This window comes from Oceanimonas sp. AH20CE76 (assembly GCF_039654065.1).
In the GTDB taxonomy this organism is placed as follows: domain Bacteria; phylum Pseudomonadota; class Gammaproteobacteria; order Enterobacterales; family Aeromonadaceae; genus Oceanimonas; species Oceanimonas smirnovii.
The window spans coordinates 3,143,015-3,198,531 of the sequence record NZ_CP155481.1 but is presented as its reverse complement, the minus strand read 5'-3'; the positions used below and the strand labels follow the sequence as shown (position 1 = coordinate 3,198,531).

Below are 55,517 nucleotides of genomic sequence, written 5' to 3'. Positions count from 1 at the left end.
GAGCGCTGGAGTGGATGAGCAGCAAAATCGGGGAAGAAAATCACTTCGAGTATCTGATCAACGATTTGATCGAGGACGAAGCCATCAGCAGCAGTCAGCTTGAAGGGGCGGCCACCACCACACTGGTGGCCAAAGACATGCTGAAAAGAAAGCGCAAGCCCAGAACGCCGGATGAGAAAATGATCCTGGGTAATTTCAGAATGATGCAGTTTGCCTGGGAGCAAAGACACAAACCGCTGAGCGTGGAGCTGATACTGGCCATGCACAAGACCGGCACCGAAGACATCGACGACGATGAGTACACGCCGGGTGTGTTCAGAACAACCGACGACGTGGCGGTGGTGGATGCCGATGGCAATACGATGCATGTGCCGCCTTCAGCAAAGGGCATTCGCCGGCGGCTTACAAGGCTGGTGGAGTGGGCCAACGTTAATCATGATGATGCCGACAGTAATGCTTACATTCATCCCATGATCAAGGCTATTTGCCTGCATTTTGCCATTGGTTACGAGCATCCGTTCCGGGATGGCAACGGCCGGGTGGCCCGTACCCTGTTTTACTGGCAGCTGTTTAAAAGCGATTATGCGGCGTTTCGTTATATTGCCATCAGTACCCTGCTCAAGGCGGCGCCGGTGAAATACGGCAAGTCTTATCTGTATACCGAAACCGATGACATGGATCTGACCTATTTTGTGGATTACCAGTGTCAGGTGATATTGCGGGCCATTAATGACTTTAAAAAGGCCTATACCAGCACTCTTGAAAGCATTGAACAGTTCAATGCCTGGATCTGGCACTCCGGCCTGTATCGCAAGTTGTCGGAAAAGCAGCGGGTGATCTTTCAGGTGGCCAAAAGTGGCAAAGCCCGGGAGTTTACCGCGGCAAATACCAGAGAAAACCTGGGCTGTTCCTACAATACGGCGTCTGCCGCCCTTAACGGTCTGGTGGAGCTGGGCGTCTTTGGCAAGAAAAAGCTGGGCAGAGAGTGGGTGTTCTTTATGCTAGAACAGGCAGAAATTCAGCAAAACTGGCAGGGATAAGTCAATGAACAAACAACAAATCATTACCGCACTCAAGGCGGTGCGGGAACAAAAACCGCTGGTGCTGAACATTACCAACTATGTAGTAATGAATAACAGCGCCAATGGCCTGCTGGCGCTGGGAGCTTCGCCCATTATGGCGCATTCTCAAGACGAGCTGTGCGAGCTGGTGCCGCTGGTGGGGGCCGTGGTGATTAATATCGGCACCCTGGACAGCCACTGGGTTGAGAGCATGGAAGTGGCGGTGACGCTTGCCAACCGGCATGGTAAGCCGGTGGTGCTGGATCCGGTGGGCTGTGGTGCCAGCAGCCTGCGCACCCATACCTCGCGCCGGCTGGCGGCGCTGGCAGAGCGGCTGATTATTCGTGGCAACGCCTCGGAAATTATCGCCCTGGCCGGTGCGGCTGCCAACAGCAAGGGGGTGGATGCCATGGATGGCAGCGAAGCAGCAGTAAGCGCCGGGCAGAAACTGGTGCAGCAGTATGGCGCTCATGTGGTGATTTCCGGTGAAACTGACATCATTATCGGCGAAAACCGCGAAGTCAGGCTGAACAACGGCCATGCCATGATGCCCTTTGTTACCGGCATGGGGTGCACTTTGTCGGCACTTACCGGTGCTTTTGCCGCTGTGGGGGAAATGTCTGGTGCGGCGGCCGCGGCGGTAATGGGTGTGGCGGGAGAAATCGCCGCCGCCCGGTCGCCGGGGCCGGGCAGCCTGCAACTCAACCTGCTTGATACCCTCTACCGGCTTGATGCCGAGACCCTGGAAAACCATTTGAGCATTGAGGTGACTACAGCATGAACCCGTATCGTTTATATCTGGTGACGGACGAACAGCTGCCGGTGGAACGCCTGCAGCAGGTGGTGCGCGAGGCGGTGGCCGGTGGCGTAACCCTGGTGCAGGTACGGGAAAAACACGGCGATGTGCGTGCCTTTATTGAGCGGGCCGAAGCGGTGCAGTCAGTGCTTAAAGGCACAGGGGTTCCGCTGATTATTAACGACAGGGTGGATGTAGCTCTGGCGGTGAATGCCGATGGGGTGCACCTGGGCCAGTCTGATATGCCGGCGGCTTGTGCCCGGCGTTTGCTGGGGCCGGATAAGCTGCTGGGGCTGTCGGTAGAGACAGAGCAACAATTATTCGAGTCCGAATCATTGCCGATAGACTATCTGGGCCTGAGTGCCATTTTTGCTACGCCCACCAAAACCGATCTTAAAAAGCACTGGGGTATAGACGGACTGCAGCAGGCGCTGGCCGTCAGCGCCCGGCCCATCGTGGCCATTGGGGGTATCCATCAGAATAATTTAGGCATTATTGCTCAAACCGGTGTGCATGGCGTGGCGCTGGTATCAGCCATTTGCAGTGCTTCCTGCCCACAGACAGCAGCCCGCACATTGCGTGCGATTCTGGAATAAAATACTTTTTCATATAAGCACTTAGCACCCTATTGTTTAGGGTGTTTGTGTATTTTTGCGGTGTTTTTATACAAAAAACTGTAACTCAGCAGTCAGTTCCTTTAGTATGGCAAGGTTTTTGCAGTAGAAGGAGTTGATTGTGAGCAAGCAAAGAATCGCGATTTTGGGCGCCGGTCCCAGTGGTCTGGCACAGTTGAGAGCGTTTGAAGCAGCTCGCAAGGCAGGGGTTCAGGATCTGCCGGAAATCGTTTGTTTTGAAAAGCAAAGTGACATCGGTGGCATGTGGAACTACACATGGCGCACGGGTTTAGATAAAAATGGCGAGCCAGTTCATGGCAGCATGTATCGGTATTTGTGGTCCAACGGCCCGAAAGAGTGTCTGGAATTTGCCGACTACTCGTTTGACGAGCACTTCGGCCGTGCCATTCCTTCCTATCCGCCGCGTGCCGTGCTGAAAGACTACATCATGGGTCGTATCGACAAGCAGGCCATTTCTAAATACATCCGTTTTGAATGCCCGGTTCGCTGGGTCAGCCATGACGATGCTACCGGCAAGTTCACCGTGACCGTGATGAACCACAAGACCGGTCAGCAGGAAAGCGACGAATTTGACTATGTGGTGGTGGCCACCGGTCACTTCTCCACCCCCAACATGCCTTACTTTGAGGGTGTAGAGCAGTTTCCGGGCCGGGTACTGCATGCCCATGACTTCCGTGACGCGCTGGAATTTAAAGACAAGAACGTACTGCTGGTAGGTGCCAGCTATTCAGCGGAAGACATCGGCTCCCAGTGCTACAAGTACGGCGCCAAATCGGTAACCATCAGCTATCGCAGCAATCCGCTGGGTTTTGACTGGCCCGAGGGCATGGAAGAACGTCCGCTGCTGTCTCATTTTGATGGCAACACCGGCTATTTTGCCGATGGCTCTACCAAAGAGTTCGATGCCATTATTATGTGCACCGGCTATCTGTTCCATTTCCCGTTCCTGCCGGATGCACTGCGTCTGCAGACTCATAACTGCCTGTACCCGGACAACCTGTACAAGGGCATTTTCTTCCAGAACAACCCGAAGATGATTTATCTGGGCATGCAGGATCAGTATTTCACCTTCAACATGTTCGACGCCCAGGCCTGGTATGCCCGCGACGTGATCATGGGCAAGATCACCTTGCCTGAGGCAGATCAGCGCCGTAAAGATATGGACAGCTGGCTGACGCGCCACGAGCGGCTGGGTGGCTGCTGTGACTCCATTGATTTCCAGGCCAGCTATATTCGCGATCTGCTCGGCCCCACCGACTATCCCGAGTTTAAGGTGGAAGAGCAAGCAGCCCTGCTCAAGGAATGGCAGCAGCACAAGCAGGAAGGCATTATGAACTTCCGCGAAAAGTGCTATCGCTCCACCGTGACCGGCACCATGGCTGCCCGTCTGCCGGGCACCTGGCTGGATATCAAGGACGACTCACTGGAAAGCTTTATGTCCCTTGAGTTTATTGAAAACAAGAACTTCGATAAGGTCGACTGAAAGCCAGCCCTGAGCTAATAAAAAGCCCGCGATATAAAGCGGGCTTTTTTGTGCCTAAAATTGCGCCCGGAATGCCCGGTACTCCCGCTGTGCTTCACTGGCGGTGATGGTGCATAACCGCAGAGTCTGCCCGGGCCGGCACTGGGCCAGGCGAGCGCAGGCCAGGGGCGTGAGGGTGCCGAGGCGCGGATAACCGCCAATAGTTTGACGGTCGTTCAGCAGTATGATGGGCTGGCCGTCCGGGGGGACCTGCACCGCACCCAGAGTCAGCCCTTCTGAAATCAATGATGTCATGTTGCACTGCAAAACAGATCCTTGAATCCGGATCCCCATGCGATCCGAGTGAGGATCCACGGTCCAGGGCCGGTTCAATGTCTCGATCAGGCTGTGATCCTCAAAATGACGAAACTGGGCACCGGGGATCAGCGCCAGCACCGGCTCGTCCTGGTAATCAGGCTTTTCTTGAGCGGGAAGGCCACGAGTTAACGTATTTTCCTGCGCGTTGGCATCAAACATCAGTTCGTCGCCGGCGGCCAGCGGACTGCCATCGCCCTTGTGGCCGCCCAGACCGTCGCGCACTACGCAGGCGGTGCTGCCCAACACAGACCCGGCAATAAAGCCACCGGCTACCGCCAGATAACCACGCACTCCGCTGCGTGCCATGCCAAGAGCAAGGGTATCGCCGGGTTGCAGGGTAAACGACTGCCAGTTTGGCTGCGGCCTGTCATTTACCCGTGCCTGTAACTGAGCACCACACAACGCCAGCCGGCAGGGTTGCCGGGCAATAAGGGTTAATCCCCCAAGGGTGATTTCCAGCGCCGTGGCACCCCAGCTATTGCCCACCAGCCAGTTGGCCCAGGCCCAGGCGTGCATATCGGCAGGCCCGCCCTGAGCTACCCCCAGATGACGCACACCAACGCGGCCGGCGTCCTGCAGTGTGCTGAGCGGACCGGGCTTTGCTATCAGCAGACTCATAATGCCTCCATAGGGGTCATATCGCCCCCCAGCCGTTCAAACTCGGCGCGGCTTACCGGCTCAAAGCGTACTCTGTCGCCCACTCGCAGCAGGCTCAGACTGCGGCTGGCGGGGTCAAACAGCCTGATGGGCGTACGTCCCAGCAGGTTCCAGCCGCCTGGGGTGGCGCTAGGGTAGACGGCGGTCTGGCGGCCGGCCAGGGCTACACTGCCGGCGGGCACCTTTGCGCGCGGGCTGGCAAGACGGGGTGTTTCCAGCTCGGCGGGCAGGGTGCCCATAAAGGCAAAGCCGGGCGCAAAGCCCAGGGCAAACACCCGGTAGGTGTGGCTGCTGTGCAGCTCAATAATGTGTTGTATGCTCAGGCCGGTATGTTGCTCCAAACGGGCCAAATCCGGGCCCACGCTGGGGTGATACCAGACTGGCAGGGTTTTTACCGGGGCTGTTGCGTTATCTTGCAGCGGTGTGAGGTCAGCCAGCACCTGCTGCAACAGGTGGCGGGCCTCACCGTGATCAAGCGTGAGCGGGTCAAACTGCACCAGCAAAGTGGTGTAAGACGGCACCAGATCCAGCAGATGCTTACCAAAGACCCGTTCGCAGTCCTGTATCAGCGCCGCAATCCAGTTCATATTGGCGTCGTCGATATGATCGAACAGCCGCACCAGCCAGGCGTCGAGACCGGCATTTTCCAGCCCGGGGTTCATGCCATGCTGTCCAGCATGCGGCGAATAGCTGCCACGGCGGCAATGGACTCTGGATTGTCACCGTGCACGCACAAGGTATGGGCGGTAAGTCTGAGCGGGCTGCCATCAATGGCGGCAAGGGGCTCGCCGGCGGCAATGCGCCGGGCCTGCTCCACAATCACCCCGGGGGCGTGATGCACGGCACCGGGCTGACTGCGGGGCACCAGAAAGCCGGCGGCATCATAGGCACGATCGGCAAAGGCTTCAAACCATAAAGTGATGCCGTGTTGTTCGGCCAGTTCCTGCGCTGGCTGCGGATTTGCGGTGGCCATCAGCATCAGCGGCAGGGTAGGGTTAAAGGCAGCCACTGCCCGCATAATGGCCGCCAGCACTGCTTCTTCTTTCATCATGTCGTTATAAAGCGCGCCGTGGGGTTTGAGGTAGTGCACTTGCGCACCCTCTGCCACACAAATGCCATGCAGGGCCCCCAGCTGATAAAGCACCATGTTCTCCACTTCGGCAGGGGATGCCGCCAGCGAGCGGCGGCCAAAACCCACCATGTCGGGGTAGGCGGGGTGCGCGCCCACTTTCACCCCATGCGCGTTGGCCAGCTGCACGGTGCGGCGCATGGTGTCGGGGTCGGCGGCGTGAAAGCCGCAGGCCACATTGGCCAGATCCACAAAGGGCATTACTGCCTCGTCCTGACCCATGGTCCAGGTACCAAAACTTTCTCCCATATCGGCATTCAGCAGTAATGTGGCCATTTACTTTCCTTCTTACTCAAAAAACAGTTAAAGGGTCGACTAAATCAAATTAACCAAGTCGTTTTAACGGCATCATAGCCTCAGAATAACTAACAGACTCAGGCGGGATTGCCATGTTTTCATTATCCACTATTCGGGCCAAACTGTTTGCCTCGGTTGTGCTGACGCTGCTGCTGATAGGCAGTGCTCTGGGCATGACGCTGTATGGTGTGCAGCAGGTGCGCGATACCTTCGTTGATTTTCTGGAAGTCAGCCAGCCCCGGCTGGATGCGTTAAACCGCATGTATGGCAATGGCCTGCTGGCAGGCATTGCCAGTCGTAATAAAATTTTTAATGCGTCGCTGGCCATGGCCGACGAAGTCGTGGCCGAGGCCCAGGCCGGGTTTGAGCGTGATATGGCGTTTTTAACCAGCGGTGCCGGTGCCAGTGAACTCACCCGGGCCAGCATGGCCATTATTGCCGAACACTGGCAAACCGTAAGTGACAGCCGCCGGCAAGTGCTGGCCATGGCAGCCAATGGCCGTCAGGAAGCGGCCGCCCGTTTGCTGGCACGCACGGAAAACCCGGCCTGGCGTGCCATTCGGGTTGAACTGGATAACCTGATGGCGAGCGAGCATCAAGAGGCCCTGCTCATTCGTGATCACATGCAACAGCAGGTAGATAGCACTTACATGCGCGGCCTGATTGCCGGTGCGCTGGCGGTGTTGGTGGTACTGGTCATTAATCTGGGTATTTCCCGCAGCCTGCACCAGCGGCTGGGGCTGACTCAGCGCATGATCAATGAGCTGGCGGCCGGTGACGGTGATTTGACCCGCCGGCTGGAGCTGAGCGGTAACGACGAGCTGACTGCCATGGCCGCCAGCGTGAACGTATTTGTAGACAAGGTGCACCGGCTGGTAAAGGAAGTGACAGCATCTACCTTTGAGGTTACTGCCGCTGCCGAACAGCTGGCACAGATCACCGAGCAGTCGGCGGGCTCAGTGCAACGACAGCACACCGAAACCGAGCAGGTAGCCACTGCCATGAATGAAATGACCGCCACCGTGCAGGAAGTGGCGCAGAGCGCCTTGTCGGCATCGGATGCTGCTTTGCAGGTGGATGATGCCACCGAAGAAGGCAACAAAGTGGTGGAGCATACCGGCCGCAGCATAGAGCAGCTGGCCAGCGAGGTAGAAAAAGCCGCTCAGGCCATGGAGCAGGTAGGGGATCACAGCGAGCAAATCAGCTCGGTGCTGAGTGTGATTCGTGATATTGCCGATCAAACCAACCTGCTGGCGCTGAACGCTGCCATTGAAGCCGCCCGTGCCGGCGAGCAGGGCAGGGGCTTTGCTGTGGTGGCCGACGAAGTGCGCAACCTGGCCAGCCGCACCCAAAACTCCACTGCCGAAATTCATGCCATGATCACTCAGTTGCAGGACGGCGCACGTAATGCCATTGCCGTGATGCAAACTGGCCGCAACCAGGCCTATGACAGCGTGCAGTCGGCACAGGATGCGCGTATGGCGCTGGAAAAGATCACCGCCGCAGTGGCTCGTATACGGGATATGAACGCCAGCATTGCTAGCGCCGCCGAGCAGCAGTCGGCGGTGGCGGAAGAAATTAACCGCAATATTACCAATATTAACGACATTACCCAGCAGGTGAACACAGGCACGGATCAAACCCGCGATTCCAGCAGCGGTCTGGCCCGGCTGGCCGAGCAGCTGCAGGAGCAGGTCAGACACTTTAGGGTGTAATATCAGACGGCGGTTGTGAGCAGCATCACGGCCGCCGGCAAGGCCATAAAAAAATAATCTTGCCTGCAGTTTTTTTCAGATTATGATGTGCGCTCATTTTAACCAAGAGGTCCGGTCAAACGCCGGTATATAATATGGACTGCTCGCGAAGTTGCTTGCACCACACTGTTTCACATTCTTTTTCCCGCTTTTCTCCGCTGTTTTTGGCACTCGCCATTTTACTCCGCCCCTGCCGCCGTCATGGCTATACTGACGTTGCCGGTCTGACGCGCGCTGTTCGCTGATCCGCATTACCACCTTCTCTCTACGAGGTAAAACATGGAATTCCTGATGGATCCGTCTGTGTGGGCGGGCTTGCTGACACTGGTTATTCTTGAAATTGTACTGGGTATCGACAACCTGGTATTTATTGCCATTCTGGTCAAAAAATTGCCGCCTCATCAGCGCGAAAAAGCCCGGATTATCGGCCTGACCCTGGCAATGGTGATGCGTCTGGGCTTGCTGAGTGTGGTGTCCTGGCTGGTAACGCTGACCACGCCGCTGGTCACTCTGGGCAGCTTCAGCTTCTCGGGACGGGATCTCATTCTGATGGCCGGAGGTCTGTTTTTGCTGTTCAAGGCCACTTCAGAGCTGCACGAGCGGCTGGAAGGCAGCATGCACGAAGAGGAAAAGAGCAATGTTTACGCCGGCTTTGGCGTGGTGATTGCCCAGATCCTGGTGCTGGATGCGGTGTTCTCGCTCGACTCCATTATCACTGCCGTGGGCATGGTGGATAACCTGGCAGTGATGATGATTGCTGTTGTGGTGGCCATGGCGGTAATGTTGGCAGCATCCAAGTCCCTGACCGACTTTGTGAATGCTCACCCCACTGTGGTGGTGCTGTGTCTGAGCTTCCTGCTGATGATCGGTTTCAGCCTGGTGGCGGAAGGCTTTGGCTTCCATATTCCCAAAGGTTATTTGTATGCTGCCATTGGTTTCTCGATTCTGATTGAGTTCTTTAACCAGCTGGCTCAGCGCAACAAAGTGCGCCAGGAGTCTCACCGGCCGCTGCGTGAACGCACTACTGATGCCATATTCCGGCTGATGGGCGGCAAGGACAAAACCGAAGACGAGACGGAAGAAACCCCCCAGCAAATTGAACAGCAGGGCTTTGTGGACGAAGAGCGCAATATGATAAGCGGCGTGCTGTCTTTGGCCGAGCGCTCCATTCGCACCGTGATGACGCCCCGCTCCGACATAGTGTGGCTGGACATTAACGACACCCGGGAAGAGCAGGTGGCAGAGCTGATGGCGTCTTCTCACAGCCAGTTTCCGGTGTGCGACGGCGAGCTGGATAATCTGCTGGGGGTGGTGCGGGCCAAGGATCTGATGGCCGGCCTGAAGGCCGGTAAAACCCTGGCTGAGTTGGCGGAAGGCAGTGTGCCCATTATTGTGCCCGACAGCATCAGCGTTATCCGCCTGCTTAACGTGCTGCGCGATGCCCGTGGCCATATGGTGCTGGTGAATGACGAGTTCGGCACTGTGCAGGGCCTGGTCACGCCTCACGATCTGCTGGAAGCCATAGTGGGTGAGTTTCTGGATGAAGACGAAGACCCGGAAATCATTACCGAAGACAGTGGCTGGCTGGTAAAGGGGAGTACCGATCTGCACTATCTGGAGCAGGTGCTGTCTCGCCGGGGGCTGGTAGATCCTGAAGACGAATACGCCACCCTGGCCGGCCTGCTGCTGGCGCTGGCCGGCCAGCTGCCGGAAGCCGGTGCCGTGTTTGAGCATGAAGATCTGCGCTTTGAAATAACCGAAGTGGAAGACTTCCGCATCGCTCAGGTGCGCATCACGCCACTGGCGGCATAAGCCTGAAGCAAACAATAAGGGAGCACCTCGGTGCTCCCTTTTTTGTATTTACCGCTTTTGTCATTCCGGGCTATAAGGTATACGTCATTCTGGGTTTTAAGATTAGCGTCATTCCGGGCTTGACCCGGAATCTCGGGCGAATGGCACTGTGCCGCCTGCCAAAAGATACCGGCTCAAGGCCGGTATGACGGGGCATTGCAGGGTGCCGTTACAGCACCTGCTCAATTGCCGACTTCAGCCGCTTGCTGTCCGGTCCGGTAATGCTGGAAAACACCTCGGTGACCCGGCCGTCTTTGTCGATCACGAATTTATAAAAATTCCAGCGGGGCTGCTTACCGCTCTGGCGGGTAATTTCCTTGAAAATGGGATGAGCCGAGTCGCCTTTCACGCCAATGGGGGCGGCCATATCAAAGGTAACGCCAAAGTTCTGAAAGCAGACTCTGGCGGCTTCTTCCTCGCTTTTGGCTTCCTGATTAAAATCGTTGGACGGAAAGCCCACCACCTTCAGGCCTTTATCCTTATATTGCTGATGCAGCGCCTCCAGCCCTTCAAACTGGCCGGTAAAGCCACAGTGGCTGGCGGTGTTCACCACCAGCATAGGCTGACCGGCAAACTGGCGCATATCCAGCATGGTGTCGGCATGCAGCCGGGGCAGCTGGTGCTCATAAAGGGCGGTGGTGTCAGGCTCTGCAGCGGTCGCCGCAGAGCAGAACAGGGCAGTACACAGAGTTCCGATCAGTCGTTTCATAACGGGCATCCTTTAACGTTCGGCAGTGCTACAAACAGACCTGCTGGCTGGCAAAAATGCTTCACCACCAGCGGTTGCGGTGCAGCCAGAACCCCAGGCCGCCACCCAGCGCCAGCAGGCTGATACAGAAAATCCAGAAGGCAGCGGGGCTGTCGGCACCGGGCATGCCTCCCAGGTTAATACCGAACAGGCCGGTGAGAAAACTGGCTGGCAAAAACATCAGCGCCATAATCGACATCTGATAGGCACGGTGATTAGTAGCCTCGGTCATCAGGTTATTGACTTCGTCCGCCAGCACGGCGGTGCGCGCCAGGCCGGCGTCGAGGTCGTCCAGCCACCGCCGCAGGCGGTCGGCAATGTCGAGCAGGCGGCGGCGATCATCGTCGTTGAGCCAGCCGATTTTTTCGCTGGCCAGCCGGGCGATCAGATCCCGCTGGGGAGAAAGATAACGTCGTACCAAAATCATCTGTTTGCGAATGCGGCCCAGCCGGCTGTTAGTGGGCAGCTCACGCATCAGTATCTGCTCTTCCAGCTCCAGAATATGGTCGTGCAGGTCTTCCACAAACTCGCCGGCCCGGTCGGTGAGGGCGTCGCATATTTCCACCAGCCAGTCCCCAAGAGTGACGGGTTCGTCGGTATTGGCCAGTTGCTCATACACATCCTGCTCCGACAGCAGCGGCCGGTGCCGGCTGCTGATAATGAGCGAGGGCGTGATGTAGATGCGCAGGGCGACCATTTCTTCCGGGCTGTTGCCCTGGTTATGGTTAATGCCGCGCAGGGTAAGCAGCAGGTTGTCGCCCTGGCGCACCAGCTTGGGCCGGCTGCTCTGGCCCAGCAATGCCTCGCGGGCGGCCTCGCTGATCAGCTCCGTTTTTCGCAGCCAGCCAGCGCTCTCGGGCTGCTCATAGTCCAGATGCAGCCACACCGGCTCTGCTGTGGTGGCCTGCTGATCCTGTAATGGCCTGAGACCGCCCTCAGCACTCAGCTGCAGACGATAAATGCACTTTTGTGGTAGCTGTTCCATTAGCGCTCCCCCTTACACCAAAGCACCAGCTTATAATATGGTGCAGCCAGGTTCATGCGAAACCTTTGCTTTCTTTCAGTCACTTCAATCCCATGTAAACTAGGCCCCATTGCTCACTTACCCGACTAAGATATGCGCCGAGGCTCGTACCACCCGGATATGGATGACGCCACCATCAATATTCGTACGTTAAAAACACTGCTTCCTTATTTGATGGCATATAAGGGCCGCATTGGCCTGGCGCTGTTGTGCCTGGTGGCGGCCAAGCTGGCCAGTGTGGGCCTGCCCTTTATTCTCAAGCACATTGTCGATGGCATGGATACTGCCGTCAGCACGGTAGTGGCGCTGCCGCTTGGGCTGCTGCTGGCCTACGGCACGGTGCGCTTTGCCAATGTGCTGTTTGGGGAAATTCGCGACGCCCTGTTTGGCCGGGTCACCGAGCGGGCCATGCGCCGCATTGGCCTTAACGTGTTCAACCATCTGCACCGGCTGGAGTTGGATTTTCACCTTAACCGCAGCACCGGCGGCCTGTCCCGCGATATAGAGCGGGGCGTGACCGGGGTGGGCTTCTTGCTGCGCTTTATGGTGTTCAATATTGTGCCCACTCTGCTGGAAATTGGCCTGGTTACGGCGCTGCTGCTGATCAACTACTCGGTGTGGTTTGCGCTGATTACTCTTGGGGCCGTGGTGGTGTATGTGGCCTGGTCGGTGGTGGCCACCGACTGGCGTACCCGCTATGTGCGCGCCGCCAACAAGGCCGACTCACAAACCCACAGCCGGGCGGTGGACAGCCTGCTCAACTTTGAAACGGTCAAATACTTCAACAACGAGCAGTACGAGGCGGGCCGGTACGATGACGATCTGGCCGAGTGGGAGCAGGCCCGGCGCAATAACCGGCTCAGCCTGTTTGCGCTGAACGGCGGGCAGGCGCTGATCATTGCCGTGGCCATGACCGCCATGATGATACTGGCCGGCCAGCAAGTGGTGGCGGGCACCATGACCCTGGGCGACTTTGTGCTGATCAACGCCTTTATGATGCAGCTGTTTCTGCCGCTCAATTTTCTTGGCTTTGTGTACCGGGAGATGAAGGGGTCACTGGCCAACATTGAGCGTATGTTTGCGCTGCTGCGCCGCCAGCCGCAAATTACCGACGCGGATAACGCGCCTGAGCTTGAAGTCAGCCGGGGCGAAATCGAGTTTCGCCACGTCAGTTTTGGTTACCGCCCCGACCGGCAAATTCTGCATGATCTCAGCTTTACCCTGAGGCCACAACAGAAGCTGGCAGTGGTGGGGGCCAGCGGCTCGGGCAAGTCCACCCTGGTCAAGCTGCTGTTTCGGTTTTACGAGGTGGGCGAGGGCGCCATTCTTATCGACGGCCAGGACATACGGCGAGTGAGTCAGGCGTCCCTGCGCCGGGCTATCGGCATAGTGCCGCAAGATACGGTGCTGTTTAACGCCTCTATTTACGACAACATTCGTTATGGCCGCATCGACGCCAGCGAGGACGAGGTGAACGAGGCCATTCGCCTGGCTCACCTCGATGACTTTATCGCCAGTCTGCCGGAAGGTAGCGCCACCCTGGTGGGGGAGCGCGGGCTTAAACTGAGCGGCGGCGAAAAGCAGCGGGTGGCCATTGCCCGCACCATTTTAAAACGGCCGCCCATTCTGGTGTTTGACGAGGCCACTTCGTCCCTCGACAGCCGCTCCGAGCGCAGCATATTGCAGGCCATTCGTGAGGTGTCCCGGGGGCAGAGCAGCCTGGTGATCGCCCACCGGCTGTCCACCATAGTGGACGCCGACCATATTCTGGTGATGCAGGACGGCCGCATCGCCGAGCAGGGCAGCCACGAGCAGTTGCTGGCCGCAGACGGCCTTTATGCCCAGCTGTGGCGGCTGCAGCAGAAACAAGAGGAGCAACCGGCATGATCAAGGTTTATCTGGGGCTGGCGCTCTGGTACCTGCTGCTCAGTCTGATCACGCTTGGGGTGTACTGGTGGGACAAGCGCGCTGCTATTCATGGTAACTGGCGGGTGCCCGAGCGCACTCTGCATATGCTGGCATTGCTGGGCGGCTGGCCCGGTGCCTGGCTGGGGCAATATTGGCTGCGTCATAAAACCCGCAAGGCGTCGTTTCGCATCATCTTCTGGCTGACGGTGCTGCTGAATCTGACGCTGCCGGTGCTGCTGTGGTGGGCGCGCTGGGAGTAGCAGTTAACCGCCGTGGCAACGCTATCGGTTATGATGGTGGCCGGTGCTAATACAACCAACAGGGAAACGAGTCATGCCGGAACAACAGCAGTATATAGAGCACACTGAAAACTGGGTGAAGCAGGTGATCATGAAATACAACCTGTGCCCCTTTGCCCGGCGGGAGGTGGAGCGGGCCAGCATTCGCTATGTGGTGGTGGAAGAGCACAAGCCGAAAGAGGTGCTGCAGGCGCTGCTGGCGGAATGCCGGCTGCTGGACGAGCAGCCGGAAACAGAAACCACTCTGGTGATCCTGCCCCGGGGTTTTGAGGGCTTTTACGCCTATCTGGATCTGGTTGACCTGGCGGATGAGCTGCTGTTTGAGCAGGGTTATGAAGGTAAATATCAGCTGGCCAGTTTTCACCCCGACTACTGTTTTGACGGCGAACCCCAGGATGACGCCGCCAACTACACCAACCGCTCGCTTTATCCCACTCTGCACCTTATTCGCGAAGCCAGCATTGAAGCAGCACTGACAGACTATAACGACCCCGAGTCCATTCCCGAGCGCAATATTCACTTTGCCCGGCGCAAGGGCAGCGACTTTTTTGTGCGGCTGCTGGCACAGTGCACGCAAACACCCAAAGCCAAATAAAAACGGCTATCGCACCACCAGCACAGAGCCGGGTGTATTTGCGGCATGCAGCGCGTTTTCTCGTTTTTAAGCTAGATCCCCGCTGGTGGGTGATATATCGTTGCTCTCTAATTAAAAAATGGTGCCTTTTGAGCACTGCCTAACCCCCAAGGAGCAAAGCCATGTTGAAGAAAGCACTCATTCTGAGTACCGGCCTGTTTGCCGCCTCTGTTTCTGCCCAGGCTGATCTGTTCAAGCCGGAAGATGCCGTTAAATATCGTCAGTCCCTGTATCAGGTGATGTCTGCTCAGGCGGGCGTGATTGGTGGTATGGCCAAGGGTGAAATCGACTTTGATGCTGCTGCTCTGCACCAGCGTGCTCTTAACCTGAGCCAGGCGGCGGGTCTGCTGGGTGAAACCTACTTTCCTGAAACCCGCGGCGTAGAGTCCAGCAACCTGCTGGACAAAGCCTGGGACGATATGGAAGGCATGCAGGCCAAGGGCAAGGACTTTGGCGATGCGCTGCAGAATCTGGTTAAGGTGTCCGGTGAGGAAGGCTTTGATCAGGCTGATGCACGCAAGGCCGCCGGTGCTCTTTTCAAAACCTGTAAGGGTTGCCACGATAATTACCGCAAAGACTAAACTTATATTGCGGATATAACAACGCCGGGGCCTGCCCCGGCGTTGTTGTTATTACAGTCTGAACAGCGCCTCAACGGCACCCCAGGCAACGATGGCGGCAATGATAAAGCGTAGCCACGGAAAGCCGGTATGCCCGGGCAGCCGGTCGGCCACCTGCTCTGCCGGTGCCTGCTTGCGGCCGGTGATCATGGGGCCCACCAGATTTTCACCGCGTAACCGGTAAAGCAGCACAGCACACACATGCAGCCCCACCAATACCAGCATGCCCCAGTAAAACCAGCGTTTGTGCCAGCGGGTCATCTGCTCGGCAGTGTCACCGGTAACGTAGTCGTAAAGCGGGCCGGTATAGAAAATATCATCGGTGGCAAACAGGCCCGTGCCTGCCTGCAGCAGCAAACCACCCAGCAGCACCAGTACCATAATGCCGCCCATGGGATTGTGGCTCAGGTAAACGGGCTTTTGTGGTGTCAGGCTGGCGCGCAGATAGGCCACAATATGACGGGGGTGATACACAAAGTGGCTGAAGCGGGCATAGGGAGTGCCTATAAAGCCCCAGATCACTCTATATAACACCAGGCTTATCAGAATTTGGGCAAACAACATGTGCTTGTCCATGTCTTCACCGGCGTAATACCACAGCAGCGCCATTAATACCGGCATACTCCAGTGAAACAAACGAATGGACCAGTCCCAGACCGGAACCGAAGATGAAGGGGGTGTACTCATAAACCATGATTCTCCGTGCAACCAGTTACCCGCCACCCGGGCAGATTGGTATGACCTTTTAGTACTGCAAAGGTGCCAAAATAAAATATCCCGGTAAAGACCGGGATAGCATTAATGGGAGGCAGGGTTTATTTGGCTTGTTCGGCCTGCTTTTCGCGTATTTCAGCCAGTGCCTGCTCCAGGCCCTGACGATACTGATTACGGGTAAGGGCGTTAATTTCCTGCCATTTGGCCTCGGGAGCAAAGTCGATGGTGGTCTCGGTGGCCACATCCCGGCCCTGCAGAGCAATCCAGCGCGGGTCATAGTCACGGGTTTGTTCGCTGTCCCATTGCAGCACCTGGTTCACAATGGCCTGCAGCCGGTCTGGGTTGCCCATGGAATGCGGACCAATACGCACGCCAAACTGTTTGTTCAGCTGGCTCACAGCGGCATGAGTGGTGTTGTCACCGGATTTGTTGGCGTCGCTGCGGGCGCGCAGCTGTGCCACGTAATACCAGAAAGTGCCCTGATCTTCATAATCGTTGTCAAACATAATGGCCGACATCAGATACAGTACCGGCGGTGCATAGCTGTTGGGGTCTTGCAAAATGGTGTTAATGGTATCTGCCTTGCCGGCAGCAATATCATCCATGGCCTGCTGAGAACGGCTGACATCAATCCGGGCAAACTCACCTTTGGGAGTAACGGGCCCCTGCGGTGGTTGTTGCTCACTGGTTTGAGGCGTCTGTTTTTTGCTCTCGGTGTTGGCAGCGGTGTCTGAGTCGGGCTTGCCGGCACAGGCGGCCAGCAGCACACACAACAGAAGCGGACTAAGTTTTTTCATGGTTGAGTCTCTTGAGAAAGAATATATCCAGCAAAGCGGGAAACAGAATACAAGTCAAGGGTGAGACTCATCATGCTCCTCAAGGTTCAGTCTGGTGCGACTGCTTCTGCCAGAACAGATGAATATCCTGCCGGTAAGACGCCGGAATGCTGCGGGAGCAGGTTAATACCACTCTGCCACCCTTGTTCATGCCCCTTATGGTGCCTCTGAGGGTTTGAGCATCGGTAGCCAGCTGATGGCAGTGATGAAGCAGATATGAAGGCGGCTGTCCGCGCTTTACTTTAAGATGATCATTGCGAATGGTGATACAGAAGCTTTCCTGCCGCCGGCGCAGCAAATAAAGCAGCGCAAACAGCGAGGCCGAGGTTGCAGCCAGTGTGCCAAACATGGTTTTCTTCCCTGAAAACATTGAATACAAAATGATGACATTTTGAACGCTAAAGGCAATAACTCCCGTGCAAAAATTACGAATTGCCAGCTTTAATGTGGCGCTGGATCGCAGTTTTTCCGGTGCGCTGGTTGACGAGATAGCCGGAGCCGGCAGTGTTCAGCTGCACAACCTGGCGGCCATGGTACAGCAGGTGCGACCTGATATTTTGCTGCTGAATGAATTTGATCACGATGGCGAGGCGCGGCAGGCCGATCATCTCATTACTTTTGCCCGGAAATATCTTGCCGCCGGTGAGCAGGGCATGGATTACCCTTATTATTTTCTGGCACCGGTCAACACCGGACTGACCGGGCCAAAAGCATTAAATGGCAGTGATGCCCCTGTGTTGCCGCAAGACGGGCTTGGTTTCGGTGCCTTTCATGGTCAGTACGGTTTCGCGGTATTATCCCGTTTTCCGCTGGATACTGACAAGTTGCGCAGTTTTCGCCGGTTTTTATGGAAAGATATGCCTTCTGCTCGATTGCCGGCGCTGAACGGCCAGTCTTACTATCCGCCTGACGTGCTGGCGTTTTTACCGCTGTCTTCCAAAAACCATATCGATCTGCCGGTGTGCCTGCCGCACGGGCGGCGGCTGCATCTGCTGGCCAGTCATCCGGCTCCGCCCATTGATGAAGGCCCGGAGCGGCGCAACAGCTGCCGTAATCACGATGAACTGCGGCTCTGGCATGATTATATTCGCCCGGGCAGGGCGGATTATCTGGTGGATGATAAAGGCAGCCGGGGTGGTCTTGAAACCGGTGCCGACTTTGTGATTCTGGGGGATCTGAACGCGGATCCCAAGGATGGTAACGGTTTTCGCCGGGCCATTCGTTCCTTGCTGGCAGATCCGGGGCTTAATCAGGAGGTCAGCCGGGGCCGGTTGCAGCCGGCATCACAAGGGGCGCGCCGGCTGCGGCCCTTTGAGCCTCGCCGGGGGCCGGCCCGGTTATGGACCCATGTTAATGGCCTGCGGCTGGATTATGTGTTGCCGTCTGCCCGGCTCAAGGCGCTGGCCAGCGGGGTTCACTGGCCAGCACCGGAGCAAGACGAGACGGGCTGGTTCTGGCGGAGCAATGGCAGGCCGGCCCGGCGCAGTCTTGGCTCGGATCACCGGCTGGTATGGGTGGATATCATGCCGTGATGTGAGTGTCTTCACGCTTTCACGGAGCGCGAAAGTAATAACGCGAGCAAGGTCAAACATTGGAAAGGCAATGCTGGGAAGCGCGTCTTTTTAGCGATTAAATGCTTCTCGAGACCCTAGATTGCTTTCGAAGCTTCAGTTTTTCGGGTTGGTGACCCGAAGAATCAGCTGAATTTCTTCATATCAGGGCAGGCCGTTCGGCCTGCCCTTTTTTTCGTCTGTTTTGTTGCTCTCCTGCCACGCTTTGTCCGGATCGGTACAGCTGTTTTATTTTTTCATATGTGCGGAATTAACCTGCTTAAATAAGCATTATTTCTCATATTTTGAGAATCTGATTTTACACAGGTCGCTTTTCGAGCGAAGGTCGCGCTCTCCAGGAGAACCCAATGGCTGAAAAAACACCCTCCCAGGATAAAACATTTGCGTTGTTGTCAGCGCTGGCAGTGGCTGCCGAACCCCTGACCGCCAAAACACTGGCAGAGCAGACCGGTCTGCCTCTTTCCAGTGTGTATCGTTACCTGAGCACCTTGTCGCGCTGGTCACTGGTGCAGGAACGGCAAAGCGGCTATTACGCTCCCGGTCCCATGGCGGTGCAGCTGGCAGCGGGCTTTGAACAGCACAACAGTATGCTCACCTGGGCCCGGCCGTTACTCAGTGAACTGGCGGTGCGTACCGGTGAGAGTGCCGCCCTGATGATGCTGTCCGGCCACCGGGCTCTGTGTGTGGAGATGATCGACAGCTCCCAGGCGCTGCGCTGCTGCTATCAGAAAGGCCAGTCTCAGCCATTGCGGCGGGGAGCCAGTGCCAAAGTGCTGCTGGCTTTTGCCGGCAACACGCTGCGCAATAGTGTACTGGCGAGCCTGGATGATGCCGAACAGGACCTCATGCTGGCAGAGCTGGCAAGGGTGCGAGAGCAGGGATACGCCGTATCAGAAGGTGAGCTGGATTCGACTATTTGGGGAGTCAGCGCACCGGTATTAAGCGGCCGTGATCACCTGCTGGGCGGCATCAGCCTGATGGCACCCGCTGAGCGGGTGGGCACCCTGGCCGGTCAGTGGATTCGCTGGACCTGTGAGGCGGCCCAGCGTCTGGGTGCCATGAGTTATTAATATAAAAAGCAGGAGTCAATCATGAAGCAAACCACCTACAAAACGGCTGATATGAATGTCTGGCAAGGCCGGACCGATACCGACGAAGGCCCGCTGGCACTGCGCTGGCATCAGCAGGTGCAGTCGTTGTTTGGTAATGCGCCGGCCGGGGTGGCGTTGCTTGGCTTTTGCAGCGATGCCGGTGTGCGCCGGAATCAGGGTAACCCGGGTGCTGCTGCCGGTCCGGGGGCGTTGCGTTGTGCTGCTGCCAATCTGTCCTGGCATGGCAGCCGTCCTGTCTATGACGGCGGTGATGTTATTTGTCATGAAGATGAGCTGGAGAGTGCCCAGGCGATTTACGCCGAACAGGTGGCCCGTCTGCTGAATGAAGGTCACAAGGTGGTAGGCCTGGGCGGGGGACATGAAATTGCCTTTGGCAGCTTCAGCGGTCTGATGCAGCACCTGCAGGCGCAGGGTACCTTGCCCAAAGTGGGTATTATCAATTTTGATGCTCATCTGGATTTGCGTCGTTCCGCCCGGCCCAGCTCCGGTACTCCTTTTAACCAGTGTGCCCACTTGTGTGAGCAGCTGAATACGGCGTTTCACTACACCTGCATTGGTGTCAGCCGGTGCCATAACACGGCGGCGCTGTTTGAGCGTGCGGCCGAGCTCAATACCCGCATTGTCCACGATGAGCAGCTGCTCAGCTGGAATCCGATACCGCTGTTTGATGCGGTAGATATGGCACTGGCTGAAGCCGATGTGATTTATCTGACGATTTGTCTGGATGTCTTACCTGCCAGCCTGGCACCGGGCGTGAGTGCGCCGGCGGTGCGGGGCATGGATATGGGTCTGCTGGAGGCGGCGCTCGACCGCATTCTTGCCAGCAACAAGGTGATGATGGCGGATATTGCCGAGCTGAATCCGTCCCGTGATCACCAGTCACTCACGGCCCGTGTGGCCGCCCGCCTGCTGGCCCGCCTTGCCGGCTGATCAGCAGGCCCCTGAAAGCTGTATCAATAGGGATATGTTATGAATGTAATGACCTTCGATGTAATGACCACCACCACGCTGGCGGCGCTGTTGCTGATGCTGGGCATGTATCTGCAACGCCGTATTCCGGTGCTGCATCAGCTGTGCGTGCCGGCACCTGTGATTGGTGGTTTTGGTTTTGCGGTATTTGCCTGGCTGGCCCGGGACTGGGCACAGGTGGAGTTCAGGTTTGATCTGGCACTGCAAAGCCCGCTGATGATTGCCTTTTTTGCCACCGTAGGTCTGGGCGGCAGCCTGGCACTGCTGAAAAAAGGCGGCAAGGTGCTGGGGGTGTATCTGGTGGCCTGCTGGGTGCTGGCCATTTTGCAGAACACCATTGGCATCAGTATGGCATCTGTATTGGGCGAGCATCCGCTGCTGGGTCTGATGGCCGGTGCCGTATCACTGGAAGGCGGCTTTGGCGCTGCCGCCGCTTTTGGTCCCGAGGCCGAGGCGCTGGGGGTAACCGGCGCCACTACGGCCGCGCTGGCGGCGGCTACCTTTGGTATGGTCGCCGGCGGTCTGCTGGGTGCGCCTGTGGCCCGTCTGCTGATCAAGCGCCACAAGGTGGCCATTGAGGCGGAGCAGGTACACGAGCTGGAAGCGCTGAAAGAGGCCGAAAAGCCCGGCCGGGAAACCGTCACCGGTACCCTGCTGCTGAAAAGCGTCACCCTGGTATTGTGCACCATGGTGGTGGGGCTGTGGCTGAGTGATAACCTGCGCGCCCATTTTGATGTGATTCTGCCCTCCTATGTGGGTGCCATGTTTGTGGCTATCATAATTCGTAATCTCAATGAGCTGATACGTCTGCTGCCCATTTCCGACAGTGCCAATACCCTGGTGGGGGATTTTTGTCTGGGTATTTTTCTGACCATGGCGATGATGTCGCTGAAGCTGTGGCAGCTGGCGGATTTGGGCGCAACCCTGATGATCATTCTGGCGGTGCAGACCCTGGCCATTATTCTGCTGGCCTACTTTGTGATGTTCCGGCTGATGGGCCGTAACTATGATGCTGCCGTGCTTTGTGCCGGCTTTGTGGGGCATGGTCTGGGGGCCACTCCCAATGCGGTGGCCAATATGGGTGCTGTGTGCGATCGTTATCGGGTTTTCTCCCACAAGGCCTTTATTGTGGCGCCTTTGTGTGGTGCCGTACTGATCGATATCGTGGCCATTCCGGCCATTACCTGGTGCCTGAACGTGTTTGGCTGAGTCCGGGTTTGAGCATTAAAAAAGGCCGGTGCATTGCGTCGGCCTTTTTTTGTACCTGAAATTATTGCTGGCGCTGGCGCAGAAACGCCGGAATATCCAGACCTTCCTGCAGCGGCTGTTCTGCTGGCTGGCCGGGCTGATGCTGAGATTGCTGCACCGGCGCTATGGTTTCTTTTGGCGGCTGAATACCGGTGGCGATCATGGTGACCTGAATGCTGTCGGTTAAGTCCGGATCCAGGGTAATGCCCGATACCACAGTGGCATCTTCACCCACGCTTTCTGCCACGCGATCACCAATTTTCTGAAAATCGTCCAGGCCAATATCGGCAGATGCCACCACGTTAAGCAGCACGCCCCGGGCCCGCTCCAGCTCTACTTTTTCCAGCAGCGGATTATTCAGTGCCTGCAGAGTGGCTTCTTCTACCTTGTTTTCACCGCTGGCCAGGCCAATGCCCATCACCGCCTTGCCCTGCTGGCTCATAATGGTGCGCACATCGGCAAAGTCGATATTAATCAGGCCGGTCTGACCAATGATGTCCGCCAGACCACGTACCGCATTCTGAATCACCTTGCTGCTTTCAGAAAAGGCCTTAATCAGCGGGGTGCGGGCACCCAATACCCGCAGCAGGTAGTCGTTGGGCAGTACCAGCAGGGCATCGGTGTGTTCTGCCAGGGTTTCCAGGCCATCTTCCGCCGCCTTGGCGCGCTTTTTGCCTTCAAAGCCAAAGGGGCGGGTGACAATGGCCACCGTCATTATGTTCATTTCCCGGGCCAGCTGAGCCACCACAGGAGCCGCACCCGTGCCGGTGCCGCCACCCATGCCGGCAGTAATAAAGCACAGATCCGCGCCTTGCAGACGGGCACGAATATCGGCTTCGCTTTCTACTGCGGCCTTGCGGCCGGTTTCGGCCTCGGCACCGGCACCCAGACCACGGGTCAGTTCACGGCCCAGCTGCAGAATTTCTACCCGGCTTTGCTGCAGAGCTTTGGCATCCGTATTCATGGCAATGGTGTTGACGTGGGCCGGCAACTGGTGATCGGCCAGCAGGTTGACGGTATTACCGCCACAGCCGCCCACACCCACTACGCTGATGCGAATGGTGTCGCAGTCGGGTTCGGCGGGCTCAAAAAAAATCTGATCCATCCTGGTCTCCGTGAAAAAACAAAGGGCTGAACCAGTCAGCCCTTATCATCGGTATGGGTGCCGTTATTTGGCGGACTTCAGTGACTCCGGTGCCAGTATTTCTACCTTACCGCCCATGTCAGTCAGCCAGCGGCGAAATTCGGGAGAATCTTTTACATCGGTTTCCACCATCATGCTTTGCTTGTCATAACGGGTCAATCGCGGATTGTGGCCCGGAATGGTGTCTTCCAGCAGCGGCCGGCCCGTATTGGCAATACGGCCAACAAAATGGATGGTTTCTGTCTCTTCCTGGTAGCCTTTTTCCCGCACCAGCTTGTGCGTGCTGAACTCTCGGGGCTGGGTAACCGGCCGGCTGGTCAGTTCAACATCCTTGATGTGTTCAAAAGGAATGCCGTAAATCTTGGGGTCCATGTCGGTCATGGTGCACAGCAGCATGGTGCCGTCTTTACGGCTGACAATGCCCAGCGGGTTGACCTGCTCATAACGCAGCCACACGGTGCGGCCCTTGATCTGGCGCTTGATTTCAGCGGTGAATTTGCGGCCACGCCACAGGGCATCGCGAATAGTGGTGGCGCGGCGCATTTCCGGGCTGCCGGCAAACGGCTTGGGCAGCTGCACCACGTTTTCCATCCAGCGACCGGCCAGCTCGCTCTGGCTGTCGTTAATAACCTGAGTCGCCTTGTCGATAATGGGCGTCAGTTCGGTCAGTACACTGGCAGGCAGCAGGTCGGCGGCCTGGTCGTTCCAGGTTTTCAGTGCCATGGCCAGGCCCAGCGGCATAAAGTTGGCGAAGTCGTTCAAACCATTGCGTTCGAAACACCAGCCGTGGGGTTTGCTGCGATCATCGGAAGTGAGATCAAACAGGCCCATGCCCGACATTTCTTCCAGATCCCGCTGTACGGTCCGCAGGCTTACCTGAATTCCTTCTTCTTCCAGTTTTTCTTGCAGCTGGCGTGCGGTCAGCTTGTATGGACGGTAGGGAACACAGCGCGCCAGGGTCAGTTGTCTCAGCAGTTTCTTACTCATGGTGATGCCCTCTTGCTTGGGATGATTGTATCCTAGGCAGTAGGTGTGACAAGTTTTGACGCATGTTTTTCGTGAGTGAGTGTCGCCATTTTTCTACAGTCGCCACTTTTTGGTCTGATCCTGACGCTGAGCGAGACTTGCCGGAATAGGGTTTTGATCCTATAACCTTTTGATATTGATATAACTTTCAGGTCTCGTTATGCGTATTTTAGTGTTGCTGCTGTTGTTCTGGGGAGGTCAGGCTTGGTCCGTATTGGAACCCTTGACGCCATTAAAAAAAGCAAATTATTTGTCGTTGCCCGACAGTCGTGACATTGACCACTACCTGTTCACCCTGGCCGAACACAGCGACCGGGCTCGTATGGTTCACATTGGCACCTCTGCCGGTGGCCGTCCGGTTCATGCCCTGCTGATGTCCTCTTCACCGGCCTTTATGCGGCATTACCGGCCCGAGCCCGGCAAGGCCACAGTGCTGGTGCTGGCGGCTCAGCACGGCAACGAGCCTGCCGGTGCCGAAGCGGTACAGCAGCTGGCACAGGAGCTGACTCTGGGCCGGCATGAGGCTTTGCTGAAGCGGCTGAATCTGGTGCTGGTGGCCATGGCCAATCCTGATGGCCGGGATCTGTCCCGCCGCCACAATGCCAACGACGAAAACACCAACATCGACTATGTGGCGCTGAATGCCGGTGAGACCCGGCTGCTGGTCAATACGTTGCAGCGTTTTGATCCGGATCTGGTATATGACGCCCATGAGTCGGGGATCTGGAAGCGGGTACTGACCAGAGAGCAGGGCTGGCTGACCGATGTGGAAGTACAGTTTGAGGTAGGCAATAACCCCAATATCGATGCGCGCCTGCAGGATTATACCGCCGGTTTTCTGCTGCCGGCACTGATCAGCAAGGTCAGCGAAGCCGGCGTCAGGGCCGAGGCTTACCGGGGGGAAATTACGCAGCTGGGGCAGCGGGTGGCCCGGGGGGGCCTGGGCATTACCAATCTGCGTAACTATGCGGCCATGCAGGGGCGGGTGTCTGTACTGGTAGAAAGCCGGCTGGATAATAAAAGCGGCAGTTATGCCACACCGCGTAATATTGCCGAACGGGTACGCAAGCAACATCTGGCACTGCTGAGCCTGTTGCAGCTGGCTGCCACTGACAGCCGGCGGCTGATGGCAGTGTCGCGTCAGGCTCGTGCACAGTGGCAGTCTGCCGGCGCGGATCGCTCCCTGAGCATGGATGTGCACTTTGCCCGTAATCATGCCGAGCCCGAGGTGAGGCTGCCACTGGTCAGACTCAGCAGCGGTGAGCGCCGTTATCATGAGTTTGTCAATTACAACGCCATCGTGGCCGGGGAGCAGGTATTGTTGCCGCCAGCCTATGCCATCACCCGGGAACGTGAACGAATGGCTCGCTGGCTTGAACGGCATCATATTCGCTTTATGACGTTACGGGCACCTCAAGACGTCCGGGCCGAGCGCATCCTGATAGAGGCGCTGCAGCCACAGCCCAGAATAAAGCCGGGTGTCAGAGAAAAATGGCGGGTACAGGCGCGTACTGAAGCCGGTGAGCTGAGGCTGGGGCCGGGAGATATACTGGTCCCCATGGATCAACCCCTGGGGCCGCTGGCGGCAATGATGCTGGATCCGCGCTCAGCCAATGCCCTGTATCAGGAAGCAGGCTGGCGCTGGCTGAAGCCGGGGCCGTTTCCGGTGTTTCCGGTTAACCCCGGCAAAGCGCGTTACAGCACCAGCCAGGACAGTGGTGACTTGGTGACTGCCGCACCATAGATGTAGGAAAAAATAGCAATGGAAGCGAGCGCAGCCATCAGACGCTGGCCGCGGGTTTTGCCGCGTTTGATGGCAATGGTGCCCACTATGATGTAGAGCACCAGGCCAATAATTTTGGCTGCCAGCCAGGGGCTGTTCTCAAGGGGGTTGAACTTAAGGCTGACCGCCAGCCAGATGCCAAATATCAGCAGCAGGGTGTCGTTGATATGAGGCAAAATCTTCAGCAGCTTGTTGTTGATGCGGGCGGGAGAGGGGACCGCCAGCCAGGCTCTCAGCATAAACAGCACTATGCTGATAATGGCAAACATCATGTGTGCATGCTTAAGGGCAAGATAAGACATATTGGCTCCGGAGTTATACTTTATAAAGTGGTAAGCATAACCGTTTGACGCCGGTCTGAATACCGACAACAGGCGACCCGGAGACTGAGCTTTGCTAGTCTGGTAGCGGGTCATTCAACACAGGAAAGCATGATGAAAAAAAGCTTGATGAGTCTGGCACTGCTGCTGGCCGGGCCTGCGCTGGCAGCACCTGCAGCACTTCCTTCGGTTACCGTATACAAGTCACCTACCTGTGGCTGCTGTGAAGACTGGGTAGAGCACATGCGCGAGTCCGGCTTTGACGTGACCAGCGTAGACACCAATTATATGGAATCGGTGAAGGTGCGGGCCGGTGTCAAACCGTCTTTGGCGTCCTGCCACACCGCTCAGGTTGGTGGCTATGTGATTGAAGGGCATGTGCCGGCACATGATGTAAAGCAGCTGCTGCAGAACCAGCCAGAGCATCGCGGCCTGACCATTCCGGGCATGCCCCAGAGTGCACCGGGCATGGATATTCCCGGCACTCCCTATGAAGTACTGAGTTTTGACGCACAGGGCAACACAGCGGTATTCAGTCGCTATCCTGGCTAGTGTCGTCGGGCTCAAAGGCAATAAAGCGCCGGCCCCGGAACACCAGGGTGCCGGTGCTGTTCAGCAACAGCTGCTCATAGAGATGCTCGCTTACTTGAAATTCCTGTTCCTGGTCTCCCGGGCGCGCCCGGAAGCTGACATAGAACTGTTGTCGCTGAGCCGGCAGTTCAGTTTCCTCCTTGGAACTGCGCCCCATAAACTGCTTTATATGCTTGCCACTGACCGTAACCCTGATGCTGTGCTCAGGCTGAGTATGATCATAAAAGCGCTGATAAAGCCGCCTTCCGAGCACCAAAAAAGCAATCACGACAATGCCCCAAAGCACCAATTTATCCATTTACGGTTTCCCCCTGTTACTGGATTTAGCTTAAGAGCTGAGCGGGGTAGTGCAAGGAGTTTGGCATGATGAAATGGCTGTTGCCGGTTTTATTGCTGAGTTTACCTGCGGCGGCGGCTTTGCCCGCCGGCATTGAACTGACGGCGCAGATGGAACGAGCAGTAGTACCAGCCTGCCCTAAAGAACGAGCTCACTCACTCAGGCTGCACTGGCACAATGGTAAAGTCACCGGCACGCTGGCATATCTGGGTCTGGATCTGGGGTGTTCCCGTAGTGGTAATACCGGCGCACAAGGTGAAGGAGATGCCCTTTCTGTGCTGCTGACCCTGCCGCCGGTCGATTTTGCTATTGATCAGTTAACGCTGCATTTACCGGGCCGGACCCTTAATGGTCCGGCCCGGTTGCGCCATCATAATGGCGACATCATGATTGACTGGCAGGCTGAAGGCAGCCCGCTTGCTATCGTGTTGACGCCGGATCAGGGCGGCTGGCGCTGGCGCGGTATCCTGCCCGGCAGCCTGCTACTGCCGGCACTGAAACAGCCGGTGAGTATGCAGGGCAGCTGGCAGCCCGGGCAAGGGCTGCGGTTGAATGCAGAGGCGGGGTTGCCTGCCCCGCTGAGCGGCCGGCTGCAACTGGACGCACAGCTGCATACCGGTGAGGATGGCTGGTTTTGGGATCCCGGCTCACGGTTGCATATAAACCGGCTCAACTGGCAGCACCTGCAGCTCGACGAGCTGATGCTGCAGCCTGCGGCCGCTTTGCCCCTGGGCGGTATTGGCCGGTGGGAGCTGAGCTGGCAGGGCGGCCGCTGGCAACAGCAGGCACTGCCCCGGGCACAGCTGGCTTTGCAGCTTAACAGTTATGAACACGGCAGCGCGGAACTGATATTGTCACCGCAGTTGCAAGTAAAGGCTAACTGGCGCTGGCAGCAGGGGCTGGCCCTTGAGCTGCCTGAACAGAGGTTGTCGCTGGCCGCTGGCCTGGCCTGGCTGAACCGCTGGCTGGCGCTGCCCGATGTAGACGTGGAGCAAGGGCAACTGGTATTGGCGCTGCAATCAGCCAATGTACTGAGTGCTGCGCAGCCGCTGATATTACTGGCGCGGCTTGAAGATGGCCGGCTGAGCCGGGGAGAGCTGAGCGCCACTGGCGTGAGCGGCCAGCTCGCCGGTCGCTGGCAGCAGGGACGGCTGAGGCTGAATGCCGGCAGCGGTCTGACCATAGAGGCGTTGAGTACCGGTGTGCCCGTCACTAATATTCATGCTGCGTTAAGCTGGCGTAATAACAGGCCCTGGCTGTCAGGGCTTACCGCCAATGTGCTGGAAGGCCGGCTGGCACTGTCGCCAATGCCATTAAGTGCTCACTTACAGGGCGAGCTGCATATTCAGGATGTATCGCTGGCCAGTCTGCTGAATTTGACCACAGTGTCGGGACTGACCGGTGACGGCCGTTTGCATGGCCGGCTGCCCTTTGTATTTGATGGTGCTGTCAGTGTTCATAACGGTCGTCTCTGGAGCCATAACGGCTGGGTGTCTTATCAGGCCGGTGAGGCGCTGCGTGATTCTGCCGCAGACAATATGTCGTTAGCGCTTACCCTGGGCATGCTGGAAGATTTACGTTACCAGCGTCTTAGCGCCGACATGACCATGGCTGTTGACGGTGAGGCGGTGATCATGACGCGGTTGCAGGGCCGGGCTCCGGTAGGCGAGCGAATGCACCCGGTTAACTTCAATTACCGCCATCAGGAAAACCTGTTACAGTTGCTGCAGAGCCTGCGCTTTGCCGAAGATCTCAGTGAGCGGCTGCCGGCGCAGTGGCAAGGGGGTAAGGAACAATGAAACAAACCGCTATGGTGCTGGCAGTGTTGCTGCTGGGTGCCTGCACACCCAGGGTGGAAGTCATGGTTCCCGACAAGCCCATCACCGTGAATTTAAATGTGAAGGTAGATCACGAGATTCGGGTGCGGGTAGATCGGGAGCTGGAAAAACTGTTTGAACAAGAGCAGGAACTGTTCTGAGGAGACTGATATGAGATGGTTGGCTATGATTCTGGCAGCAACTCTCAGCCTGTCGGCCTGGGCACTGGATCTGCAGCAGGCTAAACAGCAGGGGCTGATTGGTGAACAGGTAAATGGTCTGGTGGGTGCGGTGCAAGGTGGTGCTCAGGTGAGCGCCATTGTGAATGACATTAACCGCAAGCGGCTCGACAGCTACCGGGATATTGCTCAAAAAACCGGCACCAGTCTGACGATAGTGCAAAGCCGTGCCGGTCAGCTGAATATTGATCGCACCCCTCCGGGCCAGTATGTGCAGCTGGCTGACGGTCGCTGGCAACGTAAGTAATCACTTCTCCCCTGAGGCTGCAGTTGCGGCCTCATTTGACTTTGTTTTTCGTTTTATTTGGCATTTTTCACCGGTTTTACTGGCTGCTGTGGCACTTCGTGAGTAATATTTGCTGGTTTTTTGAGCAGGTGTGCCGGAGGTGATGCATGGGGAATAGGGCAGGGCTTTGCCTGATGTTAGCATGGGTGCTGTGTACCCTATCCTATGCCAAAGGAGCCGACGTGCAGCTGCAACCGCCTGTCGCCAGAAAAATTCCCCATGTGCTCAGTCATCATGATGATATTCGTGTAGACAATTATCATTGGCTGCGTGATGACCAGCGTGAAGATCCTGAAGTGATTCAGTATCTTGAGCAGGAAAATCGCTATAGTGAGCGTGTGCTCACTCCGCTTAATGATCTTCAGCAAAGCCTGTTTCAGGAAATGGTGGCGCGGGTACGGCAGGATGATAACACTGTCCCTTATTTCAAGCAGGGCTGGTGGTATCGTACCCGCTATCAGCAAGGGCAGGAATATGGCATTACCGAGCGTTATCCTGATGGCCGGCCCGAGCAGATTGAAGTGTTGCTGGACGGCAACCAGCGGGCAGACGGTAAAGCGTATTATGATCAGGGCCAGATGGCGGTCAGCCCGGATCAGCAGACCCTGGCCTTTTCGGAAGATTTTATTTCCCGCCGCCAGTATCAGATCCGTTTCAAATCGCTGCAAACCGGTGAGCTTTATGACGAAGTGCTGGAAAATACCTCGGGCAATCTGGTGTGGGCCAACGACGGCAAAACTCTGTTTTATGTGAAACAGGATGAAGGTACCCTGCTGCCGTTTCAGGTATACCGCCACCGCCTTGGCACCGAACAGAGCCAGGATGTGCTGGTGTATGAAGAGCCCGACAGCGGCTTTTATACCAGCCTCTACAAGAGCCGTTCGGGAGATTATATTGTGATTGGCGGCTGGAACACCGATGCCTGCGAGCTGCGTATTATTCCCTCCGACAATCCCGCTGCCGCGCCTCAGTTATTCTGGCCCCGACAGCATGGTCATGAATATGATCTGGACCATTATGATGGCCGTTTCTATGTACGCTCCAACAAAGACGGTGCCAACTTTGGCTTGTATGTGACCGACAGGGTCAGCGAGCCGAATGAGTGGCAGCCGTTGATTCCTGCCCGTGCCGATGTGCTGCTGGAAGGTTTTGCTCTGTTTCGCGACTGGTTGGTGCTGGAAGAGCGCAGTGAAGGCCTGCTGCACCTGCGTCAGGTGAACAGACATAATAATACCGAACACCAAATCGCCTTTGATGATCCTGCCTATGTCAGCTGGCTGGGCACCAATCCGGAAGCCGATACGCCCTGGCTGCGTTATGGCTATGCTTCCATGACCCGGCCATCTACCGTGTATGAAGTAAGCATGGATACCGGTGAGCGGCGGGAGCTGAAACAGCAATATGTGGGCGAGCAGTTCAATGCTGCCGACTACCGCAGTGAGCGGTTGTGGGTGAACGCCCGGGACGACACCAAAGTGCCGGTCTCGCTGGTATATCGGGCTGATTCGTTTAAGCGCGATGGCAGTAATCCGCTGCTGGTATATGCCTACGGCTCTTACGGTGCCAGTATGGATCCGGACTTCAGCAGCGCTCGTTTAAGCCTGCTGGACCGGGGTTTTGTGTATGCCATTGCCCATGTGCGTGGGGGAGAGGAGCTGGGCCGGGACTGGTATGACCAGGGCCGGCTGATGAGCAAGCAGAACACCTTTAATGATTTTATTGATGTGACCCGCGCTCTGGTGCAGCAAGGTTACGGTGATGAGCACAGAGTATTTGCCTCCGGCGGCAGTGCCGGCGGTCTGCTGGTGGGAGCGGTGGTAAATATGGCCCCTGAGCTGTATAAGGGCGTGGTTGCCGTGGTGCCCTTTGTGGATGTGGTAACCACCATGCTGGATGAGTCTATTCCGCTGACTACCGGCGAATACGGTGAATGGGGTAACCCCAACCAGGCCGACGCCTATCACTATATGAAGTCTTACAGTCCTTATGATCAGGTAAAGCCTCAGGCGTACCCGCACATGCTGGTGACAACCGGCTTACACGACTCTCAGGTGCAATACTGGGAGCCGGCCAAGTGGGTGGCCAAGCTGCGTGAGATGAAAACCGACGATAACCTGCTGCTGCTGCATTGTGATATGGACAGCGGCCACGGCGGCAAGTCAGGTCGGTTTGAGGCTTATCATGAACTGGCCCGGGAATACGCTTTTTTGCTGGCCCTGGCCGATGAAGAGCAGAGCTCTCGCCTGGCCGCCGGCCCGAGTGCCCCACAAGATCGGGAAACCCGTTAACCGGGTTAATAAAGAAGGGCCGCATTGCGGCCCTTTGTGTTTGAGCAGTGGTGAAAGGATCAGCCACCGATGGACTGAATAATCACCACCAGTACCAGCACCGGGCACACAAAGCGTACATACCAGGGCCAGATTTTCCAGAACAGACCTTGCTCTACATCAGGGCAGCCGGCTTTGAGCTCTGCCAGCACCTTGTTGCGCTGCCATACCCAGCCGGCATAAAGGGTGATGCACAGGCTGACCAGAGGCTGAGCATATTGGGTGGTAGCGGTGATCACCAGGCCAAACAGGCTGCCGAAGTTAAACACAATAATAATGCTGATCAGAGTACAGAGTGCGGTCATCAGCCAGGTGGCCTTGATGCGGGACATGCCGGTGCTTTCTATGGTCAGGGACACCGGCGCTTCCAGCATGGAAATGGAGGAAGTCAGTGCCGCCACTATCATCAGCAAAAAGAAGGCAAAGGCAATCAGATGCTGGGCCTGACCCATGGTTTCAAACAATGCCGGTAGCACAGAGAACACCAGTGTATCGGAGCTGAGCAGGCTGCCATCGTCGGCAAAAATCGCCACGCCATTATGCTGGGCCACATACATGGCCGGCAAAATCAGCAGGCCAGCCAAAAACGCCACGCTGGTATCAAGCAGAGTCACCTGAGCGGCCAGCGCCGGAATGCTGGACTGACGGCTGAGGTAGGAGCCGTACAGCATCATGACGGCTGCCCCCAGCGACAATGAGAAAAAGCTCTGGCCCAGTGCACCGATCAGCACATCCCGGTTAAGCACCCGGGAAAAGTCCGGAACCAGATAGGCGTGCAGACCTTCACCTGCACCGTCCTGAGTGAGCATATAAGCAGTCAGTGCAATCAGCATCAGCAGCAGCAGCGGCATCAGCCGGCTCGACCATTTTTCAATGCCCTGCTCCAGCCCTCTGCTCACCACATACAGGCTGAGCAGAGCAAACATAAGCGTGAACACAAGGTTACGGGAGGTAGAAAAAGCGGTAAGCCAGTCTCCTTTCATGCCCAGCATGTTGCTCAGCGGATCCAGCGCATAGGCAATAAACCAACCGGATACAATGGCATAGAAGGTAAAGATTAAGCTGACCGTAACGACTGCCGCCAGCCCCACCAGGCCGGCAATGGCCCTGCCCGAGCGGTTGCCGGTGAGCTTTTGCAGTGCATGAAAAGGACCGGCCTGACCGTGGCGGCCTATGGTAATTTCTGCCACCAGCATGGGGTATCCCAGCAGCAATATCATCAGCAGATATACCAGCAAAAAAGCACCGCCACCATTACTGGCAGCCTGAGTGGGAAAGCCCCAGATGTTTCCTACGCCAATCGCCGAACCGGCGGCGGCCATGACAAATCCCAGCTTGCTGCTGAATTGCGCCCTTGCACTCACGTCTGCTTGCTCCTGATGGGTGTAAACTAAAGTGTACACTTCACTTCAATAGAAAATTGCGAAAACTATGGAGTTTTGCAGAGTTTTTGTCAAAGAAAACTCTGGCACTTAGGGTTACATAGTGATCAGGGCGCTATCGAAAGCCAAACATCATGAAATGATTAAAATTGAGGCGGCGAAAGAGGGTTTACGCTCACTGTGCTCATCCATCGACATTGGCGCGAATAGTCACAAATTCAGCCACTGGGGCTGACTGCTCTGCTACAAACAGGGTATGATCGGTCCACTAAAGTTTTGAGTCTGGTGTGTCGTGGGCGTTCGCGCGCAGCAAAAAGAAAAAACCCGTCGGTCTCTGGTTGAAGCGGCCTTTCGACAGTTAAGTGCCGAGCGAAGCTTTTCCGGTCTCAGCTTACGAGAAGTTGCCCGGGAGGCCGGGCTTGCACCCACTTCTTTCTATCGTCATTTTAAAGACATGGAAGAGCTGGGGCTGACCCTGGTAGATGAAGGCGGACTGACCCTGCGTCAGCTGATGCGGCAAGCCCGTCAGCGTATTGCCGACGGGGGCAGCGTTATACAAATCTCGGTAAAAACCTTTATGGAATTTATCGACAACAGTCCTGATGTGTTCCGTCTGTTACTGCGGGAGCGATCGGGCACTTCTGCAGCTTTTCGTCAGGCGGTGGCGCGGGAGATTCAGCATTTTACCGCTGAACTGACCGACTACCTCGAAGAAAAGCAGAAGACCAGCCGTGATTATGCTGAGGCTCAGGCCCAGGCCATGGTCACTTTGGTGTTCAGTGCCGGTGCCGATGCACTGGATATGAACGAAGATGAGCGTGCCGTGCTGGCGGAACGCATGATTCTGCAGCTGCGCATGATCGCCAAGGGCGCAGATGCATATAATAAAGCAAAACGGCTCTAGGCCTAAATCAGGAAGGATCACTATGTCTGGAAAGAAGAATGTTCGCCGTAAACCCATACTGCTGGCACTGCTGGTAGGCCTGTGTGGTAACGCCACCCTGGCTACTCTGAGTGTCAGTGAACTGGCGTTTTCCGTGTTTCCCATCATCTCTCTGGTGCTGGCAGCCTACATGCTGTATCAGGAGTATCTGAGCGCACCGATGGAAGGTGACACTCCGGTTTGTACCTTGCTGAGCTTTTTGATCGGGGTATTTGGTTATTCAGCGTTTTTGCGTACTCAGTTCCCGGAAATGGGTACCAACTTCCTGTCAGTGATGATTACTCTGGTTCTGGTAATCTGGCTTGCCCTCAAAATGGGGGTTGCTGAGCGTCCGGCCCCCGATGCGGAAGCTCAGAAATAAGCCTCTGTGCCATGAATAAAAAACCCGCCATCCTGGCGGGTTTTTTATTATCAACAGACGTCTTTTTCTACCGGCCGGTCCGCTGATCCTCCCCATTCGGTCCAGGAACCATCATAAACGGCAATGTTCTTATGGCCGGCAAGTTCTGCTCCCAGTGCCAGAATGGCTGCAGTTACTCCTGAGCCACAGGTGCAAATCAGTGTCTGCTCCGGCGTCAGCAGAGGTGCGAAAATGGCTGCCAGCTCTTGCTCCGGCAGCATGCGGCCGTCTTGCAGCAACTCATTAAAAGGCAGGCACAGAGCACCGGGCATATGACCGGCACGCACGCCCGGACGAGGATCGGCAGCCGTCCCGCTGAAGCGCTCCCGGCTGCGGGCATCGAGTACGCGCGAGTTATTTTGCTGCAGTGCCCGGGCTACGATATCGGCATCGGCGATCCAGCCCGGCTGCAGCCTGGCGCTGAACTGGCCGGGAGGTACCGCCGCCGGTGCAGTTTTTTCCAGCGGCAGACCGGCTTGCTGCCAGGCCGGCAGGCCGCCGTTCAGCACGGCCACCTTGTGGTGACCCATGGCGCGAAACATCCACCAGGCGCGGGGGGCGGCAAACAGCCCCAGACTGTCGTAAATCACTACAATGTGGTGATTGCTGATACCAAGTGCTGACACCTCTTTTGAAAACAGTTTTTCGTCCGGCAGCATATGGGGCAAGCTGGTGTGCTGATCTTTAATCCGGCCATCAAAATCAAAGAAGCGGGAGCCGGGAATACGCTGTTGTTGCCATTCCTCTGCGCCATTGCGGCCGCTGGCGGGCATATGCCAGCTGGCGTCCAGCACCACCACATCCTGGTGTGTCAGATGCTTCGATAGCCACTCGGGAGATACCAATGATGAAGGTAATTCTATTTGGTTCATAAACCCTCCTTATATAGACAGGTTTATCCTAAGAAAGCGAAGGCCGGGGTGCCACTGTTTTTGTTTCCGCGAGACAGTATAAGGAAAACGGCCTGTTTTCGTGTAAGAGATCTCTTACTTTGAGTGTGGGAGAAGGCGCTTTCAGTTGCGGATTTTATGCTTCTGTTTTTGGTATTTGTTTTATTAAACAGTGCTTTGTGTTGTTCGTTGGTTTTAAGCGAGTAAGCGGGCAGTCTTTTTGGTCTGTGGGCCGCTTGAGGCAAAAGAAAACTTCTCTATAGTTAGTGGTGCAGGAAGCAAAGAGAAGTTGGTCAGGACAGACCGGCTGCCAGGAACGGCATAAGGATCACCGCAGGATGCGGTAAAGGACACCTCCCCGGACGGAGACAGTCAGGCAGCTCAGGATGAACTGCGGTCAGGAAGACCATAAGGACGCGCCGAAGGAACGGTAAGAGGAACACCTTAAGGAAAAGGTATTGTCAGGGATTGCAGGGAGCAACTTGGTTTACGGATTAACCATACGACAACCCAAAAAGGGGGTGACATGACGTCACCCCCTTTTTCTATTGTGCATTTGGCAGTGAGTGAATGAACGACTGGATACGAGTATTTGATGCCGCCAACAGCCTGGAAGCCCATGCTCTTAAAGGAGCGCTGGAAAGCCGGGGTATTGATGTGCGGTTAAAAGGCGAAGCGCTGTCAGGGGCGCTGGGTGAGCTGCCCATGGATGTGGCTCAGATTACTCTGCTGGTATCCGCGGGAAACTGGCAGCAGGCTCGTGAGTTTGTACAGCACTATCAGCACAAAGAGGATGGCAGCTGGTTTTGCCGTGCGTGTGGAGAAGAAAACGATGTCAGTTTTGAAATTTGCTGGCAGTGTGGCTCCGGACCCGAAGGCCCGGAGTAGTGACTTATCGTTTTTGCTGCCCGGTCAGTTCTTTCAGGCGGGCGCGGTGGCGGTGCATGGCAAAAGAGCCAAAGACCAGCACTTCCAGATAATCGCCGGCACTGGGGTTAAGCAGATTGGATACCTGTTTCAGCATCACCATCTGAAGAATATGCATCACCAGCACAACAGCACCCAGAATCAGCGGTGTAGAGCCGGCTTCATCAAAGCCGGGGCCGAGCAGGGCATAAATAATGCCAGCCCAGAACATCAGCATTATCAGCCGCATCAGCAGGTTGAGTACCTTCATTATTAACATTGCTCCCTTTGGTAGAGTTGGTAAATGACCTGACCAGCCTGCTTGTCTTTATGCAGCTGCCAGTGGGCGGGCAGTGCCGGTAGTGCCAGGCCCTGCTCCCGTTCGATATAAATAAGGGCGTTGTCGGCGAGCCAGCCGTTTTTTTCCAGCAGCTCACAGACTCGGGGCAACAGCTCCTGATGAAAAGGCGGATCAAGAAACACCAGCTCAAACGGCTGAGCCGGTTGTTGCAGATATTGTATCGCATCTGCCTGGACCACTGTGCCCGGCGCTTCTGGCAGACTGGCCAGGTTGCGGGTAAGCTGGCTGGCCACTGCTGTGTCTTTTTCCACCATCACTACCTCAGCGGCGTGGCGCGAAAGGGCTTCAAACCCCAGGCTGCCGCTGCCGGCAAACAGATCCAGGCAGCGCTTGTCGCGAATATCAAACATCAGCCAGTTGAACAGAGTTTCTTTTACTCTGTCTGTGGTGGGTCTTAAGCCTTCGCTGTGCAGCACCGGCAATTTTCGCCCGCGCCACTGACCGCCGATAATTCTTATCTGGCCCGTGGCCGATGTGGTTTTTTTTGCCGGTTTTGCTTTTGCCATCTCGTTTCGCCGTCTTTCAATAAAGTGCTAGTATAAGGCGGTTTTTCATCCCGTTAAGGGACGAGCATATCTGCATTAAAAGACGGATATTCTAATGAAGCGGCCGAATCGCGGCCAGCCCTAATCGTTCCGAACAACAGCGAGTATTGGCAATAATGGCGAAAAAAGGTTTTTTCTCCTGGCTTGGCTTTGGCAAAAAGAAAGAAGAGCAGCCGGAAGAGACACAGGAACAGAATGCAATAGAGTCGGAAGCGGAAGCCGGCCACGGTGCCGAAGTAGAAGCGCAACTTAAAGAGCGTGCGGCCGAAGAGCGAGCCGTAGCCGAAGCCAAGGCGGCGGAAGAAGCGCGGCTGGCGGCGGAAGCCAAGGCCGCGGAAGAGGCGCGGCTGGCCGCAGAAGCCAAGGCTGAAGAAGAAGCTCGGCTGGCGGCGGAAGCCAAGGCGGCAGAAGAAGCGCGGTTAGCGGCGGAAGCCAAGGCGGCAGAAGAAGCGCGGCTGGCGGCGGAAGCCAGGGCGACAGAAGAAGCGCGGCTGGCCGCAGAAGCCAAGGCTGAAGAAGAAGCTCGCCTGGCAGTAGAAGAAGAGGCGCGTCTTGCCGCCGAAGCGGAAGAACAGCGCCTTGCTGACGAAGCCGCTGCTCAGGCAGAAAAAACGCCGAAAAAAGGCTTTTTTGCCCGTCTTAAGGCTGGGCTGCTGAAAACCCGGCAAAATCTGGGCTCCGGCTTTTTTGGCCTGTTTCGCGGTAAAAAGATTGATGACGATCTGTTTGAGGAGCTGGAAACCCAGTTGCTTACCGCCGATCTGGGGGTGGAAACCACCATGTCGATTATCGACAATCTCACCAGCCAGGCCAGCCGCAAGCAGCTGAAAGACGGCGAAGCCCTCTATGAGCTGCTCAAGGAAGAAATGGGAGAAATCCTTGCCAAGGTAGATCAGCCGCTGGAAATTAACAGCGAGCACAAGCCCTATGTGATCCTGATGGTGGGCGTCAATGGTGTGGGCAAAACCACCACCATCGGCAAACTGGCCCGTCAGTTTCAGGCCGAGGGCAAGTCGGTGATGCTGGCTGCCGGCGATACCTTTCGTGCCGCCGCCGTTGAACAGTTGCAGGTGTGGGGTGAGCGTAATGACATTCCGGTGATTGCACAGCACACCGGTGCCGATGCCGCCTCCGTGATTTATGACGCCGTTGAAGCGGCTAAGGCACGCAAGGTGGATGTATTGATTGCCGATACTGCCGGTCGCCTGCAGAACAAGGCACACCTGATGGAAGAGTTGAAAAAGATAGTGCGGGTCATGCAGAAAATCGACCCGGCGGCACCTCACGAGATCATGCTCACCCTGGACGCGGGCACTGGTCAGAATGCACTCAGCCAGGCCAAAATTTTCAACGACGCCGTGCCCATTACCGGCATTACCCTCAGTAAGCTGGACGGCACCGCCAAGGGTGGTGTGATTTTTGCGGTGGCCGATAAGTTCGGTATTCCCATTCGCTATATCGGTGTGGGTGAACAAATCGACGATCTGCGTCCCTTTAATGCCTCCGAGTTTATTGAGGCGCTATTCAGCCGGGAAGACTAAATGATCCGCTTTGAGCAGGTTAGCAAGGTATACAGCGGCGGCTTTCAGGCGCTGCAGAAGGTCAGCTTTCATTTGGAAAAGGGTGAAATGGCATACCTAACCGGCCACTCCGGGGCCGGTAAAAGTACTTTGCTCAAGCTGATCAGCGTGATGGAGCGGCCCACCGACGGCCAGGTGTTTTTCAACGGCCGTAATGTCAGCCGTATTGCCCGGCGGGATATTCCCTTTGTGCGCCGGCGCATCGGTATGATTTTTCAGGATCATCACCTTATTCAGGGCCGTACCGTGTTCGACAACGTGGCGCTGCCGCTGGTGATTGAAGGTTACAGCCATCACGATATTCAGCGGCGGGTGTCGGCTGCCCTCGACAAGGTCGGTCTGCACGGTAAGGATCGTTACTTTCCGCCCATGCTGTCCGGTGGTGAACAGCAGCGTGTAGGTATTGCCCGGGCCATTGTGAACAAACCCCTGCTGCTGCTGGCAGATGAGCCCACGGGTAATCTGGATCCTGAACTGTCCATGGATATTTTACGGTTGTTTGAATCATTTAACCGGGTAGGCGTCAGTGTGCTGATCGCCACTCATGATACCGGTCTTATCAACGCCCAGCGCTACCGTACCCTGCGGCTTAACGCCGGACGCATGGAGCAGGAGGTGCCGGTATGAGCAATATCCACAAGCTGGGCTGGCACCGGCGTTTTGCCATGTATCTGGTGGATCACCTGCGTCAGTTATTCGCCAGTCTGGGTGAGCTGTGGCGCACGCCGTTAAGCTCGCTGATGACCATAGCGGTGCTGGGGGTGAGCCTGGCGCTGCCCGCCAGCTTCTATGTGCTGCTGAAAAACGCCGAGTCGGTGAGCAGTTTCTGGCAAAGTCAGGCGCAGATCAGCCTTTATCTCAAGCAAAACACCGATGAGGTTCAGATAAAGGAATTCAAAACCCGGCTTGAGGGTATGAGCGAAATTCGTCAGGTCACCTTTATCAGCCCGGAGCAGGGGCTGGCCGACTTCAGTGGTGCTGCCGGCTTTGCCGAGGCGCTGGACCTGCTTGAGCAAAATCCGCTGCCGGCAGTACTCATTCTTAATTTGTCGGAAAGCGGACGTCAGCCTGATATGGCTGAGCTGCTGCTGGCAGACATGAATGCCGAGCCGCTGGTAGACACAGCCCGCTTGGATATGGCCTGGCTGGCCCGGTTGTCGGGCATAGTGGAGTTGCTGCGTCAGGCGGTGGTGGCCATGGCGGTACTGCTGCTGGCAGGTGTGCTGCTGGTAGTGAGTAATACCCTGCGGCTGAATATTCTCAGCTGTCGTTACGAAATTGAAGTAATGAAGCTGGTGGGTGCTACCGACGGCTTTATACACAGACCTTTTCTTTATGTGGGGCTCTGGTACGGCATTATCGGCGGGCTGCTGGCCTGGTGGCTGACGCTGGTGATGGTGTTCTGGCTCAGCCACAAGGTCAGTGCACTGGCGTCGCTTTATCAGAGTGACTTTGAGCTGCTGGGCCTGGGGCTGAATGAAAGCTTCTGGCTGGTACTGACCGGCACCCTGCTCAGCCTGCTGGCGTCGGGTTTTTCCGTGCGCCGACACATAAGAGCCATAGAGCCGGCTTGAACCATAAGGGCAGAGTGTGGTCTTATGGGAGCAGCACAGCTTGCTGCTTACCTTGACTTTTAGTGATAAATGAATAAATTTCACTCGCCGGCAAGCGTCCGGACGAGTCGACAAAGTCATTGCAGAGCAAGCAACCGAAGCCGTATATACGGAGTCATGTAATGAACACGAGTTTGATGACGACAGATTTACAGCGCCACTTTGCCCTGGTTCCCCAGGGCAGCCTGGAGGCCTATATCCAGGCAGTGAACACGATTCCCGTGCTCAGTGCGGAAGAAGAAAAATCCCTGGCAGAGCGCCTGCAAAATGAGGGTGACCTGAGTTCAGCCCGGCAGCTGGTGATGTCTCACCTGCGCTTTGTAGTGCACATTGCCAAGAGTTATGCCGGTTATGGGCTGCCTCAGGCAGATCTGATCCAGGAAGGCAATATTGGCCTGATGAAAGCGGTAAAACGCTTTGATCCGGGTGTGGGTGTGCGTCTGGTGTCTTTTGCGGTGCACTGGATAAAGGCCGAAATTCACGAATACGTACTGCGTAACTGGCGGGTGGTCAAAGTGGCCACCACCAAGGCCCAGCGTAAATTGTTCTTTAATCTGCGCAAGTCCAAAAAGCGTCTTGGCTGGTTCAATCAGCAGGAAGTCAACCGGGTCGCTGAAGATCTGGGCGTGTCACCGTCAGAAGTGCTGGAGATGGAATCCCGCATGAGTGCTCAGGATCAGGCATTTGATCTGGCATCGGATGACGATGAGCGTGAAGGCAGCTTTTCCCCGGTGCAGTATCTGGAAGATAAAAGTTCCGATGTGGCCACTCAGGTGGAAGAATCGAACTGGGAACAGGCGGCTAACCAGCGTTTGCGTGCTGCCCTGCGTACCCTGGACGAGCGCAGCCAGCATATTATTCAGGCTCGCTGGCTGGACGAAGATGATAAAACCACCCTGCAGAGCCTGGCCGACGAATATGGTGTCTCTGCCGAGCGTATTCGCCAGCTGGAGAAAACCGCACTGAAAAAACTGAAAGCCGCCATGGAGGCATAATCAGCCGCAGCGGACATTTGCGGATGACCGGTGTTTAAAAGGCCCCCCAGGGGCCTTTTTTCCGCCTACCTTTTAACAATACCAAACACAGAATGGCAGATTGTATTATGAGAATTCTGAAGCATTTGTTTGATAACAACCGCGAATGGTCTGAGCGTATTAAAGCGGAAGATCCCTCCTTTTTCGAAAAGCTGTCACTGCAGCAGGCACCGGAATATCTGTGGATTGGCTGTTCCGACAGCCGGGTGCCCGCCAACCAGCTCACCGGCCTGTTGCCCGGTGATGTTTTCGTGCACCGCAACGTGGCCAACCTGGTGGTGCATACGGACTTTAACTGCCTGTCGGTGGTACAATATGCCGTTGAAGTGCTCAAGGTGAAGCACATCATTATTTGCGGCCACTACGGCTGTGGCGGCGTGCTGGCCGCCATGCAGAACAAAGAGCTGGGGCTCATCGATAACTGGCTGCGTAATATCAAGGATATCTGTCATAAACACGAAGAAGCGCTGAGCGCCATTGAAGATCAGCAAACGCGGGAAGACTATATGTGCGAGCTGAATGTGGTGGAGCAGGTAGCCAATCTGTGTCACACCACCATTGTTCAGAACGCCTGGAAACAAGGCCAGACCCTGTCGGTGCATGGCTGGGTCTATGGCATTAAAGACGGTCGCCTGCATGATCTGGATGTGTGTGTATCGGGCATGGATCAGATCCCTGATGTCTATCGTGTATTCCGCCAGCGTATTCTGGGCGAAGAACAATAAATAACTGATTAGGAAATTTTCATGAGACGTGAACTGGCCATCGAATTTTCCCGGGTCACCGAAGCCGCCGCACTGGCCGGCTACAAGTGGCTGGGCCGGGGCGACAAGAATATCGCCGACGGTGCCGCCGTGGCGGCCATGCGTCATGTGCTGAACGAAATCGAGATCAGCGGCGAAGTGGTGATTGGCGAGGGCGAAATTGACGACGCTCCCATGCTCTATATCGGCGAAAAGGTCGGTCAGGGCGGTGACGAAGTGGATATCGCCGTTGATCCCATTGAAGGCACTCGCATGACCGCCATGGGCCAGTCCAACGCCCTGGCCGTGATGGCCGTCGGCGAAAAGGGTGCCTTTCTGCGCGCCCCCGACATGTACATGGAAAAGCTGATTGTGGGTGCCGGTGCCAAGGGTGCCATCGATCTCAACAAATCTATAGAGCAGAACATCAAGTCGGTGGCCAAGGCGCTGAACAAGCCGTTGTCGCGCTTTACCGTGATCACCCTGGCCAAGCCCCGTCACGACAAGGCCATCAAGACCATGCAGGCCCTAGGCGTGCGGGTGTTTGCCATTCCCGACGGTGACGTGGCCGCCTCCATTCTGGCCTGCATTCCGGAAAGCGAAGTGGACATGCTGTATGGCGTGGGTGGCGCGCCGGAAGGCGTGATCTCCGCCGCCGTGGTCCGTTCTCTCGACGGTGACATGCAGGCGCGCCTGCTGCCCCGTTATGAAGTAAAAGGCCCGGATGAAGAAAGCCTGGCAGCCGGCAAGGCGGAGATTGAACGCTGCAAGGAAATGGGCATTGAAGTAGGTACTGTGCTGAAGCTGGAAGACATGGCACGCACCGACAACGTCATTTTTGCCGCCACCGGCATCACCAAGGGGGATTTGCTGGAAGGCATCAGCAGTGACGGCAACTATGCCCACACCGAGACCCTGGTGATTCGGGGCAAGTCCCGCACCGTGCGCCGCATTCGCTCCACCCACATTCTGTCGCGCAAGGATCCCAGGCTGCAGGAAATCATTCTGTAACGCGAGTCTGACGGGTGAGAAAGGGATGCTGCGGCATCCCTTTTTGCTTTTCAGGCCTCCTTGTCGGCCTTGCCGGCGGCATCAGCAAAACGGGCCAGCCAGCGGTCCCAGGGCCAGGGTATTTCACTCCTGTCTTCGGCGTTTTCCTTGCGGCGAATGGCGTTGCGCACCGTCATGGCCCCCAGCCAGCGTACCGGCTCGGGCGGAAACCGCCCCTGAGGCCCTTGTGCCAGGCCGCAGTTGGCCCAGTCGTCGTTCCGGCCCAGCACCAGGCTGGTGAGGATTTTGGCACCCAGCAGGCTCTGTACCACGCCGTTGCCGGAATAGCCCAAGCCGTAATAGATGTTGCCGTCGCCCTCGAGCCGGCCGAAAAACGGCAGGCCGGTGGCGGAGCGGTCCGACGGTCCGGTCCAGGTGGCGGCGATATCGGCCTTCAGATCGGGAAAGAAACGCTGCAGCGCCGTTTTTAGCATGTGCTGGTAGCGGCTCGGCCGATCAAAGGCCCGGTGCAGGCGGTTGCCAAAGGCGAACAGGTTACCGCCCTTGCCCAGCATCAGCCGTCCGTCCGGAGTCGTGCGGTAATAGTGCACAAAGGTGCGGCCGTCAACCACGGCAGTACCGTGGTTCAGCCCCAGGCGCTTGAGCTCGGCCGGCACCGGGGTGGTGATGGCCATGTCGGAGGAAACCAGCACCAGATGCTGGTCGAACTCCCGGAACAGGCCGGGAGTCCAGGCATTCAGCGCCAGGATCACCCGGTCGGCGGTCACGCTGCCGTGGGCGGTTTCCACCAGCGCCGGCCGGCTGCGGCTGAGCCGGGTCATGGGGCTGTGCTCAAAAATACTCACTCCCAGCTCCAGTGCCACCCGGCGCAGCCCGCGCACCAGCAGGGCCGGCTGCACCGAGCCGGCAAGGGGTGAAAAGTGCCCTTCAAGGTGGGCCTCGGAGCCGGTGCGGGCCAGCAGTTCGGCCTCACTCAGGCTCGACCAGCTGTTCAGCCCTTCCCGTTCCAGCCCGGCCACCAGCTTGTTCATGGCACCGCGCTGGGCGCCGTTGGTGGCAGTGTAGCAGGTGCCGTCGATGCGCAACTCGGCGTCGATACCGTGCTGTTCGCAGAAATCCCGAATCTCCAGCACTGCCTGCTCCGAGGCCTGCACCAGCCGGGCCGCCTCCTGTGTACCGTAGCGGCGGCGCAGCGAGGGGTATTTGGTGGACCAGGTCAGCAGGCAGCCGCCGTTGCGGCCGGATGCCCCGCTGCCGCACAGTTCCCGTTCCAGCACCACTATGTTGAGCGCCGGCTTGGCCTGTTTGAGCTGAATGGCGCTCCACAGCCCGGTGTAGCCGCCGCCGATGATGCAGATATCGGCCTCGATATGTGTCTGCAGCGGCGTGGCCGGGGCCGGCTGTTCCCGTTCCAGGGCCTGTTGCAGCCAGAAGGGACGTTGGGGAGTGGTCATTATGGTTGTCTCCAGCTTTGAGTCAGGCGCAGCAGGCCGCGGCTGGCCGCCAGGTGCAGCAGCTTGGCGCCAAGGGCGGTGATGAAAATCAGCATGGCCATGGCGGCCGCCGGGGCGATGTTGCCGCTGTCGTCCAGATTGAGCACGGCGATAGAAGCCAGCATGGTGTCGGGGCCGTACAGGAATACCACCGCCGATACCGTGGTCATGGCGTTGACGAACAGGTAGATGGCCACGTCCAGCACCGCCGGCAGGCACATGGGCAGGCTGATCCGCCACATGGCCTTGAACCGGCTGATGCGCAGCGAGGCGGCCACGGCCTCGATTTCCGCCGGCAGCTGCTTGAGCGCGGTGATGGCGGTGAGGTGACCGACGGTATAGAAGTGCACTATGGTCGACACCACCAGCAGGGTCATGCCGCCGTACAGCACCTTGAGCGGATTGCCCGGCTGGTTGAAGAAGAAGATATAGGCCAGGCCCAGCACCAGTCCCGGCACCGCCAGGGGCACCATGGCCAGGCCGTGCAGCAGCTTGCGCAGGCCGCCCTGGCCCTGACCTTTTTCCACCAGGTAGGCGGCCAGGAAAATGATCAGGGTACCAAACAGGGCGGTCAGGCTGGCCATGCGCAGCGAGTTGCCATAGGCCTGCCAGCCGTCGATGAGATCGAACCGGTAGTGATCCAGGCTCAGGCTCAGGTTGTAGGGCCAGAACTGCACCAGGGAGGCGTAGGCGGCCATGGCGATCACGCCCAGTAGGGCCAGGGCCATCAGGCTGCAGAACAGCAGGAAAAAGCCGTCACGCCAGGGGTTGGGCTCGGGCTGGTAGGGCAGGGAGCGGCTGTCGATCAGCTGCTTGTTGCGGCGCTGCAGCCAGCTGTCGGCGGCAAAGGCGAGCAGGGCCGGCAACAGCAACAGGGTGCTGATCAGGGCACCCATGGTGAAGTTCTGCTGGCCCACCACCTGCTTGTAAATGTCGGTGGCCAGCATGGAATACTGGCCGCCAATCACCTTGGGCACGCCAAAGTCGGTGATCACCATGGTGAACACCACCATCAGGGTGCTGAGCAGGGCATACTTGATGCCGGGCAGGGTGACCTGAAAGAAGGCGCGCACCGGGCCGCCACGCAGTACCCGGCAGGCCTCGAACAGGCGGCCGTCGGTGGCGCCCATGGCGGTGCTGAGCAGCATCACCGCATGAGGAAAGGCCCAGAATGACAGCCCCAGCACGATGCCGACGGGGCCATAGATGCTTTCCCCGCCCAGCCAGTGGCGCAGTATCCCCTGATTGCCGAACAGGTAGATCAGGCTGATGGCCGGTAGCAGCGACGGCGCCAGTATCGGCACCATGGCCACCACCTTGAACAGGGTGCGGGCCGGCAGCCGTGTGCGGGTCAGGCCGTAGGCGTAGAGAAAGGCCAGTCCGGTGACCAGCCCGGTGACCAGCAGGCCCATGGTCAGGGTGTTGAGCAGTGAGTGGCCCAGGGCCGGCGTGGTCAGGTAGCGGCGAATGTTGTCGAGGCCGGCGAACCGGCCCTGGTCGTCCACCAGGGCGGTATGCAGTATCTGCCCCAGTGGCAGCACCAGGGCCAGCAGAAACAGCACGCAGGCCAGCAGCAACAGGCCCCGCTGCAGCTTGTCATCCCGGCTCAGCGGCCGGGGCAGGCTGAGGCTGATCATGTACAGGCCTCGCTGAACAGATGAGTGTGCTCCATCGGCAGCGCCAGGGCGATTTCCTGACCCGGCTGCAGCCGCCGCAGGTCACAGTCCCGGGCCGATAAATCGGCCAGGATAGGCTCGGGATGACTGTCCACCGCCACTTCGGCCCGTATAAAGGCACCGAGGAAAGACAGCTGCTGAATACGCCCGCGCAGAGCCGGTCCCTCGCCGGTGTCCGCCAGCCGGGTCAGCTCCGGCCGCCAGGCCAGCAAATGGCGGCTGCCCGGGGCTACCTGACGGGGCAGGGTATGTTTACCCAGGCTCAGGCGGCCATCGCAGTCGGCGACGGTGGCATGAAAGTTCATGGCACCGATAAAGCGGGCCACAAAGGGGGTGGCGGGCTGGTAGTAGATTTCTTCGGGGGGGCCGATCTGCTCGATGTCGCCGTGGTTCATTACCACGATGCGGTCGGCCATGGCCAGGGCTTCTTCCTGATCGTGGGTCACCATGATGGTGGTGACCTTGAGTTCCCGTTGCAGCCGTTTGATCTCGGCGCGCAGCTGCACGCGCACCCGGGCGTCCAGCGCCGACAGCGGTTCGTCCAGCAGCAGCAGACCCGGCGACAGGGCGATGGCCCGGGCCAGCGCTACCCGCTGCTGCTGACCGCCGGAGAGCTGCCCCGGATATTTGTTGCCGCTGTCGGGCAGGCCTATGGTCTCGAGCAGCGACTGTACTCTGTGCTGGATCTCGGCCCTGGGCAGGCGCAGGTTTTCCAGGCCAAAGGCGATGTTCTGATACACGGTGAGGTTGGGGAACAGGGCGTAGGACTGGAATACGATGCCGAAGTCGCGCTGCTCCGGCGGCGCCTGGGTGATATCGCGGCCGGCCTGCTCGATGCGGCCGTCACTGGGCAGATCCAGGCCGGCGATGGCGCGCAGCAGCGTGGTCTTGCCGCAGCCGCTGGGGCCGAGAAAACAGATGAACTCCCCTTCTTTCACGGTCAGGCTGACGCCCTTGAGGGCGCGAAAGTCACCGAAGTTCTTTACCACATTGTCGATTGTCAGATATGTCATCAGATTACCCTCATCTGGTTTAGACCAGTTTCGAGCAATCTACAAAGCCTATGTGACGCTGGTGTGACACTTTATTGAAAAAGCCATGTCTCCGCTTATACCGACAGCTGAATATTGAGGGCGTCGTGACGCCAGTATTCCCAGTCCAGCTCGATCACCCTGCCTGCTTCATCCCGGGACAGCCGGCTGATAAACAGGGCGGCCGCGCCGGTGGCCACGCCCAGGGCCTGAGCCCGCTCTTCGTCCAGCGCCAGCGGATACATGTTGAGCTCCATGGTAGCGATGCACACGCCGTATTCCTGCTCGAACAGCCGGGTCAGGGAGCGGCTCAGATCGTGCCGCTCAAGCCCGGGAAAACGGGCCGGATCCAGATGGTTTTCCTCCAGCAGCACGGCATGGCCATCAATGGAGCGCAGCCGGCGTACCCGGTGCAGCGGGGTCAGGGGTGCCAGCCCCAGCGCCTTGTGCACCGCCGGCTCGGCCGGTGCCAGCAGGCGGGACAGCACGTGTGTGTCGGGGTGGCGGCCCTGGTTGGAAACCACCTCGTTGAACGGCAGACGCTGGGTCGGATTGTAGTTGATGCGGCTGGGGGTGATATACCAGCCCCGGCGGTTGGCGCGGTAGATCAGGCCCTTGCCTTCGAGCCGGGACAGGGCTTCACGCAGGGTGACCCGGGTGGTGGCGAAGGCGTCGCTGAGCTGGCGCTCCGAGGGCAGCTTGCTGTTGGCGAGCAGGGCGCCGCTGCGGATCTGGGCCTCGATGCTGTCGCTGATCTGCTGGTAATGGGGTTTGCTCATTGGTCCTTCCATATGGACTACACCACTTGCGTTGTTGCAGGGGCGGTATGGTCGTCAACTCATTGAAATCTGTTGCCATTATTACCCCTGCCGGCGGTGATGCACAGGCCCGTGGCAGATGAATTTTTTATTGCAATGGGGCTTGCCGTCTTGCTCCGTGCCGGTGGGGCGTCTATCGTGTTTGCAAATTTGGTATATACCAGGAGTGAACGTGAACAACCCCTATTTGCTGCTGACCCCCGGCCCCCTGTCCACCTCCGCCACTGTGCGTGAGGCCATGATGAAGGACTGGTGTACCTGGGACGATGACTACAACCAGGGCGTGGTGCAGCCCATTCGCCGCCAGCTGGTGCGCCTGGCCACCCGTCAGCCGGGTTATACCAGTGTACTGATGCAGGGCAGCGGTACCGCCGGCGTGGAGGCGGTGCTGGGTTCGGCGGTCCCCGCCGAGGGTAAGCTGCTGGTGCTGAGCAATGGTGCCTATGGCCGGCGCATGGCCGATATCGCCCGTTGCCTGGGATTGCGCCTGGCCACCGTGGAAGTGGCGGAGACCGAGCCGCTGTCCGCCGGGTTGCTGAGCCGGGCATTGGCGGCGGACGCGGCCATCAGCCACGTGGCCTTTGTGCACTGTGAAACCACCACCGGCATTCTCAACCCATTGGCCGAGCTGTGCGGGGCGGCCAAACAGGCGGGCAAGACCCTGATTGTGGACGCCATGAGCTCCTTTGGCGGTGTGCCCATGGAAGTGGGGGAACTGGCCATCGACTTTCTGATCTCCAGCGCCAATAAATGCATTCAGGGCGTGCCCGGATTCAGTTTCATCATCGCCCGGGAAACGGCCATGGCGCAGTGCGAGGGGCAAGCCCGTTCGGTCAGCCTGGACTTGTTCGACCAGTGGCAGTGCATGGAGCGCCAGGGTGGCAAGTGGCGCTTTACCTCGCCGACCCATGTGGTGCGCGCCTTTGCCCAGGCGCTGACCGAGCTGGAGCGGGAAGGGGGCGTGGCCGCCCGTCATCAGCGCTATCAAGGCAACCAGCGGGCGCTGGTGGCCGGCATGGAGCGGCTCGGCTTTCAGCCGCTGGTGGCCCGGGACTGGCAGTCGCCCATTATCACAGTGTTTGCCGCGCCCACCAGCCCCGCTTATGACTTCAAGGGCTTCTATTCGGGCCTGAAGGAGCGGGGTTACGTGATTTATCCGGGCAAGGTGTCGGCGGTGGACTGCTTTCGCATCGGCACCATCGGCGAAGTGTATCAACAGGATGTGGCCGGCCTGCTGGCGGCCATTGAAGACGTCATTTTCTGGTAAATAAGGAAACTACAATGAGCTATCGTTTTGAACGTCGTTACACCGGGTCCGTGCAGGCGGTGATCATGGACTGGGCCGGCACTACCGTGGATTTTGGCTCCATGGCACCGATCCGCGCCTTTCAGCGGCTGTTTGCCGGCGAGAGCATCGAGGTCACCCTGGCCGAGTGCCGGGCGCCCATGGGCAGCGAAAAACGCGAGCATATTCGCCAAATGCTGGCCATGCCCCGCATTGGTAAGGCCTGGATCCAAATCAAGGGCGAAGCGCCGACCGAGGCGGACATCGATCGCCTGTATCAGGACTTCGTGCAGATCCAGATTGAGTGCATTCGCGACAGCGCCGTGCTGATCCCGGGCATGGCCGAGGTGGCCGCTGAGCTCACCGGCCGCGGCATTCGCCTGGGTGCCAACACCGGCTACAGCCGCGACATGATAACCGAGCTGGTGCAGCATGCTGCCGAGCAGGGATACAGCCCCGAGGTGGTGATCACCGCCAGTGACGTGCGCCGCGGCCGGCCCTGGCCGGAAATGAGCCTGCAAGCGGCCTGTGCTCTGGAGGCGAGCGCCGTGCAGGCCTGCGTCAAGGTGGATGACACCGGTGTGGGCATTGAGGAAGGTCTGAACGCCGGCATGTGGACGGTGGCGCTGGCGGTGTCCGGCAACGAGGTGGGTCTGTCACTGGAAGACTGGCAGGCCTTGGCACCCGATGAGCAGCAGCGTCTGCGCAGCAAGGCCCACGCTCGCCTGGCCGGTACCGGGGCCCATTATGTGATCGACACCATTGCCGGGCTGCCGGGGGTGATCGACGACATTAACGGCCGTCTGGCCCGGGGCGAGCGCCCCTGAGGGCGGATGAAAAGTGGAAAGTGAATGACGGCCGGGCTTGCCCGGCCGTTTCTTGTTGACCGGCGCCGGCGCGAAGACCCGGTTTTTTCACGGAACTGTCACCGGACTGTCATGGGGCACTCTTAAGCTGAGCTTGTTTTTTTGGTATATACCAACTGGAGAGAAATCATGCTGAAGAAGACTCCCCTGGCCCTGCTGCTGGCCCTGGCCGCCGCCGGCGTCCAGGCCAAGACCGAGCTGACCGTCTACACCGCTCTGGAGCTGGATCAGCTGAAGCGCTATCAGGCCGCCTTTGAGCAGGAAAACCCGGACATCGCCATTCGCTGGGTGCGGGATTCTACCGGCATTATCACCGCCCGTCTGCTGGCGGAAAAGGAAAATCCCCAGGCCGACGTGATTTGGGGACTGGCCGCCACCAGCCTGATGCTGATGGACAAGCACGGTATGCTGGCACCTTATGCGCCTGCCGGTCTGGACCAGCTGTCGCCGGAATTCCGTGACCCACGCGACACGCCGCACTGGGTTGGTATGAATGCCTGGCTGGGGGTGATTTGCTATAACACCATCGAAGCCGAGAAACACGGCCTGACCAAGCCCACCAGCTGGCAGGATCTGACCAAACCGGAATACCAGGGCCATATTGTAATGCCCAATCCGGCCTCCAGCGGCACCGGCTTCCTTGATGTATCGGCCTGGCTGCAGCAGTTCGGTGAAGAGCAGGGCTGGGCCTATATGGATGGTCTGCACCAGAACATCGCCAACTACACTCACTCCGGCTCCAAGCCCTGCGTGCAGGCGGCCTCGGGTGAGGCGACTATCGGTATTTCCATGGCCTACCGCGGTGCCAGCCTGAAGCAGCAGGGGGCACCTTTGGAGCTGATTTTCCCTACCGAAGGGGTGGGCTGGGAAATGGAAGCGGCGGCCATGGTCAAGGGCACCGACCAGCAGGCGGCGGCGCAAAAGCTGCTGGATTTTGTAGTGACCCGTGAGGCCAACGAGCTGTATAACCAGAGCTTTGCGGTGGTGGGACTGCCGGGAGTGGCCCAGCCGGTGCAATACTTTCCGGAAGAGCCGGCTAAGGTGATGATCGACAACGACTTCGCCTGGGCGGCGGAGCAGCGCGAGGCCATTCTGGCCGAATGGCAGCGGCGCTACGACGGCAAGAGCGAAGCCCGATAAACTGGCGTGAACAATAGTCATGCGAAACCCGGTCAGCGTACCGGGTTCTTTTTTATGGGAGAAAGCCATGCGGCTGCTGTGGCTACGTAATGATCTGCGGCTGGACGATCATGCCGGCTGGCAGGCACTGGCGGATTATCAGGGCAAGACGGCGGCGGTATATATACTGCCGGCCCATTGGCAAAAAACCGATGCCGCCGGGCTGCACCGGCTGGGTGCTGCCAAGGCGGCGTATCTGCAGCAGGCACTGGCGGATTTAAGCGCGCGGCTGGCCCCGTTTCCGCTCACTCTGTTGCAGGGCGAGCCGGTCGAGTTGCTGCTGGCCTGGCATCAACAGCAGCCCTTTGAGCTGGTCACTCATGTGGCGCAGGCACCGGAAGAAGCCGGCTGGCTGGCCCGGTTGTGTGATGCCGGCGTAAAGGTGCAGACTTTTGAAGCTCAGCCGCTGTTTGAGCCTGAGCAGGTAGCGCCGTTGCTTGAGAAGTTTCCTGCCAGTTTTACCGGTTTTCGCAAAAAAGTGGAAAAATTCCCGGCCTGGTCGGTGCCGGCACCACAAGCGGCGGCTGACCTCGGCCGATTACAGGCGGCCAATTGTCCCTTAACCACAGGGTTCGACTGGCCGGCCATGCCAGGTGCGCCTGTCCACCCGGCCTGGCAAGGAGGCGAAACCGCCGCACAAGGCTGGCTCAAGCATTACCTGTTTGAGCGTAGGGCGCTGGCCCATTACAAGACCAGCCGCAATGATCTTGCCGGCCGCTATTTTTCCAGTCACCTCAGTGCGGCGCTGGCCTGGGGCTGCCTGTCTTCGCGCACTGTGTGGCATCAAATCCTTGAATACGAACAGCAGTGGGGCAGCGACGAGCACAGTTACTGGTTGCGCTTTGAGCTGTTGTGGCGGGAGTATTTTCACTGGTCACTGCGGGTGCATGGCAGCCAGTTGTTTGCGGCCGGTGGCCTGACCGGCAAGGCGGGGCTGGGTGTGTTTAATCCTGAATACTGGCAGGCCTGGTGTGAGGCGCGCACCGGCTGGCCCATGATAGATGCGGGCTTAAAAGAGCTGATGGCCACCGGCTTTTGCTCCAATCGCCTGCGGCAGAATCTGGCCAGTTGTTTTATTCACGAGCTGGGGCTGGACTGGCGGCTGGGCGCGCGCTTTTTTGAGCAATATCTGGTGGATTTTGATGTGGCCAGCAATTGGGGCAACTGGGCTTATATTGCCGGTGCCGGCCATGATCCGCGCCAGGGCCGCCGCTTTAATCCGCACCGGCAGTGGCGGCAGTATGATCCCGGGCTGACCCATCTGCACCAGTGGCTGCCCGAGCTGGGCACCGTAACCTTAAAACAGGTAGAAGCGCACCAGCGGGGCGAGCGGTTACTGGACTATTCAGCCCCGCTGCTGCCTCTGGAATGCTGAAGGGAATGACAGAAAATAAAAAGCCCGGCATCACGCCGGGCTTGCAATGGCATCACTGACTAAGCTCAGAAGCTCAGCGGGCGGTCGCCCTGCTCGTCCTTGATGCGGGTCGGCAGGCCCATTTCGTTCAGCAGGTTAATGAACGGCTTAGGGTCAAGCTCTTCCACGTTCACCATTTTCTTCACGTCCCACTCGCCAGTGGCAATCAACATGGCGGCGGCCACCGGCGGCACACCGGCGGTGTAGGAAATGCCCTGGCTGCCCACTTCGGCATAGGCATCGGCGTGGTCGGCCACGTTATAGATAAATACTTCCTTGTCCTTGCCGTCTTTCTTGCCCTTCACCTGATCACCGATGCAGGTCTTGCCGGTGTAATCCGGGGCCAGAGAAGACGGATCGGGCAGCACGGCTTTAACTACTTTCAGCGGCACCACTTCCAGGCCTTCGGCGGTTTTCACCGGCTGCTCGGACAGCAGACCCAGGTTCTTGAGCACGGTGAACACATTGATGTAGTGCTCGCCAAAGCCCATCCAGAAACGCACATTGGGCACGCCCAGATTCTGGGACAGAGAGTGGATTTCATCGTGACCGGTCATGTAGCTGGTCTGAGATCCCACCACCGGCAGATCGTCGGTGCGCTTGTGCTCGAACATTTGGTTCTGCACCCACTCGTTGTTCTGCCAGGACCAGACCCGGCCGGTGAACTCGCGGAAGTTGATTTCCGGATCGAAGTTGGTGGCAAAGTAGCGGCCGTGGCTGCCGGCATTGATATCGATGATATCGATGGAGTCAACGCTGTCGAAATATTCATTCACCGCCACGGCGGCGTAGGCATTCACCACGCCCGGATCAAAGCCGGCACCCAGAATGGCGGTCACGCCTTTCTCTTCGCACAGAGCCTTGCGCTTCCACTCGTAGTTGGCGTACCAGGGCGGATTTTCACAGATTTTGGTCGGGTCTTCGTGAATGGCGGTGTCGAGATAGGCCACGCCGGTCTCGATACAGGCCTGCAGTACCGACATATTGATGAAAGCCGAACCGACATTGATCACCATCTGCGACTGTGTTTTGTCAATCAATGCCTTGGTGGCTTCAATATCGAGCGCATCCAGGGCATGGGCTTGCAATTCACCGGCAACCTTGAGGCTGCCCTTTTCCCGTACGCTGTCGACGATTTGCTGACATTTGTCGACAGTGCGCGAGGCGATGTGAATGTTACCCAGAACATCGTTATGCTGCGCACACTTGTGGGCAACAACCTGGGCAACACCACCGGCACCAATAATCAGTACGTTCTTCTTCATCTTTTTCCTCTGGAGCCTCCTTGAAAGGCTGCGTTGTGGTTACTCCATGCCTCAGGAGAGGCCATCTACAAAGTCGTCAAAGGTAAATTCCCTGACCAGATTTACACTGCCGTCGAGCTCACGCACGGCAATGGCGGGCATTTGCACGCCGTTAAACCAGTTTTTCTTGACCATGGTGTAGCCGGCGGCATCGATAAAGGATAGCCGATCCCCTACCTGCAGCGGCTGTTCAAAGTTGAATTCACCGAAGATGTCGCCGGCCAGGCAGGACTTGCCGCACACCATATACTGATGTTCGCCGTCGTTCGGGGCCATCTTGGCGGTTTCCCGGTAGATCAGCAAATCGAGCATGTGGGCCTCGATGGAGCTGTCCACTATGGCCAGCTGCTTGCCGTTGAACAGGGTGTCGAGCACGGTCACTTCCAGGGAGGTACTCATGGTAATGGAGGCCTCACCCGGCTCCAGATAGACCTGCACGCCAAATTGCTCGGAGAAGGCTTTAAGCCGGGCGCAAAAATCGTCTACCGGATAGCCGTCACCGGTAAAGTGAATGCCGCCGCCCAGGCTCACCCAGGTGATTTGCGGCTGGCTCAGCAGAGAGCCGAACTTCTGCTCAATTTCGCCCAGCATGCGGTCAAACAACACGAAGTCGCTGTTTTCGCAGTTGTTGTGAATCATAAAGCCGGAGATCTTGTCCATCACCCGCAACACCTTGTCGGCATCCCACTCGCCCAGACGGCTGAAGGGGCGGGACGGATCGGCAATAATGAACTCGGAGCTGGATACCCCCGGGTTCAGCCGCAGGCCGCGCACATGGCTGGCAGACGCTTGTTCAAAGCGCTCAAGCTGACCAATGGTGTTAAAAATGATTTTGTCGGAGTGGGCCAGCACTTCGGCTATTTCGTCGTCGGCATAGGCCACGCTGTAGGCATGGGTCTCGCCGCCGAACTTCTGTTTGCCCAGCTTCACTTCGTTCAGTGAGGAAGAGGTGGTGCCGTCCATGTACTGGCTCATCAGGTCAAATACCGACCAGGTGGCAAAACATTTCAGGGCCAGCAGTGCCTTGGCGCCGGAGTGCTCGCGTACATAGGCGATTCTCTCCATGTTGCGCAGCAGCTTGGTTTTGTCGATGAGATAGTAAGGCGTCTTGATCACTCGGGATAACCCTCCAGGCTGTAAACACCACCCGCATCCGGGAATTTGAAAGCGCGTGATTATAGAGGAAAGGGGGTGGCGCTTCGAGCAAAAAGTGTGGCATCAAAAACCGTGACCATGTAAAAAAGAAAGACCGGCACAGTGGCCGGTCTTGCGGAAACAGCTTTATTGCCTGAGCAGGCGGTTACTTCGGCAGCACCAGAATGGCCCGGAAGTCATTCACGTTGGTGCGGGTCGGGCCGGTTTCCACCAGCACACCCAGCTGGGAGAAGAAGCCGTAGCTGTCGTTGTTGGCCAGGTAGTCTTCGGCCTTCAGGCCGGCGGCTTCTGCCTGGGCAAACAGCTCAGGGGTGA

At 57.6% G+C, this 55,517-nt stretch carries 56 protein-coding genes (2 of these 56 running past the window's edge); 33 read left to right on the top strand and 23 right to left on the bottom strand.

Annotated features, from left to right (window positions below):
- The 4 genes from N2M06_RS15570 to N2M06_RS15555 form a co-directional block, all read left to right on the top strand.
- Positions 1–1,040: the 3' portion of a Fic family protein gene (locus N2M06_RS15570; RefSeq protein WP_346351224.1), read on the top strand. It extends 325 nt beyond the left edge of the window; 1,040 of the gene's 1,365 nt are visible here — the last part of the coding sequence; its start codon lies off the left edge, out of view; the stop codon is at positions 1,038–1,040.
- A 4-nt stretch (positions 1,041–1,044) separates the two neighbouring features.
- A complete protein-coding gene (thiM, locus tag N2M06_RS15565) occupies positions 1,045–1,842 on the top strand; it encodes a hydroxyethylthiazole kinase (RefSeq protein WP_346351223.1) in 798 nt (265 codons plus the stop codon).
- The gene (thiE, locus tag N2M06_RS15560; protein WP_346351222.1) at positions 1,839–2,453 is read left to right on the top strand and encodes a thiamine phosphate synthase; all 615 of its coding nucleotides are present in this window, start codon (positions 1,839–1,841) and stop codon (positions 2,451–2,453) included. The genes thiM and thiE overlap by 4 nt, the downstream gene beginning before the upstream one ends.
- 139 nt (positions 2,454–2,592) lie before the next feature.
- Positions 2,593–3,975 (top strand): NAD(P)/FAD-dependent oxidoreductase, encoded by a 1,383-nt coding sequence (locus tag N2M06_RS15555; RefSeq protein ID WP_346351221.1) that lies wholly within the window; start codon positions 2,593–2,595, stop codon positions 3,973–3,975.
- 54 nt (positions 3,976–4,029) lie between these two features.
- Here N2M06_RS15555 and N2M06_RS15550 read toward each other — a convergent pair whose 3' ends face one another.
- The 3 genes from N2M06_RS15550 to N2M06_RS15540 are packed head-to-tail and all read right to left on the bottom strand — an operon-like array spanning position 4,030 to position 6,394.
- Complete coding sequence (locus tag N2M06_RS15550) at positions 4,030–4,950, bottom strand: biotin-dependent carboxyltransferase family protein (RefSeq protein WP_019934602.1); 921 nt, start codon at positions 4,948–4,950, stop codon at positions 4,030–4,032.
- Entirely contained in the window at positions 4,947–5,651 is a 705-nt protein-coding gene (gene pxpB / locus N2M06_RS15545) for a 5-oxoprolinase subunit PxpB (protein ID WP_019934601.1), read from the bottom strand. The genes N2M06_RS15550 and pxpB overlap by 4 nt, the downstream gene beginning before the upstream one ends.
- On the bottom strand, positions 5,648–6,394 hold the full coding sequence (locus N2M06_RS15540) for a 5-oxoprolinase subunit PxpA (RefSeq protein WP_019934600.1): 747 nt from the start codon (positions 6,392–6,394) through the stop codon (positions 5,648–5,650). The genes pxpB and N2M06_RS15540 overlap by 4 nt, the downstream gene beginning before the upstream one ends.
- A 113-nt stretch (positions 6,395–6,507) precedes the next feature.
- On the opposite strand from N2M06_RS15540, the gene N2M06_RS15535 reads away from it, so the two are divergent.
- Both N2M06_RS15535 and N2M06_RS15530 read left to right on the top strand, forming a co-directional pair.
- Positions 6,508–8,130 carry a methyl-accepting chemotaxis protein gene (locus N2M06_RS15535; RefSeq protein WP_346351220.1) on the top strand — a complete coding sequence of 541 codons (1,623 nt, stop codon included), beginning with the start codon at positions 6,508–6,510 and terminating at the stop codon, positions 8,128–8,130.
- A gap of 318 nt (positions 8,131–8,448) precedes the next feature.
- Positions 8,449–9,981: a TerC family protein gene (locus N2M06_RS15530; protein ID WP_346351219.1), complete on the top strand. Its 1,533-nt coding sequence runs from the start codon at positions 8,449–8,451 to the stop codon at positions 9,979–9,981.
- A 208-nt stretch (positions 9,982–10,189) separates the two neighbouring features.
- Here the strand turns inward: N2M06_RS15530 and N2M06_RS15525 are convergent, their stop codons facing one another.
- A complete protein-coding gene (locus N2M06_RS15525) occupies positions 10,190–10,729 on the bottom strand; it encodes a glutathione peroxidase (RefSeq protein ID WP_346351218.1) in 540 nt (179 codons plus the stop codon).
- Between the two features lie 61 nt (positions 10,730–10,790).
- Positions 10,791–11,753: a zinc transporter ZntB gene (gene zntB, locus N2M06_RS15520; RefSeq protein WP_346351217.1), complete on the bottom strand. Its 963-nt coding sequence runs from the start codon at positions 11,751–11,753 to the stop codon at positions 10,791–10,793.
- 132 nt (positions 11,754–11,885) lie between these two features.
- Here zntB and N2M06_RS15515 point away from each other — a divergent pair, with 132 nt between their 5' ends.
- From N2M06_RS15515 to N2M06_RS15500, 4 genes are all read left to right on the top strand, one after another.
- Positions 11,886–13,679 carry an ABC transporter ATP-binding protein/permease gene (locus N2M06_RS15515; RefSeq protein WP_346351216.1) on the top strand — a complete coding sequence of 598 codons (1,794 nt, stop codon included), beginning with the start codon at positions 11,886–11,888 and terminating at the stop codon, positions 13,677–13,679.
- Positions 13,676–13,960, top strand: coding sequence for a DUF1294 domain-containing protein (locus N2M06_RS15510; RefSeq protein WP_019934593.1), 285 nt, complete (start codon positions 13,676–13,678; stop codon positions 13,958–13,960). Before N2M06_RS15515 ends, N2M06_RS15510 begins: the two co-directional genes overlap by 4 nt.
- A 73-nt stretch (positions 13,961–14,033) precedes the next feature.
- Positions 14,034–14,594 carry a DUF1415 domain-containing protein gene (locus N2M06_RS15505; RefSeq protein WP_317075732.1) on the top strand — a complete coding sequence of 187 codons (561 nt, stop codon included), beginning with the start codon at positions 14,034–14,036 and terminating at the stop codon, positions 14,592–14,594.
- 161 nt (positions 14,595–14,755) lie between these two features.
- Entirely contained in the window at positions 14,756–15,214 is a 459-nt protein-coding gene (locus N2M06_RS15500) for a cytochrome c (protein WP_019934591.1), read from the top strand.
- Positions 15,215–15,265: 51 nt separating this feature from the next.
- Here the strand turns inward: N2M06_RS15500 and N2M06_RS15495 are convergent, their stop codons facing one another.
- The 3 genes from N2M06_RS15495 to N2M06_RS15485 all read right to left on the bottom strand — a co-directional run bounded on the left by N2M06_RS15495 (position 15,266) and on the right by N2M06_RS15485 (position 17,152).
- Positions 15,266–15,940 (bottom strand): cytochrome b/b6 domain-containing protein, encoded by a 675-nt coding sequence (locus tag N2M06_RS15495; protein WP_346351215.1) that lies wholly within the window; start codon positions 15,938–15,940, stop codon positions 15,266–15,268.
- Positions 15,941–16,068: 128 nt separating this feature from the next.
- On the bottom strand, positions 16,069–16,764 hold the full coding sequence (locus N2M06_RS15490; RefSeq protein WP_019934589.1) for a hypothetical protein: 696 nt from the start codon (positions 16,762–16,764) through the stop codon (positions 16,069–16,071).
- A 79-nt stretch (positions 16,765–16,843) separates the two neighbouring features.
- Complete coding sequence (locus N2M06_RS15485; RefSeq protein WP_019934588.1) at positions 16,844–17,152, bottom strand: DUF3634 family protein; 309 nt, start codon at positions 17,150–17,152, stop codon at positions 16,844–16,846.
- Between the two features lie 67 nt (positions 17,153–17,219).
- On the opposite strand from N2M06_RS15485, the gene N2M06_RS15480 reads away from it, so the two are divergent.
- The 4 genes from N2M06_RS15480 to gltS all read left to right on the top strand — a co-directional run bounded on the left by N2M06_RS15480 (position 17,220) and on the right by gltS (position 21,664).
- Complete coding sequence (locus tag N2M06_RS15480) at positions 17,220–18,335, top strand: endonuclease/exonuclease/phosphatase family protein (RefSeq protein ID WP_346351214.1); 1,116 nt, start codon at positions 17,220–17,222, stop codon at positions 18,333–18,335.
- A 386-nt stretch (positions 18,336–18,721) separates the two neighbouring features.
- Positions 18,722–19,444 (top strand): IclR family transcriptional regulator, encoded by a 723-nt coding sequence (locus tag N2M06_RS15475; RefSeq protein ID WP_019934586.1) that lies wholly within the window; start codon positions 18,722–18,724, stop codon positions 19,442–19,444.
- A 21-nt stretch (positions 19,445–19,465) separates the two neighbouring features.
- Positions 19,466–20,416, top strand: a complete 951-nt coding sequence (gene hutG, locus N2M06_RS15470) for a formimidoylglutamase (RefSeq protein WP_346351213.1) — start codon at positions 19,466–19,468, stop codon at positions 20,414–20,416.
- 39 nt (positions 20,417–20,455) lie between these two features.
- Positions 20,456–21,664: a sodium/glutamate symporter gene (gene gltS, locus N2M06_RS15465; RefSeq protein WP_019934584.1), complete on the top strand. Its 1,209-nt coding sequence runs from the start codon at positions 20,456–20,458 to the stop codon at positions 21,662–21,664.
- Between the two features lie 61 nt (positions 21,665–21,725).
- Here gltS and ftsZ read toward each other — a convergent pair whose 3' ends face one another.
- Positions 21,726–22,808, bottom strand: coding sequence for a cell division protein FtsZ (gene ftsZ / locus N2M06_RS15460; protein ID WP_346351212.1), 1,083 nt, complete (start codon positions 22,806–22,808; stop codon positions 21,726–21,728).
- Between the two features lie 63 nt (positions 22,809–22,871).
- Complete coding sequence (locus N2M06_RS15455) at positions 22,872–23,834, bottom strand: WYL domain-containing protein (RefSeq protein ID WP_346351211.1); 963 nt, start codon at positions 23,832–23,834, stop codon at positions 22,872–22,874.
- 199 nt (positions 23,835–24,033) lie between these two features.
- On the opposite strand from N2M06_RS15455, the gene N2M06_RS15450 reads away from it, so the two are divergent.
- Positions 24,034–25,617: a M14 family zinc carboxypeptidase gene (locus N2M06_RS15450; RefSeq protein WP_346351210.1), complete on the top strand. Its 1,584-nt coding sequence runs from the start codon at positions 24,034–24,036 to the stop codon at positions 25,615–25,617.
- Here the strand turns inward: N2M06_RS15450 and N2M06_RS15445 are convergent.
- A complete protein-coding gene (locus tag N2M06_RS15445) occupies positions 25,569–25,958 on the bottom strand; it encodes a SirB2 family protein (RefSeq protein WP_317074975.1) in 390 nt (129 codons plus the stop codon). The two genes, N2M06_RS15450 and N2M06_RS15445, sit on opposite strands and share 49 nt — an antisense overlap.
- Before the next feature lie 132 nt (positions 25,959–26,090).
- Between N2M06_RS15445 and N2M06_RS15440 the strand changes: the two genes are divergently transcribed.
- Positions 26,091–26,528, top strand: coding sequence for a DUF411 domain-containing protein (locus tag N2M06_RS15440; protein WP_019934579.1), 438 nt, complete (start codon positions 26,091–26,093; stop codon positions 26,526–26,528).
- Here N2M06_RS15440 and N2M06_RS15435 read toward each other — a convergent pair.
- Complete coding sequence (locus tag N2M06_RS15435; RefSeq protein WP_346351209.1) at positions 26,509–26,865, bottom strand: DUF2500 domain-containing protein; 357 nt, start codon at positions 26,863–26,865, stop codon at positions 26,509–26,511. The two genes, N2M06_RS15440 and N2M06_RS15435, sit on opposite strands and share 20 nt — an antisense overlap.
- A 65-nt stretch (positions 26,866–26,930) precedes the next feature.
- Between N2M06_RS15435 and N2M06_RS15430 the strand changes: the two genes are divergently transcribed.
- The 4 genes from N2M06_RS15430 (at position 26,931) to N2M06_RS15415 (ending at position 31,534) form a co-directional block, all read left to right on the top strand.
- Entirely contained in the window at positions 26,931–28,703 is a 1,773-nt protein-coding gene (locus N2M06_RS15430) for a YdbH domain-containing protein (RefSeq protein ID WP_346351208.1), read from the top strand.
- Entirely contained in the window at positions 28,700–28,882 is a 183-nt protein-coding gene (locus tag N2M06_RS15425; RefSeq protein WP_019934576.1) for a YnbE family lipoprotein, read from the top strand. Before N2M06_RS15430 ends, N2M06_RS15425 begins: the two co-directional genes overlap by 4 nt.
- Positions 28,883–28,892: 10 nt before the next feature.
- Positions 28,893–29,207, top strand: a complete 315-nt coding sequence (locus tag N2M06_RS15420) for a YdbL family protein (protein WP_245541395.1) — start codon at positions 28,893–28,895, stop codon at positions 29,205–29,207.
- Between the two features lie 173 nt (positions 29,208–29,380).
- Positions 29,381–31,534 (top strand): S9 family peptidase, encoded by a 2,154-nt coding sequence (locus tag N2M06_RS15415; protein ID WP_346351207.1) that lies wholly within the window; start codon positions 29,381–29,383, stop codon positions 31,532–31,534.
- A 59-nt stretch (positions 31,535–31,593) separates the two neighbouring features.
- Here N2M06_RS15415 and N2M06_RS15410 read toward each other — a convergent pair whose 3' ends face one another.
- Positions 31,594–32,937, bottom strand: coding sequence for a sodium-dependent transporter (locus N2M06_RS15410; protein ID WP_019934573.1), 1,344 nt, complete (start codon positions 32,935–32,937; stop codon positions 31,594–31,596).
- 310 nt (positions 32,938–33,247) lie between these two features.
- Between N2M06_RS15410 and fabR the strand changes: the two genes are divergently transcribed.
- Both fabR and N2M06_RS15400 read left to right on the top strand, forming a co-directional pair.
- The gene (gene fabR / locus N2M06_RS15405) at positions 33,248–33,859 is read left to right on the top strand and encodes an HTH-type transcriptional repressor FabR (protein WP_019934572.1); all 612 of its coding nucleotides are present in this window, start codon (positions 33,248–33,250) and stop codon (positions 33,857–33,859) included.
- Between the two features lie 22 nt (positions 33,860–33,881).
- Positions 33,882–34,259, top strand: a complete 378-nt coding sequence (locus N2M06_RS15400; protein WP_019934571.1) for a YijD family membrane protein — start codon at positions 33,882–33,884, stop codon at positions 34,257–34,259.
- A 50-nt stretch (positions 34,260–34,309) separates the two neighbouring features.
- Here the strand turns inward: N2M06_RS15400 and sseA are convergent, their stop codons facing one another.
- Positions 34,310–35,170, bottom strand: a complete 861-nt coding sequence (gene sseA, locus N2M06_RS15395; RefSeq protein ID WP_346351206.1) for a 3-mercaptopyruvate sulfurtransferase — start codon at positions 35,168–35,170, stop codon at positions 34,310–34,312.
- Positions 35,171–35,758: 588 nt separating this feature from the next.
- Here sseA and N2M06_RS15390 point away from each other — a divergent pair.
- Positions 35,759–36,076 carry a DUF2007 domain-containing protein gene (locus N2M06_RS15390; RefSeq protein WP_019934569.1) on the top strand — a complete coding sequence of 106 codons (318 nt, stop codon included), beginning with the start codon at positions 35,759–35,761 and terminating at the stop codon, positions 36,074–36,076.
- A gap of 4 nt (positions 36,077–36,080) precedes the next feature.
- Here the strand turns inward: N2M06_RS15390 and N2M06_RS15385 are convergent, their stop codons facing one another.
- Entirely contained in the window at positions 36,081–36,365 is a 285-nt protein-coding gene (locus N2M06_RS15385) for a DUF1145 domain-containing protein (protein ID WP_019934568.1), read from the bottom strand.
- 2 nt (positions 36,366–36,367) lie between these two features.
- Positions 36,368–36,961 (bottom strand): 16S rRNA (guanine(966)-N(2))-methyltransferase RsmD, encoded by a 594-nt coding sequence (gene rsmD / locus N2M06_RS15380; protein ID WP_019934567.1) that lies wholly within the window; start codon positions 36,959–36,961, stop codon positions 36,368–36,370.
- Positions 36,962–37,116: 155 nt separating this feature from the next.
- On the opposite strand from rsmD, the gene ftsY reads away from it, so the two are divergent.
- From ftsY to glpX, 6 genes are all read left to right on the top strand, one after another.
- Positions 37,117–38,541, top strand: a complete 1,425-nt coding sequence (gene ftsY / locus N2M06_RS15375) for a signal recognition particle-docking protein FtsY (protein ID WP_346351205.1) — start codon at positions 37,117–37,119, stop codon at positions 38,539–38,541.
- Positions 38,542–39,207, top strand: coding sequence for a cell division ATP-binding protein FtsE (gene ftsE, locus N2M06_RS15370; RefSeq protein WP_019934565.1), 666 nt, complete (start codon positions 38,542–38,544; stop codon positions 39,205–39,207).
- Positions 39,204–40,154 (top strand): permease-like cell division protein FtsX, encoded by a 951-nt coding sequence (gene ftsX / locus N2M06_RS15365; RefSeq protein ID WP_346351204.1) that lies wholly within the window; start codon positions 39,204–39,206, stop codon positions 40,152–40,154. The genes ftsE and ftsX overlap by 4 nt, the downstream gene beginning before the upstream one ends.
- Positions 40,155–40,330: 176 nt before the next feature.
- On the top strand, positions 40,331–41,188 hold the full coding sequence (gene rpoH / locus N2M06_RS15360; protein ID WP_019934563.1) for an RNA polymerase sigma factor RpoH: 858 nt from the start codon (positions 40,331–40,333) through the stop codon (positions 41,186–41,188).
- 107 nt (positions 41,189–41,295) lie between these two features.
- Entirely contained in the window at positions 41,296–41,952 is a 657-nt protein-coding gene (gene can, locus N2M06_RS15355; RefSeq protein WP_019934562.1) for a carbonate dehydratase, read from the top strand.
- Positions 41,953–41,973: 21 nt separating this feature from the next.
- Complete coding sequence (gene glpX / locus N2M06_RS15350; protein ID WP_346351203.1) at positions 41,974–42,981, top strand: class II fructose-bisphosphatase; 1,008 nt, start codon at positions 41,974–41,976, stop codon at positions 42,979–42,981.
- Positions 42,982–43,031: 50 nt separating this feature from the next.
- On the opposite strand, the gene N2M06_RS15345 is transcribed toward glpX, so the two are convergent.
- From N2M06_RS15345 to N2M06_RS15330, 4 genes are all read right to left on the bottom strand, one after another.
- Positions 43,032–44,435 carry an FAD-dependent oxidoreductase gene (locus N2M06_RS15345; protein ID WP_346351202.1) on the bottom strand — a complete coding sequence of 468 codons (1,404 nt, stop codon included), beginning with the start codon at positions 44,433–44,435 and terminating at the stop codon, positions 43,032–43,034.
- Positions 44,435–46,111, bottom strand: coding sequence for a putative 2-aminoethylphosphonate ABC transporter permease subunit (locus N2M06_RS15340; protein WP_346351201.1), 1,677 nt, complete (start codon positions 46,109–46,111; stop codon positions 44,435–44,437). Before N2M06_RS15340 ends, N2M06_RS15345 begins: the two co-directional genes overlap by 1 nt.
- Entirely contained in the window at positions 46,108–47,163 is a 1,056-nt protein-coding gene (locus N2M06_RS15335) for a putative 2-aminoethylphosphonate ABC transporter ATP-binding protein (protein ID WP_346351200.1), read from the bottom strand. The genes N2M06_RS15340 and N2M06_RS15335 overlap by 4 nt, the downstream gene beginning before the upstream one ends.
- Positions 47,164–47,258: 95 nt before the next feature.
- Complete coding sequence (locus N2M06_RS15330; RefSeq protein WP_317074963.1) at positions 47,259–47,960, bottom strand: UTRA domain-containing protein; 702 nt, start codon at positions 47,958–47,960, stop codon at positions 47,259–47,261.
- A 211-nt stretch (positions 47,961–48,171) separates the two neighbouring features.
- Here N2M06_RS15330 and phnW point away from each other — a divergent pair, with 211 nt between their 5' ends.
- The 4 genes from phnW to N2M06_RS15310 all read left to right on the top strand — a co-directional run bounded on the left by phnW (position 48,172) and on the right by N2M06_RS15310 (position 52,704).
- Positions 48,172–49,266 (top strand): 2-aminoethylphosphonate--pyruvate transaminase, encoded by a 1,095-nt coding sequence (phnW, locus tag N2M06_RS15325; RefSeq protein WP_346351199.1) that lies wholly within the window; start codon positions 48,172–48,174, stop codon positions 49,264–49,266.
- A 14-nt stretch (positions 49,267–49,280) separates the two neighbouring features.
- Positions 49,281–50,111, top strand: coding sequence for a phosphonoacetaldehyde hydrolase (gene phnX, locus N2M06_RS15320; RefSeq protein WP_346351198.1), 831 nt, complete (start codon positions 49,281–49,283; stop codon positions 50,109–50,111).
- A 168-nt stretch (positions 50,112–50,279) separates the two neighbouring features.
- Positions 50,280–51,290, top strand: coding sequence for a putative 2-aminoethylphosphonate ABC transporter substrate-binding protein (locus N2M06_RS15315; RefSeq protein ID WP_019934554.1), 1,011 nt, complete (start codon positions 50,280–50,282; stop codon positions 51,288–51,290).
- Between the two features lie 67 nt (positions 51,291–51,357).
- Positions 51,358–52,704, top strand: a complete 1,347-nt coding sequence (locus tag N2M06_RS15310; RefSeq protein ID WP_346351197.1) for a DASH family cryptochrome — start codon at positions 51,358–51,360, stop codon at positions 52,702–52,704.
- A gap of 65 nt (positions 52,705–52,769) precedes the next feature.
- Here N2M06_RS15310 and N2M06_RS15305 read toward each other — a convergent pair whose 3' ends face one another.
- The 3 genes from N2M06_RS15305 to N2M06_RS15295 all read right to left on the bottom strand — a co-directional run.
- On the bottom strand, positions 52,770–54,008 hold the full coding sequence (locus tag N2M06_RS15305) for a saccharopine dehydrogenase family protein (RefSeq protein ID WP_019934552.1): 1,239 nt from the start codon (positions 54,006–54,008) through the stop codon (positions 52,770–52,772).
- A 51-nt stretch (positions 54,009–54,059) separates the two neighbouring features.
- Positions 54,060–55,163: a carboxynorspermidine decarboxylase gene (locus tag N2M06_RS15300; RefSeq protein WP_317074958.1), complete on the bottom strand. Its 1,104-nt coding sequence runs from the start codon at positions 55,161–55,163 to the stop codon at positions 54,060–54,062.
- Between the two features lie 184 nt (positions 55,164–55,347).
- Positions 55,348–55,517 carry the 3' end of a glycerate kinase gene (locus tag N2M06_RS15295; RefSeq protein ID WP_317074957.1) on the bottom strand. The gene runs 1,099 nt beyond the window's last position, so 170 of the gene's 1,269 nt are visible here — the last part of the coding sequence; its start codon lies off the right edge, out of view — the gene reads right to left on this strand; its stop codon occupies positions 55,348–55,350.

What these genes read in the sequence shown, in the direction of transcription:
- N2M06_RS15345 (WP_346351202.1), bottom strand. Translation starts at nt 44,435, where the DNA reads ATGACCACTCCCCAACGTCCCTTCTGGCTGCAACAGGCCCTGGAACGG.
- glpX (WP_346351203.1), top strand. Translation starts at nt 41,974, where the DNA reads ATGAGACGTGAACTGGCCATCGAATTTTCCCGGGTCACCGAAGCCGCC.
- N2M06_RS15525 (WP_346351218.1), bottom strand. Translation starts at nt 10,729, where the DNA reads ATGAAACGACTGATCGGAACTCTGTGTACTGCCCTGTTCTGCTCTGCG.
- N2M06_RS15495 (WP_346351215.1), bottom strand. Translation starts at nt 15,940, where the DNA reads ATGAGTACACCCCCTTCATCTTCGGTTCCGGTCTGGGACTGGTCCATT.
- gltS (WP_019934584.1), top strand. Translation starts at nt 20,456, where the DNA reads ATGAATGTAATGACCTTCGATGTAATGACCACCACCACGCTGGCGGCG.
- rpoH (WP_019934563.1), top strand. Translation starts at nt 40,331, where the DNA reads ATGACGACAGATTTACAGCGCCACTTTGCCCTGGTTCCCCAGGGCAGC.
- sseA (WP_346351206.1), bottom strand. Translation starts at nt 35,170, where the DNA reads ATGAACCAAATAGAATTACCTTCATCATTGGTATCTCCCGAGTGGCTA.
- zntB (WP_346351217.1), bottom strand. Translation starts at nt 11,753, where the DNA reads ATGGAACAGCTACCACAAAAGTGCATTTATCGTCTGCAGCTGAGTGCT.
- phnX (WP_346351198.1), top strand. Translation starts at nt 49,281, where the DNA reads ATGAGCTATCGTTTTGAACGTCGTTACACCGGGTCCGTGCAGGCGGTG.
- N2M06_RS15310 (WP_346351197.1), top strand. Translation starts at nt 51,358, where the DNA reads ATGCGGCTGCTGTGGCTACGTAATGATCTGCGGCTGGACGATCATGCC.
- N2M06_RS15420 (WP_245541395.1), top strand. Translation starts at nt 28,893, where the DNA reads ATGAGATGGTTGGCTATGATTCTGGCAGCAACTCTCAGCCTGTCGGCC.
- ftsY (WP_346351205.1), top strand. Translation starts at nt 37,117, where the DNA reads ATGGCGAAAAAAGGTTTTTTCTCCTGGCTTGGCTTTGGCAAAAAGAAA.
- N2M06_RS15335 (WP_346351200.1), bottom strand. Translation starts at nt 47,163, where the DNA reads ATGACATATCTGACAATCGACAATGTGGTAAAGAACTTCGGTGACTTT.
- thiM (WP_346351223.1), top strand. Translation starts at nt 1,045, where the DNA reads ATGAACAAACAACAAATCATTACCGCACTCAAGGCGGTGCGGGAACAA.
- hutG (WP_346351213.1), top strand. Translation starts at nt 19,466, where the DNA reads ATGAAGCAAACCACCTACAAAACGGCTGATATGAATGTCTGGCAAGGC.
- N2M06_RS15530 (WP_346351219.1), top strand. Translation starts at nt 8,449, where the DNA reads ATGGAATTCCTGATGGATCCGTCTGTGTGGGCGGGCTTGCTGACACTG.
- N2M06_RS15540 (WP_019934600.1), bottom strand. Translation starts at nt 6,394, where the DNA reads ATGGCCACATTACTGCTGAATGCCGATATGGGAGAAAGTTTTGGTACC.
- N2M06_RS15430 (WP_346351208.1), top strand. Translation starts at nt 26,931, where the DNA reads ATGATGAAATGGCTGTTGCCGGTTTTATTGCTGAGTTTACCTGCGGCG.
- N2M06_RS15435 (WP_346351209.1), bottom strand. Translation starts at nt 26,865, where the DNA reads ATGGATAAATTGGTGCTTTGGGGCATTGTCGTGATTGCTTTTTTGGTG.
- N2M06_RS15330 (WP_317074963.1), bottom strand. Translation starts at nt 47,960, where the DNA reads ATGAGCAAACCCCATTACCAGCAGATCAGCGACAGCATCGAGGCCCAG.
- N2M06_RS15550 (WP_019934602.1), bottom strand. Translation starts at nt 4,950, where the DNA reads ATGAGTCTGCTGATAGCAAAGCCCGGTCCGCTCAGCACACTGCAGGAC.
- N2M06_RS15425 (WP_019934576.1), top strand. Translation starts at nt 28,700, where the DNA reads ATGAAACAAACCGCTATGGTGCTGGCAGTGTTGCTGCTGGGTGCCTGC.
- N2M06_RS15315 (WP_019934554.1), top strand. Translation starts at nt 50,280, where the DNA reads ATGCTGAAGAAGACTCCCCTGGCCCTGCTGCTGGCCCTGGCCGCCGCC.
- N2M06_RS15400 (WP_019934571.1), top strand. Translation starts at nt 33,882, where the DNA reads ATGTCTGGAAAGAAGAATGTTCGCCGTAAACCCATACTGCTGGCACTG.
- ftsE (WP_019934565.1), top strand. Translation starts at nt 38,542, where the DNA reads ATGATCCGCTTTGAGCAGGTTAGCAAGGTATACAGCGGCGGCTTTCAG.
- N2M06_RS15445 (WP_317074975.1), bottom strand. Translation starts at nt 25,958, where the DNA reads ATGTCTTATCTTGCCCTTAAGCATGCACACATGATGTTTGCCATTATC.
- N2M06_RS15450 (WP_346351210.1), top strand. Translation starts at nt 24,034, where the DNA reads ATGCGTATTTTAGTGTTGCTGCTGTTGTTCTGGGGAGGTCAGGCTTGG.
- N2M06_RS15415 (WP_346351207.1), top strand. Translation starts at nt 29,381, where the DNA reads ATGTTAGCATGGGTGCTGTGTACCCTATCCTATGCCAAAGGAGCCGAC.
- N2M06_RS15440 (WP_019934579.1), top strand. Translation starts at nt 26,091, where the DNA reads ATGAAAAAAAGCTTGATGAGTCTGGCACTGCTGCTGGCCGGGCCTGCG.
- N2M06_RS15475 (WP_019934586.1), top strand. Translation starts at nt 18,722, where the DNA reads ATGGCTGAAAAAACACCCTCCCAGGATAAAACATTTGCGTTGTTGTCA.
- ftsX (WP_346351204.1), top strand. Translation starts at nt 39,204, where the DNA reads ATGAGCAATATCCACAAGCTGGGCTGGCACCGGCGTTTTGCCATGTAT.
- N2M06_RS15500 (WP_019934591.1), top strand. Translation starts at nt 14,756, where the DNA reads ATGTTGAAGAAAGCACTCATTCTGAGTACCGGCCTGTTTGCCGCCTCT.
- N2M06_RS15505 (WP_317075732.1), top strand. Translation starts at nt 14,034, where the DNA reads ATGCCGGAACAACAGCAGTATATAGAGCACACTGAAAACTGGGTGAAG.
- ftsZ (WP_346351212.1), bottom strand. Translation starts at nt 22,808, where the DNA reads ATGGATCAGATTTTTTTTGAGCCCGCCGAACCCGACTGCGACACCATT.
- N2M06_RS15490 (WP_019934589.1), bottom strand. Translation starts at nt 16,764, where the DNA reads ATGAAAAAACTTAGTCCGCTTCTGTTGTGTGTGCTGCTGGCCGCCTGT.
- N2M06_RS15485 (WP_019934588.1), bottom strand. Translation starts at nt 17,152, where the DNA reads ATGTTTGGCACACTGGCTGCAACCTCGGCCTCGCTGTTTGCGCTGCTT.
- rsmD (WP_019934567.1), bottom strand. Translation starts at nt 36,961, where the DNA reads ATGGCAAAAGCAAAACCGGCAAAAAAAACCACATCGGCCACGGGCCAG.
- N2M06_RS15305 (WP_019934552.1), bottom strand. Translation starts at nt 54,008, where the DNA reads ATGAAGAAGAACGTACTGATTATTGGTGCCGGTGGTGTTGCCCAGGTT.
- N2M06_RS15535 (WP_346351220.1), top strand. Translation starts at nt 6,508, where the DNA reads ATGTTTTCATTATCCACTATTCGGGCCAAACTGTTTGCCTCGGTTGTG.
- N2M06_RS15385 (WP_019934568.1), bottom strand. Translation starts at nt 36,365, where the DNA reads ATGAAGGTACTCAACCTGCTGATGCGGCTGATAATGCTGATGTTCTGG.
- thiE (WP_346351222.1), top strand. Translation starts at nt 1,839, where the DNA reads ATGAACCCGTATCGTTTATATCTGGTGACGGACGAACAGCTGCCGGTG.
- N2M06_RS15510 (WP_019934593.1), top strand. Translation starts at nt 13,676, where the DNA reads ATGATCAAGGTTTATCTGGGGCTGGCGCTCTGGTACCTGCTGCTCAGT.
- can (WP_019934562.1), top strand. Translation starts at nt 41,296, where the DNA reads ATGAGAATTCTGAAGCATTTGTTTGATAACAACCGCGAATGGTCTGAG.
- N2M06_RS15340 (WP_346351201.1), bottom strand. Translation starts at nt 46,111, where the DNA reads ATGATCAGCCTCAGCCTGCCCCGGCCGCTGAGCCGGGATGACAAGCTG.
- N2M06_RS15455 (WP_346351211.1), bottom strand. Translation starts at nt 23,834, where the DNA reads ATGAGTAAGAAACTGCTGAGACAACTGACCCTGGCGCGCTGTGTTCCC.
- N2M06_RS15515 (WP_346351216.1), top strand. Translation starts at nt 11,886, where the DNA reads ATGCGCCGAGGCTCGTACCACCCGGATATGGATGACGCCACCATCAAT.
- pxpB (WP_019934601.1), bottom strand. Translation starts at nt 5,651, where the DNA reads ATGAACCCCGGGCTGGAAAATGCCGGTCTCGACGCCTGGCTGGTGCGG.
- N2M06_RS15390 (WP_019934569.1), top strand. Translation starts at nt 35,759, where the DNA reads ATGAACGACTGGATACGAGTATTTGATGCCGCCAACAGCCTGGAAGCC.